We start from the raw sequence: 52,528 nt of genomic DNA, 5'->3' as shown, positions 1-52,528 counted from the left end.
GTTCATACAGACCCACGCGGTCATTCGTACAGCGTGCGGAACGTTTGCGCCTCTTCCACCAGCCAGTCGTGCACGGCCCGTGCACTCGGGTGGGCCAGGGTTCCGGCGCTGTACAGCAACACGTAGCGCTTGTGATTGGGCACCGGCGAGCCGAACGGCACGATCAGCGTGCCCCGTTCCAGTTCGTCGTTGAGCAGGGTACGCCGGGCAATCGCTACGCCGATCCCGGCAATCGCCGCTTCGATGGTCAGGTGGTTGCGGTTGAAGGTGTGCCCGCGTCGCACGTCCAGTCCCTCGGCGCCAATCGCTTCCAGATAGAACTCCCATTCCGCGTATTCGGAACTGCCGCGCCAGGCTGTGATGTCGTGCAGCAGCGGGTAATGCACCAGGTCGCTCGGCCCGTGCAACGGCGGACGGCCGCGGAGCAGGGCGGGGGAGCAGACCGGGAAGATTTCTTCGTCCAGCAGCGGCGTCGAGTGCATGCCAGGGTAGCTGCCGTCGTTGAGGTCGATGGCGAGGTCGAAGTCGCCTTCGTGCAATGAGTGATTGCTGTCCTCGGCCACCAGGCGCAACTGGATATCCGGGAAGCGTTGTTGCAGGCGCGGCAAGCGCGGCGTCAGCCACTTGGCGAGGAACGAGGGGATCGAGCGCACGCGCAAGGTCCCGCGGATCTCCCCGGCATCCAGCCGGCGCAGTTCGGCATCGATGTTGCCGTAGGCTTCGTGCACGGTCAGTGCCAGACGCTGGCCCTCGGCACTCAACTCCACGCCACGGGCACGCCGCAGGAACAGGCGAAAGCCCAGGCGCTCTTCCAATTGACGAATCTGCTGGCTCACCGCGCCGGGGGTGATGTGCAGTTCTTCGGCGCAGCGGGTGAACGACAAGTGCCGCGCCGCGCAGGAAAACACGTGCAACCAGACGTACATCTGGCCGTTCATTTGTCGCCTCATCGTTTAGTCCTGCTAAAGCCTTGCTTAGAAAGTTTCGTTGGTCATCGCCCGAGCGGCGCGGCAGTATCGCCCAACTTCGCGACACCTCTCAATTTTTTCACCGTGCACCGAAAGGGTCGTCGTCGTTCGGGCACGCAGGCATTAGCATGGCTATCAGTGTTTTCGATCTGTTCAAAATCGGCATCGGTCCGTCCAGTTCCCATACCGTCGGCCCGATGCGCGCCGCCGCGACCTTTGTCGAGGCGCTGCGCGGGCAGGGTGTGCTGGACCAGGTCACCCGGGTCGAGGTGCGCCTGTACGGTTCGCTGTCGGCCACCGGCGTTGGCCATGCCACCGATCGTGCCTGCCTGCTGGGGCTGATGGGCGAGTGGCCGGACCGCATCGATCCGCAGAGTATCGGCCCGCGTATCGAACAATTGCAGGCCACCCGCGTACTGATGCTTGGCGGTGACCAACCGATCACGTTCGAGTGCCAGCGCGACCTGCTGCTGCTGAACGAAAGCCTGCCTTACCACCCCAACGCCATGACGCTTGAAGCCAGCGGCGACAACGGCCTGCTGCTGCAGCAGACCTACTACTCGGTGGGCGGCGGTTTTATCGTCGAGGCCGCGCAATTGACCGAAGCGGGCAGCGGTGCCGACGCGGTGCAACTGCCGTATGAGTTCTCCAGCGCCGAGGAAATGCTCGCGCTGTGCAAGCGCCACGGGCTGCGGGTCAGTCAGTTGATGATGGCCAACGAACTGGCCTGGCGCGAAGAAACCGAAGTGCGCAGCGGCTTGTTGCAGTTGTGGGCGGTGATGCAGGAATGCGTGGTCAATGGCCTGCGCAACGAAGGTATCCTGCCGGGCGGACTGAAGGTCAAGCGCCGCGCCGCCAAGCTGCACCGCAGTCTGCAGGAGCTGGGCAAACCCAACGTGATCGGCTCTACCCTGAGCGCCATGGAGTGGGTCAACCTGTTTGCCTTGGCGGTCAACGAAGAAAACGCTGCCGGCGGGCGCATGGTCACCGCGCCGACCAACGGCGCGGCGGGGATCATCCCGGCGGTGCTGCATTACTACATGAAGTTCAACCCCGAAGCCTGCGACAACGATGTCGTCGACTTCCTGCTGGCCGCCGCTTCGGTGGGCATTCTGTGCAAGAAAAACGCGTCTATTTCCGGCGCCGAGGTCGGCTGCCAGGGCGAGGTCGGTTCGGCCTGCGCCATGGCCGCGGCAGGACTGGCCGATGTGCTCGGGGCAAGCCCCGCGCAACTGGAAAATGCGGCGGAAATCGCCCTGGAACACAACCTCGGGCTGACCTGCGACCCGGTCGGCGGCCTGGTCCAGGTGCCGTGCATCGAGCGCAACGCCATCGCTGCGGTGAAGGCGATCAATGCCGTGCAAATGGCCCTGCGCGGCGACGGCGAGCATTTCATTTCCCTGGACCGGGTGATTCGCACCATGCGCGACACCGGCGCCGACATGCACGAAAACTACAAGGAGACCTCCCGCGGCGGCCTGGCCGTCAGCTTTGTTGAATGCTGAACCCCTTGGCGCGGATCGCTAACGCGCCACCCTGGTTATTCATAGGCGATAAAAACAACTACAAGGCGTAATCAATGACTGATGTAAACACCACGAACCTCGGTGTCGCGGCGAGCACGGCTGCGCGCGAAACGGGCTGGAACCGTCACGACACCACCTGGACCCTCGGCCTGTACGGCACCGCCATTGGCGCCGGCACCCTGTTCCTGCCGATCAACGCCGGCGTCGGCGGCTTCTGGCCGCTGCTGGTGCTGGCATTGCTGGCGTTCCCGATGACCTTCTTTGCCCACCGTGGCCTGACCCGTTTCGTCCTGTCCGGGCGCAAGGGCGGCAACGAAGACATCACCGAAGTGGTGGAAGAACACTTCGGCGCCGGCGCGGGGGCGATGATCACCTTGCTGTATTTCCTCGCGATCTTCCCGATCCTGCTGGTGTACAGCGTTGCGCTGACCAACACCCTGGGCAACTTCCTCGAACACCAGTTGCACATCGCGCCGCCGCCGCGGGCGTTGCTGTCGCTGCTGCTGATCTGCGGCCTGATGATCGTGGTGCGTTGCGGCCAGGGCATCATCGTCAAGGTGATGAGCCTGCTGGTCTATCCGTTCGTGGCGGCGCTGCTGTTGCTGGCTCTGAGCCTGATCCCCAACTGGAACGGCGCATTCTTCGCCCAGGCGGCCGAGGGCATGGCGCCGGGTCTGTTCTTCAAGACCTTGTGGCTGGCGATCCCGGTGATGGTGTTCTCGTTCAACCACTCGCCGATCATCTCGGCCTTCGCGGTCAGCCAGAAGCGCCGTTACGGCGAGCAGGCGGATGAGAAGAGCGGGCGAATCCTCGCGCTGTCACACCTGATGATGGTGCTGACGGTGATGTTCTTCTGCTTCAGTTGCGTGCTGGCCCTGTCGCCGACCGACCTGGGCGCGGCGAAGACCCAGAACATCTCGATCCTGTCGTACCTGGCCAATCACTTCCAGACCCCGGTTATCGCCTTCGTTGCGCCGCTGATTGCGCTGGTGGCCATCACCAAATCCTTCCTCGGTCACTACATCGGTGCCAGCGAAGGTTTCCAGGGCCTGATCGTCAAAGGCCTGCGTGGTCGCGGCCGCAGCTTGTCGGCCAAGCGCCTGGAGCAACTGACGGCGCTGTTCATGGTGGTGACCTGCTGGATCGTCGCTACCCTCAACCCGAGCATTCTCGGCATGATCGAATCCATGGGCGGCCCGGTGATTGCCTGCCTGCTGTTCCTGATGCCGATGTACGCGATCAACAAAGTGCCGTCGCTGCGCAAGTACTCGGGCAAGGTATCGAACGTGTTCGTGGTGCTGGTGGGGTTGGTGACCTTGTCGGCGATTGCCTGGTCGGTGGTGGCCTGATTTCGTAAAAGCATCGCTGGCAAGCCAGCTCCCACAGGTACGTCGCACACGGACACTGTGGGAGCCGGCTTGCCGGCGATGAGGCCCGACACTATTTCGCCAAATACGCCCACAACGCATCCGCAACGCCCGAGCCCGCCTTGCCATCCCCGAACAACCGTTGCCCGGTCTGCAGACCCAACTGCCGATAGCTCTCGAATTGTGCTTCATCGAAGAACTGGTTGGCCGTGCTTTCGTTGGGAAAGGTTGGGTGTTCGCTGGCGTAGTTGATCACGTCCACCGGCAACCCGGCGACGACGTTGGGTTTGAGCAGAAGAATGCGTGCGGTGCGCTCGCCTTTCTGGTTGCTGACGTTGAATAGCATGGCGCAGCGCAGGCTGTCGCCTGGTCCCGGCGCGGCGAAGTTTTCCGGCAGGCCGAAGTAGGGGCCCAACACCGGGTCGCCCAGCACATCCATGTCCTGCCTGATTTCCAGCGCCTGGTCGATGCGCGCCAGGCGGATCAGGTTGGCCAGATCGTCGAACTTGTAGGTCGGGTCGGCGCCGCAGTCACACATCACGATCAGCTCGACATTGCGGCCTTCACGGATCAGTTCGTAGGTCGCGGTGTTCTCGAAATGACCGCCATCCGAGAGGTACTGGAAGTCACGGCGCAGGCCGTGGAAGTGGGCGGTCAGTTCATAGAACAGGTACGTCTGGGTCGGGAAGGCCGTGGCCCAGCCTTTGTCCCGCCAGACGCGCGGGGCCCCGGTCTTTTCATCGTCTTCAAGGAAGTTCGCCGGCCACCAGCTCCCCAGGCGTACGTTGGTGAGGCCGAAGGCCAGTGAGGTGCCCAGGCTGGTGGCACGCCCCAACCCCGTGGAAAACGCCGCGCCGGAGGTGGCGACCCAGTGCGCCAGGCCCAACGGTTGATAAATTTCGCTGGCGATCAAGCGTTGCTGGGTACCACGTTGGCGCGGGTCGCCGTCGAGGATGTAGCTGACGCTGGCCAAACCCGGTTGCCCACTGGGCGCCAGACACAGCGGCTTGCCTTTGCGGTCGCGCTGCACCAGTTGCTCGGCCGGGTCGACCGTCAGGTTCATGGTGACGTTGATCAGGTGTACCGGGGCACAGGTAGTGGTGCCGTAATAGGTTTCGATCGCCACGTCATCGCCGGGCAGGGCTTCGGCGACGCTCATGCGTTGCTTGCGGACCTTGCGACTATCTGCGTCGAAACGCCGGCCATTGGAGGCGCCGAGGTAAGCCCGAGCCAACCGGCTGGAATAGAAAGACTGCAGCGAAGACTGGTTGAGGAAGCCGATAAAGCGGCCCGTGCCGAAGGCCAGGATCGCCGTCACCGGTACCAGCACCGCGAGGCGGGTGAGGGCGTCGTTTTCCAGCCCCTGATAACGCACGAACTGCACCAGCAAGCCCCACAACACCGCGACCAGCATGAAGATCGTGATCCCGGCCGCGCCGGCGATCACGCTCATCGGCAGACGGCTCAACCAGCTCGGCATGTCTTTGTCGTCACTGAACGCGGACAGGCCGCGAACAACGGCGATCAGCACCGGCAACAGCGCGGTGGAGGAAATCAGCGGCCCGCGCTGCTCGCTGTTGTAGATCCACTCGGTCAGCCAGGGCAACAGGGCGTAGAAGCTGGCGACCAGCACCGCAATCAGTGCCTGGCTCAGGTAGCGGGTGACCAGCACCCGGTAGGTACGCACGCAGTCGTTGCGGGCCATGGCTTCGTCGCGGTCGCGTTTGTGCTTCAGCGACCGTCCGATCCACACGGCATAGCCAATCCCCAGCCAACTGACAGCGCCGAGTCCGACCAGAATGGCCCGCAAATCACCGTCCATGCCCCAGGGGGCGAAGGCCAGGCCGAAGAACATCAGCCCCGCAGCGAACGAGAGGACGGTGGACCAGTTGAACAGGTGCACGGGTTCGTCCTGATTCTTCTGGAAATACACCAGCCAGAACGCCGCCATCAGCGGGATCACCGCCACCACCGTCAGCAGCCCCGGCACCCACCACAGTGAGCCGCAGAGCAGTTGCACCACGCCCATCGGCAACAAGGCGGCAACCGGCGAACAGACCACACTGCTGGAGATGACAGCCTGTAACAACACGGCGGCCGCGAGGGTGAACAACAGCGGCAGGCCAATCACTACATGCAACGCCAGCAGGTTGCGCAGCGACAACGCCAGCACATAGAAGAGGTCGCCGGAGCCGCCGGGGGTCAGGTAACGGCCGTTTTCCCGCAGCCAGGCCAGCGGCGCTTCCCCGGGTGGCGAAGTGCGGTAGTCGGTGCTGGTATGGATGCGACCCGGTGGTTCGTAGTCGAGCACTTTGTAGGCGGTGTCGGCGGCCTGGACTTCCGGGGGGCTGGCGACCGGCGCCTCGTCGGTTTTGCGCAGGCGGTCGGGAAGGAACAGGCTGCCGAAGAACGAGCCGAGGTAGCCGCCACCGCTGACGGTGGACAGGTAATCGAACTGGGCGATCAGGCGGTTGCGCGGTTTTGCCTGGTCGTTGTCCGCCCCCGGCGCTTTCGCCCGGGCCAGCGACTGCAGCACTCCCAGGCAGAACGTCGCGCTGCGAATGCCGCCACCCGAAAGCGCCACTGCCCAATGGGCCCTTTTCTCGTTGCCGAGGCCAAGCAAGCTGCGGCGGGTGTCGATCCGCGCATGTTCGGCACGGTATTGCGTGCGTTGCTCGGGTGAAACCTGTTCCTGTGACACGGGCTGTTCCTTGTCCATGTTCCGCCTGCCAGATAGGTGGATGAGCGTCCTGGCGAAGGAGTGTAGAGCAGCAAAATAGCCATTAGCCAGCACTGTGAGCGGGTTCACAAAAACACTGCACGCAAACCTATAAGAAGCCGCGATAAGTACCGGTTTTTCATAGCGAAATGAAATTAATCGAGTGGTTGGAAATAGCCTAGTCTGGGCGCTTGCAAGGAGTTGTATCGTAACTGGCGTGGCGGATTAACCGGTCTGTCGCGCGGCTGTCAGTTCAACCGGCCATCTGGACCGGCCGCAATAACGTGTCCCCAAGGACAGAGGGACCGGTCTGTACATTTGCAAGGAGCAGCGCATGAAACCCGTGAAGCTGATGCTGAGCGTCTTCCTTCCTTTGGTGCTGTTACAGGGGTGTAACAGCGAAACGAAGAATCCCTGCGGGGATCAATCCGGCAAGATCCTCGATGAAGCCAAGTGCGTCGGCCGTGAAGCCGACAGCCTGAAAGGCGCCGAAGAGGACTACTTCGCCGACATGGACTATGGGGTGTCGAAACAGCCCCATCTGCTGGTGGAACGGCTGTCGCCGTTCATTCCCGGCATCACCGAGCAGCAGGCGGTCGACGCCTTCGCCCGGGGGCGCAACAACTGGATCGTCTGGACCGCCGGCAACGACAAACTCTGGGACCAACTGTCCCGCGACAGCGTCGGCAACCTCGACTTCCTCAAGACCATCTCCAACTACCCAAGCCTGAAAGCCAACCGCGACAACCGCTGGCAGTACCTCGGCGTGGTCAACGAGCCGTGCTACACCAAGGCGCAAGGTCCGCGCGAAGACCGCCACGGCCTGTGGCTGGACAGCCGCGATCCGTCCTGTGGCGCAGACCCGTTCGAGAACGAGAGCAAATACCCGGGCGTGAAGATCGGCGCCCGCGGCAAGAACCTGCCGGTGGGCTCGTACTACGGCTACGGCACCGGCATCGTCGGCCTGCGGCTGTTCCCCAACCCGGACTTCGACGAGAAGGCGGAAAAACACTGGGACGCCAAGCGCTACTACGAAGACCCCAGCTACTACAACGACAGCAAGCTGGTGAAACCGTACCGCGTGGGCATGTCCTGCGGCTTCTGCCACGTGGGGCCGAACCCGACCAATCCGCCGGCCGACCCCGAGCGTCCAGCCTGGGCCAACCTGAGCTCCAACCCCGGGGCGCAGTACTTCTGGGTTGACCGCATCTTCATGTGGGACCAGGACCCGACCAGCTTCCCCAATCAGTTGTTCCACACTGCACGGCCGGGCGCGCTGGATACCTCGCTGGTGTCGAGTGACTACATCAACAACCCGCGCACCATGAACGCGGTCTACAACCTCAAGGCTCGGATCGAGCTGGCTGCGCACCTGGGCAAGGAGAAACTCGCCGGCGGCGACCTGAACAACCGCCAGTTCAACGATGTGCCGGGGATTCCCGCCGACAGTCCGCTGACCCAGTTCTACAAGAAACCGGACACGGTGTTCACCCCACGGGTGCTCAAGGACGGTTCCGACTCGGTCGGCGCCCTCGGTGCGCTGAACCGGGTGTTCGTCAACATCGGGCTGTTCAGTGAGGAGTGGACCACCCACTTCCGGCCGCTGATCGGGGGCAAGCCGATCACCCCGTTCCGCATCGATGTGGCGCGCAAGAACTCCTCGTACTGGAACGCCAACGAGTTGCAGACGCCCGACCTGGCGTTGTTCTTCCTGGCTTCGGCGACCCCGGACTACCTGAAGAACGCCCCCGGTGGTGCGGCGCACTTGAACGCTTCGCCGACGGAGCTGGAACGTGGCAAGGAAGTCTTCGCCGACACCTGCGCGCGCTGCCACTCCAGCAAGCTGCCGGACAAGGCCTGGGCCAAGTTCCCGGACAACGGCTGCGTCAACGGCAACTACCTGCAGTGCTGGAACGACTACTGGAGCTACAGCAAGACGCCGGAGTTCAAGAACGCGATGCGGGACATCGTCAAGAAAGACGACTTCCTCACCGACAACTTCCTCTCTACCGAACTGCGCGTGCCGGTGACGCTGCTGGAAACCAACGCCTGCAGCCCGCTGGCGACCAATGCCCTGGCGGACAACATCTGGGACAACTTCTCCTCGGAGTCGTACAAGAAGCTGCCGGGCGTCGGTTCGGTGCTGGTGCAGAACCCGTTCACCGGCGAGTCGCGCGAATACGACATGCCAGCGGGCGGACGCGGTTATACGCGGCCGGCGTCGCTGATCAGCGTCTGGTCCACCGCACCGCTGTTCCTCAACAACACCCTCGGTACGTTCAAGTGGTCGGGCAGCGTGAATGACCGCATGGCGTCCTTCGACAACTCCATCGAGATGCTGCTGTGGCCGGAAAAACGCCAGGGCAACTTCCAGGTGGTGACCCGTTCCGGCAAGACCCACCCCGGCACCGTCGATGTGACTACCGAAACCAGTTACCTGCGGGTCAACAGCGGTTACCTGCCGGGCTTCCTGCAGAAACTCGAAGGCGTGCTGAGCCGGTGGTTCCCGTGGGCGTTCGGCGATGACGGCATCCAGCTCGGGCCGATCCCGCAGGGCACACCGGTCAACCTGCTGTCCAACATCGACCTGGACAAAGGCGACCAGGTGCTCGACCTGCTGCTGAAGATCAAGCACGACCTCAAGCAACTGCCGCCCGGCGCCAGCGACGATGAAGCGCGCAAGGTGTTCAAGCGTCTGGTCAAGCCGTTGCTGGAAGTCAGCAAGTGCCCGGACTTCGTGGTGGACAAGGGGCATTACTTCGGCACCGGCTACCTCAAGGATGAGCCAGGGCTGAGTGATGAAGACAAACGGGCACTGATTGCCCTCCTGAAAACCTTCTGAGGTTGGCTGCGATGACTGACGAAATGGATTACGAATACATCGTGGTGGGATCCGGGGCAGGGGGCGGCACGGTCGCTGCCCGCCTGGCCGAACAAGGGCGCCGCGTGCTGGTGCTGGAATCCGGCAGCGACCCGGTGGCCAACGGCGGCGAGGAAGGCTTGCCGGAGCAGTACCAGGTGCCGGCGTTCCACCCGCGCTCCACCGAGAACAACGCGATGCGCTGGGACTTCTTCGTGCGCCACTACAGCAGTGACGCGCGGCAGTTGAAGGACCCCAAGTTCACCCGCGATTACGAGGGCGAGCCCGTCGACGGCGTGCTCTATCCGCGGGCCAGTTGCCTGGGCGGCTGCACCGCGCACAACGCAATGATCACGGTCTACCCGCACAACCAGGACTGGGACCATATCGCCCAGATCACCGGTGACCCGTCGTGGCAGGCCAGTGCCATGCGCGAGCATTTCGAGCGCCTGGAAAACTGCCATCACCGACCGGTCCAGCGCTTTCTCTCGTGGTTTGGCATCAACCCGTCGCGGCACGGTTACAAGGGCTGGCTACACACCGAAAAGGCCGTGCCGGAAGCGGTGATCGACGACCTGTCGCTGGTGCGTTCCATCGTCAAGTCCGCCGAACAGGCGTTCAAGACCCTGGGCGAAACGCTCAAGCGCATCGGCTGGCAATTGCAGGGGGTGGGCGATCCCAACGACTGGCGGCTGGTGCGCGACGAGGCCATCGGCCTGCGCTACCCGCCGTTGGCGACCCACAAACACCACCGTATGGGCACCCGCGAGCGGTTGCTGGATATCCAGCAACGCTTCCCCAACAACCTGCATATCGAGCTGGATGCGCTGGTGACCCGGGTGCTGCTGGATGATCAGCAGCGCGCTTATGGCGTGGAGTACATCAAGGGCGCGCGGCTGTACCGGGCTTGTACCTTGCCGCGCAATCCGGCGTCCGCCGGCGAACTGCGCCAGGTACGCGCCAGTCGCGAGGTGATCCTCGCCGGTGGCGCGTTCAACACCCCGCAGATGCTGATGCTTTCGGGCATTGGCCCGCGCGAGGTGCTGGAATCGGTCGGGGTGCCGGTGCAGGTGGAGTTGCCCGGTGTCGGGCGCAACCTGCAGGACCGCTACGAGGTCGGCGTGGTCAACCGGATGAACTTCGACGAGTGGGAAGTGCTCAAGGGCGCGCGTTACGCCAAGGGCGACCCGCAATACGAGGAGTGGGCCAAGGGCAAGCTCGGGGTGTATTCCACCAACGGCGCGGTGCTGGCGGTGATCAAGAAATCGCTCAAGCAGCGGCCATTGCCGGACCTGTTCTGCTTCTCCCTGCTGGCGCTGTTTCGCGGTTACTTCCCCGGCTATTCGAACCTGATCGTCGACAAGCTCAACTACCTGACCTGGGCGGTGCTCAAGGCACACACCAACAACACCGCCGGCTTCGTCACCCTGCGCTCGAAGGACCCGGCGGATACCCCGCTGATCAACTTCCGTTACTTCGAAGAAGGCAACGACACCAAGGGCGAGGACCTGCAATCGGTGGTGGAGGGCATCAAGTTCGTCCGGGGCCTGGCCAAGCCGCTCAAGGAGGCGAAACTGATCGCCGCCGAAGAGCTGCCGGGCGACGCCGTACAGACCGACGAGCAGCTGAAGGAGTTCGTGCAGAACCAGGCCTGGGGTCACCACGCCTCCTGCACCTGCCCGATCGGTGCGGCCAACGACCCGATGGCGGTGCTCGACAGCGCCTTCCGGGTGCGCGGCGTGAGCAACCTGCGGGTGGTGGATGCCTCGATCTTTCCGAAGATCCCGGGCTTCTTCATCGTCACCTCGATCTACGTTGCCGCGGAGAAAGCGGCCCAGGTGATTCTTGCCGATGCCGCACGCAGCCAGCCGCAGAGCGCACGCAGCGGGGCCCGTTCAGCGGCCGCCAGCAGTAGCGCGACGAGCACGGTGGAGGCGATGGTCGGCCAGAAAAACTGAACCGGTCGTGCTTTTCCGGCTTTGCCCCGGCAGGCCGGAAAAGCTGGGCTATACCTAACCCTGCTTGACCTGCCCGCCGGCCGTGCTTGGCGGGTCCCTTTCCAGTATTTCGCGGTGGCGCGGTCGAAGCAGCGTGAGGCCACCCAGGGAGCACGTTATGAAAGCCGCATCCATGATGGGTTCGCTTTGCCTGACTTCGCTGCTGTTGACCGGCTGCTCCAGCGGCCTGACCCAACCGACCGAGTATTCGGGTTTCCTCAAGGACTACAGCACGCTCAAGGAAGCCCGCTCGCCTTCCGGCGCGCCGGTGATGCGCTGGATCGACCCGCAATTGAAGGTCGGCGCCTACCATAGCGTGTATATCGAGCCGAGCCAGCTGTATCCCAAGCCGCAAGCCACGGCGCAGATTCCCCAAAGCACCTTGAACGGCATCACCACCTACTACGACCAGGCGCTCAAGCGCGAACTGGGCAAATCCCTGCCGCTGGCCAGCGCGCCGGGGCCGGGAGTGATCGTGGTGCGTCCGGCGATTACCGCCGTCAGCAGCAAGACCGAAGGGCTCAAACCCTATGAAGTGATCCCGATCGCTCTAGTGGCGGCGGCGGTGAGTACCGCCTCGGGGATTCGCGATCAGGAAACCGATATTGGCACCGAGGCGCAGTTCATCGATGGCGGCACCCAGAAGGTTGTGGCCCAGGTGGTGCGCAAAGGCACCGGCAAGCCGCTGGAAAACGATAGCCAGGTGCTCAAGCCGGATGATGTGAAGGCGGTGATCGATGGCTGGGCGGCGGATTTGCATCAGTCGTATCTGAACCTCAAAGCCAAATAAAACCGCCTGTAGGAGCGAGCTTGCTGGCGATCGCGAGCAAGCTCGCTCCTACAACGGGTGTTGTAGACTGCCTCGATTCCGCATTCCGAGGTCCTACCCCATGCCCGAGCATTTCCAGCCTGTCGACCTGAAAAAAGCCTACCGCCTGCTTAATCACGGTCCTACCGTGCTGGTATCGGCGTCCCATGACGGGGTCGATAACGTCATGGCTGCCGCTTGGGCCTGCGCGCTGGATTTCGACCCGCCCAAGGTCACCGTGGTCCTCGACAAGATCGCCAAGACCCGGCAACTGGTGGAAGGCAGCGGCTGGATGGTGCTGCACGTGCCCAATGTCGGCCAGATGAAACTGACCCATCAGGTCGGTACCCAAAGCCTCGCCGACACCCCGGACAAACTGGCGCAAGCCGGCGTCGAACTGTTCCGCGTCGACGGCTACCCGGCGCCTTTGGTGGCCGGTTGTTCGGCGTGGCTGATGTGCCGCGTCATCGATGAGCCGCACAACCAGTCCACCTATGACCTGTTCATCGCCGAAGTCGTCGCCGCCTGGGCCGACGAGCGAGTATTCCAGGATGGTCACTGGACCTTCGAAACCGCCGATCCTGCGCTGCGCAGCCTGCACTACGTCGCAGGCGGGCACTTCTACGCCATCGGCGAGGCGCTGGACGTCGAGCAACCCTGAAACGATTGCCCGCTGGTGAATTCCGGCGGGTAACCTTAAATGCTTTGTTGAAATTTCTACAACCTGTTGATATTTTTCCTGTCCATTCCCTTTGGACAGTTCGCCGTGACCGACGCCACCCACGAAGAACGCCGCTTGGTGCTGGACGTGCTGCGGGCCACGATCCGCATGCTCGGCAGCGTACTGGGCCGCAACACAGAAGTGCTGCTGCACGACCTGACGTGCCCGGAGCGTTCGGTACTCGCCATCGTTAACGGCCATATCAGCGGCCGTCAGGTCGGCAGTCCGATTCTTGCCGGCCCCAAGGATGACCGCGGTTTCGACGCGGTCTTGCAGGCCGCGTTGGAGAAGGGCAGCCAGGCGCCGGTGGTGGTGGAGAACTATCCCACCCGAGGCCGCGATGGCCGCGCGTTGCGCAGCGCCACCGTGGTGTTTCGCGATACCGCCGGCGAGCCCTACGCCAGCCTCTGCGTGAACACCGACCTCAGCGGCATCGCTGCTGCCCAGGCTTGTCTCGAACAACTGCTCGCCACCGCCGCGGAGCCGGCGCCGCCGATCACCGACACGCCGGACCTGGAACAACTGATGACCCAGATCATCGACGGCGCGCTGCAAGACGCCGGCCGCCGGGGCGTGCGCTTCGGCAAGGCGCAGAAGCTCGATGCGGTACGGCAGATGCACGACGGCGGGCTGTTTATCGTCAAAGGCGCGGTGGAGAAAGCCGCCGCCGCGCTCGGCGTCAGTCGTTACACGATCTACAACTACCTCGAAGAAATCCGTAACGGTTAAGGAGTCTCCATGCAAGTACCGCTCTATCAGGTCGATGCCTTCAGCGACCGCGCGTTCGGCGGCAACCCGGCGGCGGTCTGCCCGCTGCCGGCCTGGCTGGACGACGATACGCTGCAGCGTATCGCCGAGGAGAACAACCTGTCCGAAACCGCCTACTTCGTCGCCGAAGGTGAAGGTTACCGGCTGCGCTGGTTCACCCCGGGCGTGGAGGTCGACCTGTGTGGCCACGCCACGCTGGCGGCGGCCTGGGTGTTGTTCAACGAGCTGGGCGAACGCCGCGAGACCCTGCGTTTCTTTACCCGCAGTGGCGAGCTGCGGGTCAGCCGCAACGGCGCATTGCTGGCCATGGATTTCCCGCTCAAACAACCACAACCGCAGACCCCGCCGGCCGGACTGGCCGAAGCGCTGGGTTGCCGGATCGAGGCGCTGTACCGCTGCGACGATTACATCGTGGTGGTGGAGAACCAAGCGGTGGTGGAAGGGCTGCAACCTGACTTCGCCGCGCTGGCGCGCTATGACGTGCGTGGCGTCGCGGTGACCGCGCCGGGCAGCGACGTCGATTTCGTTTCGCGCTGGTTCGGGCCGCAGGTTGGGGTCAACGAAGACCCGGTGACCGGCTCGGCGCACACCGCGCTTGCGCCTTATTGGGCCGAACGCCTTGGCAAGCGTAGCCTGCGCGCCCGTCAGGGCGGCGCCCGGCGCGGCGAGTTGCAGTGCGACGTGCAAGACAACGGCCGGATCATCATCAGCGGCCAGGCCGCGCTCTACCTGCGCGGCACCCTTTATCTGGAGAATCGGCCATGAGCCTGCACCTGAACACACCGCTGCTGGAATCCCGCCCGCTTAGCCTGGCCAGCGGCCATGAGGTCTGGCTCAAGCTCGACGCCCTGCAACCGGCCGGCTCGTTCAAACTGCGCGGCGTTGGCCAGGCCTGCGAGCACCATGCGAAGCAAGGCAAGCGCCGCTTCATTTCGTCTTCGGGCGGCAATGCCGGCATCGCCGTCGCGTACGCGGGCCGTTGCCTGGGCCTGCCGGTCACCGTGGTGGTGCCGGAAAGCACCACCGAGCGCGCCCGACAACTGATCCGCCAGGAAGAAGCCGAAGTGATCGTCCACGGCAAGGTCTGGCACGAGGCCAATGAGCTGGCGCTGTCGCTGGTGGGCGAGGACGACGCTTTTATTCACCCGTTCGACGACCCGCTGCTCTGGTCAGGCCATGCCAGCCTGGTGGACGAAGTGGTCGCCAGTGGCTTCAAGCCGGATGCGGTGGTGTTGTCGGTGGGCGGCGGCGGACTGCTGTCCGGCGTCTGCGAGGGTCTGGAGCGCAATGGCTGGGAGGACGTGCCGGTGTTCGCCGTGGAAACCTTGGGCGCGGCGTCGCTGGCGGCGGCAATGACGCGGAAGACATGGGCGGCGCTGGACAGCATCGACAGCATCGCCACGACACTGGGCGCGAAGCAGGTTTGTCGCCAGGCGTTTGAACTGAGTCAGCGGCGGCCGATCATCAGTCATGTCGTCAGCGACGGCCAAGCTTTGGACGCCTGCGAGCGCTTTCTGCTAGACCACCGCGTGCTGGTGGAGCCGGCTTGTGGTGCCGCGCTGGCGCTGGCTTACGCACCGAGCGAAGCGTTGCGGGCGTATCACCGGGTGCTGGTGGTGGTTTGCGGTGGTGTGACCGCGACAATTGACCAGATTCGCGAGTGGCGGGCTCAGGTTGGTTGACCAGCGGAATCCGTTGCCTTGAAGGGCCGCATCGCTGCATGGGTATCTACACATCGTGCAGGCAATCGCAAAACGTCAGCCACCTGCAATCCTGTGGGAGCGGATGAATCCGCTCCCACAGTTCGCGGTGGCCTAACGCTTTTTGCTTGCCCGCGAGATGTGTAGATACCCATGCGCATCGCTGGCTTGCCAGCGATGCGGCCCGTCGGAACCCCGATCAGATTTCCCGCAGGAACGCCGACACCAACGCCAACCCTTCCTTCAGCACTTCCGCGTTATTGGCATAGCCAATACGCACATAACCCTCGATATCCAGCGCGCTGCCCGGGGTGAACATCACGCCCTTGGCGTCCAGCAAGCGCACGCAGAAATCCCGCGACGACAGGTCAGTATCGATTTTCAGCAGCGCGGTAGTACCCGCTTTCGGCCGTACATAAGAGACACGTGGTTCATTCGCCACCCAGGCGTCGAGAATTTCCAGGTTGTCGCGGGTGATCGCACGGCTGCGGGCAAGGATGTGCTCACGGTTTTCCAGGGCGATGGCGGCGAAGTGGTCGTCCAGCATGCCAACGCTGATGGTGTTGTAGTCACGGTGGATCGACACGGCGTGGATCAGTGCTTGCGGGGCAACGATCCAGCCCAGTCGCAGGCCGGCCAGGGAGTAGGTCTTGGACATGCTGGCGGTGCTGATGCCTTTTTCGTAGAGGTCGGCCACCGAGGCGGTAAAACCGTCGCCATGCTGGTCAGTGCCACGATAGACCTCGTCGCACAGCACCCAGGCATCCACCGAGCGCGCGATTTCGACGATTTGCTCCAGCAGCGCACGGTCCATCAGCGAGCCGGTCGGGTTGTTCGGGTTGTTCAGGGCGATGACGCGGGTCTTGGCGTTGACCATGCCGCGCAGTTCTTCGAGGTCCGGCAGGAAGGCGTTTTCTTCGCGCAGGCGCAGGATCGAGACATCGGCGCCGTAGCTTTCCGGGATCGAGTAATGCTGCTGGTAGGTCGGCGCTACCGACACCACGTGGTCACCGGGCTCCACCAGGGTCTCGTAGACCAGCGCGTTGGCGCCGATGGCGCCGTGGGTGACGATCACGTTTTCACGTTCCTGGTTGTCGTACAGCGAGGCGATCAGGTCACGCAGGCGGTCAGAGCCTTCAATGGCGCCGTAGGTCATCTTCATCGGCAGCAGTTCATCGAGGATGCTGTCCTGCTTGCCGGCAAACGCCAGCAACTGGCCCAGGGTGATGGACTCCACGCAGGTTTCCGCGAGGTTGTAGCGGCACTTGTTCTCGTAGGCGTTCATCCAGATTTCGACGCCGAATTCCTTGATCTTCATGGTTGCTCTCTTGTGGTTGTTGCAGGTTGATAAAAGCAGGGTTCAGGCGCGCTCGCCCAGTTCGGCGGGCAGTGCCTCGGTGTTTTCGTGGCGGGCTAGGCGGCTTTTGTATAGCGCGGTGGCGTAGTAGCCGGCATAGCACAGCGCGATGAACGGGATGCTCACGTAGAGCGCGATGCGCTGTTGCGGATCGAAGGCGATGCCGATGCAGGCCAGGGTGCAAGACAACAGCGCGCCGAGTGGTGCCCAGGGATACCAGCGCACCCGGTAACCGAGGTCTTCGAGGCGGCCACCGTCGCGCAGCCAGGCGCGGCGAAAGAGCATCTGACAGGCGGCGATGCTCAGCCACACGGCGACAATCGCGAAGCCGGCGATGGACACCAGCACCAGGTACACGGTGTCGGCAGCCCAGATGCTGCTCATCAAGGCAGCGACACCGCCGAGCATGCTGAACAGGATGGCGTTGACCGGCGTGCCGCGTCGGGTCAGGCGGGCGAACAGACGCGGCAACTGGCCCTGGTCGCCGAGGCTCCAGAGCATCCGTGCGGCGGCATAGAGGCCGGAATTGGCGGCGGAAATCAGCGCGGTGATGATCACGAAGTTCATCACATCGGCGGCGTAGGGGATGCCGATGTTACTGAACACCGTGACGAACGGGCTTTCCGAAAGCCCGGCCTGTTCACGCGGCAGCAGCAGGCAGATGACCAGGATGGTGCCGATAAAGAACAGCACCAGGCGCACGACCGTAGCACGCAGGGCGCGGGGGATGTCCCGTTGCGGATTGCGCGACTCACCGGCGGCAATGCCGATCACTTCGGTGCCGGCGAAGGCAAAGGCCACCGCCAGCAGGGCCAGGGCGATGGAGCCGAAGCCGGTCGGGAACCAGCCTTCGCGGTGGAAGTTGGCCAGGCCGGTTGTGGCCGGGTCGGTATGGCCGAGCACACCGAACACCGCGAGGGCGCCGACGATGATGAACACCAGCACGGTGATGACCTTGATCAGCGACAGCCAGAACTCGGTTTCGGCGAAAGCACGCACCGAGAACAGGTTGTTCACGGTGACCACCACCCCGAACAGCGCGGCCCAGATCCAGACCGGTACGCCCGGAATCCAGCGTTCCATCAGCACCCCGGCGCCGAGCAGTTCCGAGCCAATGGCCACGGCCCAGCTCAGCCAGTACAGCCAGGCCACTGTGTAGCCGGTGGCCGGGCCGATGAAACGACTGGCGTAGTGGCTGAACGAGCCGGTCTCGGGCATCTGCACGGCGAGTTCGCCGAGGCAGGTCATCACGCAATAGATCATCAGGGCGCCCAAGGCATAGGCGATCACCGCACCCAGCGGCCCGGCCTGGCTGACGGTGAAACCGGAGGCGAGGAACAGCCCGGTACCGATGGTCCCACCGATGGCCAGCATCACCAGGTGGCGGGTTTGCATGTCCTTGCGGAAGCCATTCCGCGCGGCTGGGGTTTCATGGGGAATTGTCATTGTTGTTGTCTCACGAGGGCGACGCTGCGCGGCGTCACATGGGTGGTGCCCGGGTGGGAAATATTTATAGCCTAAAAGTCTACGGTAGACAATCAATCTATTTAAATGGATGATTCTTCCCGCCGGCTGACGTCCAGCCGTGCGTTTCCATGAACAAGGAGCGGCACTGTCATGACTATCAAACGCCTGCTGACCGACGCGCGCATGAGCGCCATCGTCAAGCACGAAGGCACGGTTTACCTGGCCGGCGAGGTGGCCAACGATCTGGAAGGGGGGATTGCGAGCCAGACCCGCGAGACGTTGCGCAATATCGAGAGCCTGTTGGCGCAAGCGGGCACGGACAAAACCCGGATTCTCTCGGCGACGATTTATCTACGGGATATCGACGCGGACTTTGCCGCGATGAACAGCGTCTGGGATGAGTGGCTGCCGCTGGGCAGCGCGCCGGCACGGGCGACGGTGCAAGCGACGCTGTGCGATCCGCGCATGCGGGTGGAAATCAGCGTGATTGCCGCGGCGAACGGCTGACCGGCGAGGGAGGGCGGCGTGCTGTCCACGGGGCAGCACGCAGAAACAGATTCAGGCGTGTGGCTACGCCAGGCCACGCTCGCCAACGGGAGCATCGCGCAGCGCCTTGACCCACTTGTAGACCGTTGCCCGGCCCATTGTCAGCACGTTGGCCACATAGTCGGCGGCACTGCGTCCTTCGAACGCGCCTTCGGCGAACAACGCCGCGATCAGCGCGCGTTTGTCTTTCATGCTCAGGGTATTCAGCGACAGTTGCCGTTCGGCCATCCACGCGTGCAGGAAGGTGTTGATGCGCTCCTGCCAGTCATCGCGGAACAGCGCTTCGGGCTGCGGAATCAGGCGACTGACCTGGAAGAACGCGTTCAGCGCTTCGCGGGCCTGGTCGAGCATCGAGAAATTGATATTGATGCACAGCAGCGCCTCGGGCTGATCCTGGTCATCGCGCAGCACGCTGGTGATGGAGCGGATCTTCTGGCCGTTCCAGTTGAGCTTTTCATAGGGGCCGAGGCTGGAAACCTGATCGAAGTCGCCGGGCAACTCGTCCAGCGCCGAGTCGTCACCCAGGGTGCGCTTGGAGAAGTTGTTGGCGATGTGCACCACGGTCTGGCTGTGCAGATCGTGGACGATGACTTCGGCATGGGGGAAGAGCAGGGTGGCGATGCAGTCGGCGATGGTCTTGTAGTTGTCCAGTTTCTTCATGGTTGACGGCAGCGTCCTTGGGGTTGGATCGGGCAGTGGCGGGCATGATAGCAGTTGGTGTGCCGTCGGGCTCGCCACCCCCCGGGGTTGGCCGGTCAGGCCGGGCGCTTATTCACCGTAGACATCGAAATCGAAATAGCGCGCGTTGATGGCCTGGTAGGTGCCATTGGCCCGCAGTTGCTCCAGGGCCTGGTTGAACTGCCCGGACAATGCCTCATCGCCCTTGCGCACGGCGATGCCGATGCCGTCGCCGAAGTATTTCGGGTCGGTAAGTTTCGGCCCGACGAAGGCGAACGTCTCGCCGATGGGCTTTTTCAGGAAGGTCTGGTCGAGGATCACATCGTCGGCCAGGGCGCCATCCAGGCGTCCGGCCTGCAGGTCGAGGTACACCTCATTCTGCGAACCGTAACGCACCACTTCGACGCCCTTGTCTTGCAGCTCAGCGCTGGCGAAACGGTCGTGGATGCTGGCGCGCTGTACGCCGATGCGCTTGCCTTGCAGTCCGGAAAGGTCATCGCCGACCACCGCGCCGCGCTTCATCACCAGCCGCGCGGCACTACGGTAGTAAGGGCGCGTGAAGTCCACGGCCTTGCGGCGGTCGTCGGTGATCGACAGCGAGGCGAGGATGGCGTCGACCTTGCGCACCTTGAGCGATGGAATCAGCCCGTCGTATTCCTGCTCGACCCATGTGCACTTCACCTGCATCTGCGCGCACAGCGCGTTGCCGATGTCGTAGTCGAAGCCGGCGAGTTCGCCGTCGCTCTGTTTATAGGCGAAGGGCGGGTATGCAGCCTCGATGCCGATCTTCAGGACCTTGTCCGCGGCCTGGGCGCCGGACAGGGAAAAGCCCAGCAGCAGGGTGCCGATCATCAATACGGGTTTCATGAACGCTATACCTCGGTGTTGTTGTAGTGAGGGGGAAAGCGGTGGTGCGTTGGCGGGGACCGTTCAGATCCCCATCAGCTTGCCGGTCTGGCGACCGGGCAACGGAGTGGTGCCGGCGAGCATGCCGATCTTCTGGCCGCTGCGTGCCAGCTTGATGTGATGACGTGCGACCAGAATGCCGTCGACGTCACTGGTCACGGCCTGGCGCGCCGCGCCGGGGGCGAGGTCCAGAGCGACGATCTCGGCGATGAGTTCGCCACGGGTTACGGGTTCGCCAATGCGTTTCTTCCAGGCGACGATGCCGGTACCCGGCGCTTTGAGGTGACTGACGCCTTCCAGCGGATAAACCTGGACCCGTTCGTGGCACAGCGGCTTGGCGGGCTCGCCGCTGATCAGGCCTTCGTGCAGCAGAAAATCGAGAATGCCCTGGGCGTCCTCGGCGGCGATATCGTCTTCCACATCGGCTTGGCCGCGCAGCTCCAGGGTGGCGGAAAAGCCCAGGTGAGCGGTGTCCACCAGCGCCCGGCGGTGCAGCGTCTTCCAGGCCTTGGCGTAAGCCTCGTCCAGCGGGAAACCACCGGCTTCGTCTTCGAGGAACACCGCCTCGACGCCCGTTGCCGCGGCAAGGTCAAGGGCGCGCTGGCGCTGATCGCGGTTGGCGTAGATGTGCAGGATGCTGGAGGTGTCGCAGTGCAGGTCGAGCAGGATGTCGTGGTTCAGCGCTTCCTGCAGCAGCCAGAACTTGTTGGCCTGTACAGCTTCAAGGGGTGGCGGCATGTCCATCGCGGCGGCGAAGAGCGTCTTGAACATGGCGACGTCATTTTTCTCGAGCGCACATTGGTCGATTGCCTGTTCGAGCGAGCCGGTGATGTCGGGGAAATTGCGATTGAAGTTCTCGCCGTTGGCGAGGTTGTAGCGCCCCGGCATCTGCCCGAACACCTGCTGGCCGAGGCCCACCGGGTTGGCGAAAGGCACGATGACGATCGTGCCGTCGAGACGGCCTTCGGCTTCCAGCGCTACCAGTCGCGACAACAAATGCTGAATCACCAGCAGGCCGGGGTGTTCGTCCGCATGCAGGCCGGCCTGGATATAGGCGCTGCGCCTGCCGCTGCCGAAGCGGTGTTTCAACAGACGGTGTTCGGTGCCAGGCGTGAGGGAGGGCAGGCGGATGGCTTCGCTGGTTGGCATGAAGATCAGCTCATGTGTGGAATATAAATCCACAGTAGACTTTTATAGTCTCTCGCACAAGCACTGCTTCAGTCTCCAGGCGCCTGAAAAAAAGATGAACCTCTTTCAGCGCCGCTTGCTCAGATCAGTGAGTGATACGCAGATCTGGAACTGACAAGAGGATTCAATGATGAACACACTGTTGCGTAGTGCAGGTTTCGCTCTGGCATTCACCCTGGCGGGCGCCGTGCATGCGGCCCAGGACGCCGATGATTTCGTCGAGGACGCCTCGGCCAAGGGCATCGCGGAAGTGGAGGCGGCGAGGCTGGCGGAAGAGAAGGGCACAGCCAGCGACGTGAAGACGTTCGCGGCGATGATGGTCAAGGACCACACCCAGGCCAACGACAAACTCAAGGCACTGGCAGCGAGCAAGAAACTCGAAGTCTCCAGCGATGCCGACCTCATCGACAAAGCCAAGGCGATGATCCTGGAACTGCGCGGAGCCAAGTCGTTTGACCAGGCCTACGCCAACAACCAGGTCAACGCCCACGAAGCGGCGGTCAAACTGTTTACCAACTACGCCAAGGACGGCAAGGATGCGGAGCTGCGCACCTATGCCGAGCAGACCTTGCCGACCCTGAAAACCCATCTGCAGAAAGCCCGGGAACTGGCGGCGGCCCATGGCGGCAGTTCGGTCGATCCGCATGCCACCACCCGTGACGCCACCGACCCGGTGGTCCCCGGCCCTAACGGCGTTCCGGTGACCCCGAAAGATCACGCTGAAACCAAGCCCTGAGTAACGGCCGAGCGGGGCGCCATTGCGATGGCCCCCGCAGGTTCTACGGGGCGCTGCAGAAAGGATCGGCGGGTTGCGGCAGCCCATCCGCACTGATCGGGTATAGCACCCGCCAGCCATCAGGCCCGAACGCCATCAGATAGCTCTGACAATTGCCAAACGGCACCGCCACATCCTGCTGGCGAAACGCGCGCATCCGCGCGGGTGTTGCTGCCTCATCGCCATAGAGAACCAGCCATGCCACGGCACGAATGAACTGGCCGTGACTGACCACCAGAATATCCTCGGCCTCATGCCGGGCCAGCCGGTCCAGCAGGACTTGGGCGCGGTCCAGCAACTGGCGGAAAGACTCCGCATCCTCACCATCCCGAAATGCCGCATCGCCTTGAGCCCAGTAGCCATCGGCCTGAGGTTTGCGCTGCGCCTGAGTGCTGCCATTGAAGCGGCGCGGGCTGAGGTAGGTGAACTCCTCGACGGGCCAGGTTGCAGTTGGCACATCCGGGAATCGCTGGATGATGGGCTGGGCGGTCAGGCGTGCACGGTCGAAGGGCGAGTAGACGATCAGTTCTGGCGCGGAGTCGAGCGAAGCAGCGAGCGCGGCAGCCTGTTGGTGGCCTTTTTCGGTCAGCGGGATAGTGTCTGGATCCGTGGTGACGAGGCCGGCGTTGGCGGCGCTTTCGGCGTGGCGAATCAGGCGGACGTGTTTGCTGTTAAGGATGGCGCTCATGTTTCCGGGGCTCTAATTGTCTTCTGGGCCAGTGCTTCGCGAGCAAGCTCGCTCCTACAGGGCCGGGGTGAAGTTCAAGTCACTGTAGGAGCGAGCTTGCTCGCGAAGCCCTGCCCAAGTTCATCGTAGGAGGAACTTCATAGTTCAAGTATCAGGTTTCCTTCCATTGTTCATGGTTCTCACCGGTAGCGGTGCCCGGCGGGCGCATGATTATATTTCCCCAGGCGCCAATAAACGCGAAACCAACAAAACCTCCAAGGCTGCCTCACTGTTTCCCCCTATTTCTTGAATGCTGCCCCAACCAATAAACGTTTGATAAAAAACAGGTGCTGCTATGAATGGCAAAGTTCTGCTGGCTCTCGTTTGCGGTGGATTTCTCTCGGGCAATGGATTTGCTGCAGATTCGGTAACCGTTATTTCCTACGGTGGGGCGAGCAAGGAGGCTCAGGTCGGGGCCTTTTACAAGCCCTTCGAGCGTCACTCCAGAAAGAAGGTGGTGGCCGGCGAGTGGAACGGTGAAATGGCCAAGCTCAAAGCCATGGTCAGCACCAACAGTACGTCCTGGGATGTGCTGGATGTCGAGGATACGGACCTGGCTCGTGGTTGTGAGGAAGGCTTGTTCGAGAAGTTGGACCATGACCGCCTCGGCATCAAGGACCCGCTGGTCGAGGGCACTCGCAGCGAATGCGGGCTAGGGATCTTCGTCTGGTCGAATGTGCTGGCGTACAACGCCGACAAACTCAAGGAAGCGCCACAGGGCTGGAGCGATTTCTGGGACCTCAAGAAGTTTCCGGGCAAATGCAGCCTGCGCAAGTCAGCGCGGGGCTCGCTTGAGTTCGCGCTGATGGCCGATGGCGTTCCGCCTGCCGAGGTGTACACGCTGCTCGCCACACCGGCGGGCGTCGACCGGGCCTTTGCCAAGCTGGACCAGATCAAGTCCAGCATCCAGTGGTGGGAAGCGGGCGCCCAGCCGCCGCAATACCTGATGGCCGGTGATGTGGTGATGAGTTCGGCGTACAACGGTCGCATTCATGCCGCCAAGACCAGCGGCGCGAATTTGCAGGTGGTCTGGTCCGGCAACCTCTATCAGTTCGATGATTGGGCCATTCCCAAAGGCACGCCGAACCTGGATGCGGCCTACGACTTCATCGCCTTCTCCATGCGCCCCGAGCAGCAAAAACTCTACACCGAGAAAATGGCCTACGGCCCGTCCAACACGGCGGCTGCGGCATTGCTCAGCAAGGATCTGGAGGCAGACCTGCCGACCAATCCGGCCAATATGAAGAACGCCCTGCAAATGGATGTGAATTTCTGGCTGGATCATGGCGAAGCGCTGGAGGAGCGCTTCATGGCCTGGTCCAGTCGCTGAAACCACGCAGGTTTTCCCTCGGCCGAAAGGCCCGTCGATGGCGCCTTTCGGGGCGCCATCGGCGTTTTTGGCCAGGCGATACACTCCTTCTTGAAGTAGGTAGTTAGACAGGGTTATTCGTTGCTGGCAGTCGTAGAGCGATGCCGGGCTGGCGCCCTAAAGTACCGGCCTATCGACGCGACCGTGCTGATGACCGAGAAGGCTTCGCCCCATGACAAAGAACAATTCCATCCCCCTTGACCTCAATGTCCTGCTCAACCTGCGCCAGAAGCTGGAGGCGGAAACGACGGCGGAAATTCGCTTCGATGCCGCGACACGCGCTGTGTACGCGTCCGAAGCCTCCAACTACCGGCAATTACCCATCGGCGTGGTGATTCCGCGAACCCTTCAGGACATCGTCACCACGGTCGCCCTTTGCAAGAGCGCGGGGCTGCCGTTGCTGCCTCGTGGCGCGGGCACCTCCATGTGCGGGCAAGCGGTGAACGCGGCCGTGGTGATCGATGCTTCGAAGTACCTGCACGGGATAGCCTTCATCGACGCCGAACGGCGACTTGCGCGGGTGCAGCCGGGCGTTATCTGCGACCAGCTCAAGGATGAGGCGGCGAAAGTCGGGCTGACCTTCGGTCCCGATCCCGCAACCCATAGCCGTTGCACCCTGGGCGGCATGATCGGCAACAACTCCTGCGGCGCGCACTCGGTGATGGCGGGCAAGACGGTCGAGAATATCGAGCGTCTGGAGGTGCTGACCTATGACGGCGAGCGCTTCTGGGTCGGTCCCACGGATGACGACACTTTCCGTGAACACCTCCAGGCGGGCGGGCAACGCGCGGCAATCGTCCAGGGTCTCAAGGACCTGGTGGACCGCTACGAAGACGAGATTCGCCAAGGCTTCCCGAAACTCAAGCGCCGTGTCTCGGGTTACAACCTGGATCAGCTCCTGCCGGAAAATGGCTTCAATATCGCCCGGGCCCTGGTGGGCGTGGAGGGCACCTGCGTCACCGTCCTGCAGGCGGAAACCTTGCTGGTGAAGAACCCGACGCACCGTGTCCTGGTGGTGCTCGGTTACGCGGAAATCTACGAAGCTGCGGATTCGGTCCCGCAATTGCTCCCCCTGAACCCAATCGCGATGGAAGGGCTCGATGACGGCATCATCGGCGGCCTGAAAGAACGCGGCATGAAGCTCGCCGATATCGCCGAACTGCCCGCCGGCAACGCCTGGCTGATGATCGAGTTTGGCGCCTTGTCCAGCGAAGAGGCCACCGCGCTGGCCCGTCGGGCGGTGGGCATCGCGCCGCTATTGCCCGGCCAGCCCAGCGCTCGACTGGTGACGGACAAGGGGCTGATGAACCGGATCTGGACCATTCGCGAAACCGGGGCCTCCGCGACTTCCCTGGGACTGGACCCCAACGCACCGGACCCGGTGGTCGGCTGGGAAGACGCGGCCGTCGAGCCGGAGCATCTGGGTAAATACCTGCGGGAATTCAGGGCGCTGGTCGGGCGGTACGGTTACAAGACCAACCTGTACGGCCACTTCGGCGACGGCTGTATTCATTCGCGGATTACCTTCGACCTCAAATCCGCCAGCGGCGTGCAGGACTGGCGTGCCTTCCTTGATGAAGCGGCACGGCTGGTGGTGCGTTACGGCGGCTCGTTGTCCGGCGAACATGGTGATGGTCAGGCCAAGGGTGAGTACCTGCACATCATGTACCCGCCGGCGATCATGCAGGCCTTCGCCGAATTCAAGGCCCTGTGGGATCCGCTCAACCGGATGAACCCGGGCAAGCTCATTCATGCAATGCCGGTTGATGCCAACCTGCGCATGGGCCCTGACTACAGCCGCCGCGAGGTCGAAAGCCAGTTCACCTACGATGCGCGACTGGGGAACAAGGGGCTGGCCCGCGAGTCGGAGCGTTGCATTGGCATGGGCAAATGCCGCTCGCTGGACGGTGGCACCATGTGCCCGAGTTTCCGCGCGACCCGCGAAGAGAAGTATTCCACCCGAGGCCGCGCCCGGTTGTTCTTCGAATTGCTCAAGGGCGAGGTGATCGAGGACGGCTGGCAGAGCGAGGAGGTCAAGGACTCCCTCGATCTGTGCCTGAGCTGCAAGGGCTGCAAGACGGATTGCCCGACCAATGTGAACATCGCCCGCTACAAGACCGAGTTCCTCAACCGTTACTACGCGGATAAACGCCGCCCGGTCATGGATGCAATGATCGGCCGCATCGGCGAGTGGCTGCCCCATGCCACCAGGTTGTCTCCGGTGCTGAACTACGCCATGGGCAATCCGCTGGTGCGCACGGCGGGCGCCTGGTTCGGGCTGGCAAGGGATGCGAAATTCCCGAAGATCGCGCCGCAAAGCTTCCGCTCCGGCGTAACAGCACAACGCATTCTGAAGAGCGACGGCAGCCGCCGTGGCACCGACGTGCTGCTGTGGGTGGACAGCTTCAATAACGGTTTCACCCCCAGCGTGCTGGAAGCCGGCGTGCAGGTATTGGAGCGACTTGGCTTCAGCGTGAAGCTGATGAAGCGCCACGTTTGCTGCGGCCGCCCTTATTACGACGTGGGCATGATCGATCAGGCCAAGGCCAATCTCGCGCAGATCCTCGACCAGTTGGCGCCGGTACTGGAAGAGAACATGCCGGTGCTTGTGCTCGAACCGAGTTGCCTGTCGGTGTTCCGGGACGAAATGCCGGGGCTGTTCCCGGACGATGTGCGGGCGCAGAAGCTGGAAAAGTCGATCATGACCCTCAGCGAGTTCATCCGCAGCCGCGCCCTGGAACTGCCGGCGATCGACGCGGACGTGCGGATCCACGGGCACTGCCATCAGAAATCCTGCGGCGGAATGGGTGCCGAACAAGGGGTGCTGGAGAAGCTCGGCGGCAAGGGGCAGGTGATTCAGGCCGGCTGCTGCGGTGTCGCGGGCGCCTACGCCTATCATTCCAAAACGGCCCCGATTGCCAAAGTGATTGGCGAACAGGAGTTCAAGCCGCATCTCGAGCGGATTCCCGAGGAAACCCCGGTGGTGGCCGACGGATTCAGTTGCCGGGGACAGATTCGTAATGTCAGTGGCCGCGAAGCGATGCATCTGGCCGAATATCTGGCAAAGGTTCTTGCCTAGCGTTTCATGACAGGGCATATGGCTGCTATGGTCGCTCCACGACAGGCCGCCTTCTGCTGCGCTTTCGATACACCTTCAGGAAAGCTGGACAATGAAGCTCGACGTCGCGATTGAACATACGGTGCTGCGCGAAGCCACGGTGGTTGCCGGGGCAGGGGCGATGGACCGGGAAATCACCTGGGTGCATATCGTCGATCACCCGGAAATCACCAACTGGCTCAAACCCGGTGAGCTGCTGCTGACCACCGGTTACAACTGGCCGGAGGCGGATGAAGACTCCCGCGACATGGTGCGCCGCCTCAGCGAGATCGGTCTGGCCGGCGTGGTGCTGGCGGTTCCGCACTTTCGCGAGCACTTCACCCAGGCGGCCATCGACGAGGCCAACCGTTGCAACCTGCCGTTGCTGGAACTGCCCTGGGAGATCCAGTTCAGCGAGATCATGCACGACGTGCTGGCCCGCATCATCAATATCCAGGCGGAAACCATCCGCCGCTCGGACCTGATCCATCGCACGCTGACCGAAGCTGCGCTGGAGATGAACAACCTCGAAGGTCTCGCCAGGGCGCTGCATGCTGCCCTGGACAAGACGGCCACGGTGGTTTCCGTCGATGGCACGCTGCTCGGCAGTTCCGACCCGCAGGCCCGCGAGGACTACGAGCGCGAAGTGATTCGCGACCTTACCGCGCACAGCAGTCTTGCCGAGTTGTTCAAGGACAACGCCCCGGTGGTCTTGCCGGGCGGTTCACGGCTGGGTGCTTCACGACTGGGCGGCGCGATCAAGCTGCGCGGCGAGATTGCCGCCGTGGTGTGGCTGGAGGGTGAAACCGATCAATTCGGCGAACTCGACACCCGGGCCCTGGAGCATTCGGTGGTCATCGCCGCCTTGCACCTGGCTTACCAGCGGCAGTTGTCCGATCAGGAAACCCGCCTCGGTCATGCCTTCGTCGCCGGTCTGCTGGAAGGCAAGTTTTCCGCGACGCCCAGCGCCATCGAGCGCGCCCGGGCTTCCGGCTGGAGCGAGAGTCGCAGTTACCGGGTCTGTCTGGTGCTGGTCAACGAGCCCATTCCGCTGTCCATCGAGGGTTTCAATCGCCGCGCGAAACTGGCTGACCGAATCGCCTCGGCGATGCAGACATTCAGTGTCGCGCCGCTGATTTCGGTGTCCCTGAACCAGATCAGCTTCCTGCTGCCTGCCGAAGTCGCTCCCGAGTCGGTCTGGAAAACCATCCGCACCGAGGGCAGTGCGCTGGCAGTGAGTCGGGTTCATCGCGGCGTGGATGGAATGGCGCTGGGCTCCGAGGATGTTGCGGCGCTGCTTCCGTTGTTGCGGCCGGGGAAACTCCATGACTTCGATGAAGTGCTTTTCCCCCGGGCCCTGATGGGCGACGCCGATGCCCGGCGGTTGTTGCTGGAGCGGATGATTGTGCCGCTGGAACACCCCAAGCGTGGCAACTCGCTCACCGATACGGCGTTGTGCCTGGCGCGCGAGGGCTTTCAGTTGCTCAACACGGCGAAGGCGCTGGATATTCATATCAGCACCTTGCGCTATCGGGTCGAGCGCATTGAAAGCCTTCTCGGGATTTCCCTGGATAACCCGGAAGATCGTTTCAAGCTGCAAGTCGCGGCGCAGATGCACAGGTTGGTCTGCGAGGAGTTCTGAACCGTTCCGCCCTTGAGAAACGTCGCGCCCAGAAGGCCCGCCTGGTAGTAACCGGCGGGCTTTTTCACGTTCCCTGTTCGGGGTTGTCGTTCCTGTTTTGGGTGTGAAACACCCGGCTTATCCTCCTGCGCCGAGTACGTATCTGCATCAGGGCGGTCTGAATAGCATGTGCTCACTGACACACAAAGGTGAACGCCATGTCCTCTCAACAAAAACCGCCAGTCTCCGCCCGTGCACAGCATGTCTCCAACGGCATTGCTGTTGCTCACCCGATTACCGTAAGCCGCGCTGCCGGCGCCTACCTCTGGGACGACCAGGGCAAGAAGTACCTGGACTTCGTCGGTGGCATCGGCGTGCTCAACGTCGGCCACAACCACCCGCGCGTTGTCGAAGCCGTGCGCAAGCAACTGGAAACGTTCTCCCATATCTGTTTCCAGGTGGCCGCCTATGACCAATACATCGAGTTGGCTGCCCAACTGAACAAGCTGGTGGGTGGAGAAGAACACTACAAGTCGGTGTTCCTGACCACCGGCGCCGAAGCGGTGGAGAACGCCATCAAGATCGCCCGGGCCCACACCAACCGTCCTGGCGTGATCGCCTTCCGCGGCGGCTTCCACGGTCGCACGCTGATGGGTATGACCCTGACGGGCATGAGCCAGCCATACCGGCAGAATTTCGGCCCGCTGGCGCCGGACATCTATCACACTCCGTACCCGAACGAGTACCGCGGCGTAACCACCGAAAAAGCCCTGGCGGCCTTGCAGGAAGTGTTCGATACCCAGATTGCCGCTGACCGCGTCGCCGCGATCATCATCGAGCCGGTACAAGGCGATGGCGGCTTCCTCGCCGCGCCTGTCGAATTCATGCAAGCCCTGCGCAAGAAGACCGAGGAGCTGGGCATCGTGCTGATCTGCGATGAAATCCAGACCGGCTTCGGTCGCACCGGCAAGCTGTTCGGCTTCCAGCACTCGGGCATTCAGCCCGACCTGATCACCGTCGCCAAGAGCCTGGCCGGCGGTCTGCCTATCTCCGGCGTGGTCGGCCGCGCCGAAATCATGGACGCGCCGCTCCCTGGCGGTTTGGGTGGCACCTATGGCGGCAACCCGCTCGGCTGCGCTGCGGCACTGGAAGTCATCAGCATCTTCGAATCGGAAAACCTGGTGGAGCGCAGCCGCGTGATCGGCGAGCGGCTGATGACCGGCTTCAAGGCACTGGAAGGTCGCTTCAGCAGCATCGGTCATGTCCGCGCAATCGGCGCCATGGCGGCGGTCGAGTTCGTCACCGATCGCGACAGCAAAGAACCGAATGCGGCCCTGGCGCAGCGGGTTATCGACGCGGCGCGGGAGGAGGGCTTGCTGGTGATCAAGTGCGGCGTGTACCGCAACGTCGTGCGCTTCCTCTGTCCGCTGGTGATCTCCGAACAGGATGTCGCCGAGGCGCTGGTCATGTTCGAGCGCGCCCTGGTCGCCGTTAACGCCTGATTTCGCGCTCGATCTGTCCTTTTCCAAGTTTTTTGATGGAGTACCTTCAGTGACTACCACTGCAGATGATGTAAAGGCGTGGACGCTGGCTTCGCTCCCCGCCGGTAGCGCCGACAACCAGTCTTACCTGGTGATCAATCCGGCGACCCAACAGGCCTGTGCCAGCGTGCCGGATTGCAGCGCCGCCGATGCGAAAAAGCTGGCCGATGCCTCGGTCGCAGCGTTTGACACCTGGAAGCACACCAGCGCGTTTCACCGCAGCCAGTTGCTACGCAAGTGGTTCGACCGGATCGTTTCCGGCGCCAATGAAATTGCCCAGGCGATTTCCAGCGAAATGGGCAAGCCCATCAAGGAAGCCGTGGGGGAGGTGATGTACGCCGCCGGTTTTGCCGAGTGGTATGCCGAGGAAGCCAAGCGGCTGTACGGCGAGACCTTTGCCAGCCAGCACGAGAACAAGCGCCTGTATGCAACCCGCCAGCCGGTCGGCCCGGTTTACGCGGTAACGCCGTGGAACTTCCCGGCAGCGATGATTACCCGCAAGGTCGCGCCGGCACTGGCCGCCGGTTGCACGGTGATCGTCAAACCTGCAGAGCAATCGCCGCTCACCGCGCTGCTGCTGGAGCAGTACTGGCGCGAAGTGGGTGGCCCGGAAGGCACCTTCCAGGTCATCACCTCCAATAACCCGGCCGAGATTTCCGGGGTGTTCTTCCAGGACCGACGCATCCGCAAGCTGACGTTCACTGGCAGTACCGAGGTCGGCGTGTTGCTGTATCGCCAGTCGGCGGAAACCATGAAGCGGGTATCGCTGGAACTGGGCGGACACGCGCCATTCATTGTGTTTGCTGACGCTGATATCGAGCGGGCCGCGGAAGAGATCATGGCCTGCAAGTTCCGCAACGCAGGGCAAACCTGCGTGTGTACCAACCGCATCTATGTGCACAGGTCGATCAGTGCCCGTTTGATCGATGCGCTGGCGACCCGTATCTCGGCACTGCGGGTCGGTGATCCCGCCGATGAGGGCACCCAGATCGGTCCGCTGGTCGATGAGCAGGGGCTGAACAAGGTCCGCGAGCACGTCGAGGATGCGGTGGGTCGTGGCGCCCGTGTGGTGGTCGGCGGTCAAGCGCTGGGCGGCCTGTATTTCCAGCCCACCTTGCTGTGCGACGTGGCGCCAGGCATGCGCATTCTTGAAGAAGAGACCTTCGGGCCGGTGGCTCCGATTCTCGAGTTCGACACCACCGATGAGGTGGTGGCCGCAGCGAACGATACGCCGTATGGCCTGGCGGCCTACCTGTGGACGCGGGACCTGGATACCGCCCACCGTGTTTCCGAGCGCCTGGACTACGGCATCGTCGGCATCAACGACGGCGCTCCTTCGACCGCGCAAGCGCCGTTTGGCGGCGTGAAGATGAGTGGGCTTGGGCGTGAAGGCGGGGTCTGGGGGATTCAAGAGTACCTGGACACCAAGTTCGTCTCCGTGGCCCTGGCACCTCGCTGATTCCGTGATGCCCGTGCGAGGCTGGCGCTTGCGAAGATGCCGGCCTCGCACGCCCTTTACTAAAAAAACAAAAAGGTAAACGTAGATGGACGCGAGTGTAGCTGTCGCCAAGTCGCAGCATGAAAGCCATCTGAAGGCGGGACTGAAGTCCCGGCATCTGACCATGATGTCCATTGCCGGTGTGATCGGCGGCTCATTGTTCGTTGGCTCCGGAAGCGTGATTCACAGTGCAGGTCCGGCTGCCGTTCTGGCTTTCCTCACGGGTGGCATTCTCATGATGTTGATCATGCGGATGCTCGGCGAAATGGCCACGGCCTCGCCGGACACAGGTTCCTTTTCCACGTACGCCGATCGGGCGATCGGTCGTTGGGCGGGTTTCACCATCGGTTGGTTGTATTGGGGCTACTGGGTCGCGCTCATGGCCTGGGAAGCCTATGTCGCCGGCAAGATTCTCAACGGCTGGTTTCCGTCAGTCAGTGTCAACGTCTTCGTCCTGGCAACCACGTTGCTGCTGATCAGCATCAACTTCTTCAACGTGAAGAACTACGGTGAATTCGAGTTCTGGTTCGCGCTGATCAAGGTGGTCGCCATCGTGTGCTTCCTGCTGGTGGGTTGCCTGGCCGTGCTGAACATCTGGACGGTCGGCGAAGTCAGCGGCATCAGCAATCTTACCGCCCATGGATTCATCCCAAACGGTTTCGAACCGGTGGTGGGAGCGATGCTCGGGGTGATGTTCGCGTTCCTTGGCGCGGAAATCGCCACGATTGCCGCGTCGGAATCGAACAACCCTTCCCAGCAGATCATCAAGACCACCAAGTCGGTGGTGTGGCGTGTCGGCATGTTCTATGTCGGTTCGATTTTCCTGATCGTCTGCCTGGTGCCGTGGAATGACCCGATGCTCGGTCAATCCGGCTACGGCTCCTACCGTCGTACCCTGGAACTGCTGGGCGTACCGGGCGCCGAGTGGTTGATGAACTTCGTCGTGCTCACCTCGGTCAGCAGTTGCCTGATCTCGGCGCATTACACCGCTTCGCGGATGCTGTTCTCGCTGGCCAGCCGTGGCGATGCGCCGGCGTTCTTCAAGCTGACCAAAGCCGGCACCGGCGTGCCGATGTACGCGATCATCGGCTCCTGTCTGGTGGCGGTGGTGATGGCGCTAATCAACTTCAGTGACGAACTGCGCCCACGGGATGTGCTGGACACCCTGATGAACATGACCGGCACCATCGCGCTGCTGGTTTACCTGGTCATCGCCTGTTCGCAACTGAAGATGCGCCGCAAGCTGGAAGCGAGCGGCAAGGACATTCCGCTGAAGATGTGGCTGTTTCCGTGGCTGACCTGGGCGGTGATCGTGTTCATCGTGAGCTGCCTGAGCGCCATGTGCTTCATGCCTGACTACCAGGTGCTGGTGATTTCCACTGGCGGCGCAGGGTTGTGCCTGGCGCTACTGGGCATGCTGCATCAGGCGCGCTGTTCCAGACGCGCCCGTCACCGCTGATCAGACCGCGGCCGGCCCAGTGAGGGACGGCCGCGGTGCATTTCACCGCTCAAAAACGTCAAAAAACATGAGCGGATCAAGAGCCTGGCGTTATCCCAAAGTAGCGGTTTGCACCTGGCGTTTGCGCCATTGGGAGAATGGGGGCAGGGCGCCGGGCCTGTAACACTGGCGCTGGCCAAACAGCCCCAAAGGAGCGAACGACCATGGCAACGAGTTCCCTGCACGCACTACGTCAGATCACCCTTAATGCCACGCCCGACGAGGTCTGGCAGCGCATTGGCAATTTCAACGGCTTGCACCTCTGGCACCCGGCGGTCAGCGCCAGCCAGTTGCTCGCAGGCAACAACAACCAGGTGGGCGCCGAACGGCTGCTGACCCTGGGCAACGGCGCAACCATTCACGAGCGGCTGCTGGAGCACGTCGATAGCCAGCGCCTGTATCGCTACGGCATCATCGAATCACCCTTGCCGGCGCGGGATTACCAATCGTTGTTGCGCGTCGAGCCCGCAGCGGCCGGCCAGGCGCTGGTGACCTGGCAAGCGGAGTTCGTAGCGGACGGCGCGTCCGATGAAGAGGCGTTGGCCGTGATTGAAGGCATCTACGCTGACGGCCTCGATCAGTTGCGGCAGTTGTTTGCATCCTGATTGAGCGTTGTTGACGCGCTGATCAGGGGAGGGCAGGCAACCACCAGACGGTTGCGCCCACCTTCCTTGGCCGCATACAGCGCCCGGTCGGCGGCATCGACCAAGGCCTGCTGCGGTTCCAGGGTGGGCCCCGACGCGCAGGCCAGACCTATGCTCACGGTAACGTGGCCGAATGGGCTTTCTGCATGAAGGATATCCAGTCGGTTAAGCGCCTCCAGCACCAGCTTCGCGACCACTGTCGCGCCTTCGGCATCGGTGTTGGGCAGGATGATTGCCATTTCCTCGCCACCGTAGCGCGCCACCAGATCTGGCGGCCGGCGGATGCAACCGGCCAGGGCGCCGGCCACCTCGCGCAGGCAGGCATCGCCCGCCGGATGGCCGTAGCGGTCGTTGTAGCGCTTGAAGAAATCGATATCGAGCATGAGCAGCGCCAGGGGCGTCGCATCCCGTTGCGCGCGGCGGATTTCCATGGCCAGGGTCTGGTCGAAGCAGCGTCGATTGGCCAGGCCGGTCAAGGCGTCGTCCATGGCCAGGCGTTCGAGTTGCTTGTTGCTGTCGAGCAACTGCTGTTGTGCCACCCGCAAATCGCCTTCCACCGTGATCCGCCGGCGGATATCACGGATCAGCAACCAGCCGATGACACCGATGACCACCAGCAGGCCGGATACCACCAGCAACGACAGCATCGCCTCGAGGCGCCAGGCGGCCAGAGCTTCATTTTTGCCGAGGGCGACCGTGGTCACCAGCGGCAAGCGGTCGCTCTTGCGAAACGCATAAAGCCGCTCGACACCGTCCAGGCTGGACGTGAACGACGCGGTGCCCACCGTCTTGTCGACCAGGTACTTGGCGTAGATCGGCGAGTTGGAAAAGTTGCGGCCCATGTCCTGTTCGCGGAACGGGTAACGCACCAGCAGCGTGCCGTCGGTATTGGTCAGGCCGATCGCGCCGTCCTGGCCAAGGTCAAGCGTGCCGAACAGGCGCAGGAAGTTCTCGATGCCCAGGGTGACCGCCACGACGCCAGCGAAACTGCCGTCCGCATAATTGAAGCGGCGGCTGATGGTGATCACCCATTCCTGGTTGGCGCGGCTGCGGATCGGCGGGCCAATGAAGGGTTCGCGTGACGGGTCGTCGCGGTGATGGATGAAATAGGCGCGGTCGCTGCTGTTGGCGCCGGCGGGAGTCGGTCGGTTGGACGCCATCAGCCAGCGACCCTGTCGGTCATACACGGTGATGCCGCTCAACTGCGGCATCAATGGTTGCTGGCGGGCGACCAACTGACTCAACCGGGCGATCTGCGCGGGACCGCTGCCTTCGGTTTCCAGGCGCTCGACCAGGCCGAGCAAGAGCAGCGAGCTTTGCCGCACAATCCCTTCGGAATAGGTAGCCAGCGCCTGGGTCAGGTTCAAACCGTGGACATCGATTTCTGCCAGCGCTCGCTCGCGAGAGGCCATGACCTTCCACAGCGTCAACGAAGCCAGCGAACAACCGATAAGCAAAAGCAGAAGGACAACGAGCTGGATGTCACGCTTCACGTCAGTACCTGATGGAGAGTCCGGATTCCGGTGCTGGCAGTCGTGGCGACCGCAGCGAAAGGCACATTCCTGGCCTGGGGCAAGAATACAGGCTGTTCCGATGGAGCAGTAGGGGTGGAGAGGCGGGTGGGGCGCTCTGGATAGGGGCCTTCAGGTGCCAAGGTATTTGTGATAGGTCAAGAAGACGCCTTCCCGCTGATAACCGAGAGACTCGTAGAGCGCCTGCGCGGCCTTGTTCGAGGTGGCGGTGTCCAGACTGATGCGATCGGCGCCTTCGGCAGTCAGCAGGGTGGTGAGGTGGTTCATCAATTGGCGGGCATGACCGGACTTTCTTGCCTGCGGTGCGACGAACAGGTCGTAGAGCCAGTAGAAGCGTTTCATCGCCAGGGAGCAAAGCGCCGGATAGAGCTGGGCGAAGGCGACGGCCTGGGCGTCGTCATCGAAGACCAGGAAGATTCGCGAGCGGTTGTTCTCCAGATTGGTCCGGAGGAAATCTCGTGACTTATCCAGATCGTCCTGCAACTCGTAGAAGATCCGGTATTGATTGAACAAGACAGCAGCATCGTTCAATTGCTCAAGCGTACATTCGATGATGTGCATGTGCGGTCCCTTATCAGATGTTCAGAGCCTTCCACTGCTGGATCAACCCGGCCTGATGGTCGTGTTGCCGTTGCAGGGTGACGTCCAGTTCGACATTGATCTGTTCAAGCATTCTGGCGCGATTGACCCCGAACACATCGGCTTTGTCCACCAGGTAAACCGCCAAGGTCGAGGTGACCGCTGTAACCGTACCCACGATGACTGCCGTGGCGAGGTCAGCGAAAGGCGCAATGAAGGGGACGACCATCAGGTATTTGCTGACAGCTTCCTCCAGCACCACACCACCGACGATGATGGCGCCACCGACGAGGACCTTCGACGCTTCGTGCAGGCCTTCGTCGAGCGACATGCCTTCGGGACGAACAAGCAGGGTCTTGCACGCCTTGACCAGCGAACCCGCGCCCTCGCGGATCATTCGAATCGTGCGCTTGGCGGTGGTCAGAAACGCATTGACCAGAACCGTCACAAGGTTCGCCAGAAAGCCGCTGACGAATCCCCCAGCCGCAGCGGCCAATACGCCTTTCCATTGCCTGGCAACGCGAACGCCGACTCGCTTGAGGCGGTGCTTGAGTTCAGTGCCAATGGTGGATTCCTGAGCAGAGCCGTTGCGGTACCAATCTTTCAGCTCATCGAAGATACCCGCGAACAGCTCGACCAGGATAGCGCCCATGGCCGCCTGGAACGCCATACGCCCTCCGGCCAATGCGCTGGTGCGCAGGCAGTCCTGACGGAACTTCGGGCTGCGATAGTAAGCATCGTTGACGGTCTTTTCGTACTCGGCCCGAGCTTGGCGGTCAGCCTCGAGCAGCAGCTCGGGATTGGCGGCGATTTTCTCCTGTTCCTCCAGCTTGGCCAGTTTTTGCCTGGCCTTCTGGCTCATCGGTTCACCCGATGCCTCCTGTTCGCGGAGCGTTTTCAGCGACTTCGCCCGGTCCGACTTGGTTTCTTCGAGCCATGCGACGTATTCGGTAGCGGTTTTCTTGCCCATCGCCGAGTTGGTCGTGATCGAAGTCGGTTTGAGGTTGGAGTCCTTGTTCGCTGCGGTTGCGCCATCCACACCGGCCAGTTTGCGGCCACGGTCATTGTGTATCTCCTCCGCAGCGATAACGTGATCCATGCTGTGGCTGTCGCTGCGGCGCGAACTCATGGTTTCGTCGGTGTAAGCGTCCTTCAGGTTGCCTTTGACGCGCTCATCGGTGCTGTCCTGGCTGGCCTTCATGTACGCCTTGTTCTTTTGGTGATAACTGGCCTTTGCCGCCTCCGTATATGGGTCGTCCTTGGTACAAACCTGCTCCGCAGCATCGGTCGCATACACACCTTTACGGGCGTTATGGATGGTGTCGACGGTTCCTCCGGCCTTGTCATAGGCACTGAGCATTTTCCCGACGCCAAACGGTCCGGCGATGGACTGCAGCGAAGTTTGACGCATCTCCGCGAAAAGACGCTCGACCCGTTGGGAGTCGAAGGCGTCGATCAATCCGGCGAGCCGTGCATCGACGAGTACGTCCGGTACCTCGGCCTTGACCGGCAACACCGGAGGCAGGATCGCCATGCTTTCCAGGTAACCCAGATCAGCGGAGGCCGCATCCAGGCGCAAAGCATCTGCGGAGGAGGGCATGGCCACCAGGAGCGGGCGCTCGCTATTGCTGTTTCGCAGCGCCTGACGCCTGGCGAATCGTTGAATACTGTCGCTCATTACCCTGTCCTCAGGCGGCGGATCGCAAGTAATACCACTCGGAGGCGAACGAAGCCGATCCGTGGAACGGCTCCCCCGACTTCAATGTCGCTACCAGATGAACAAGCTCGTCGAAATGTGCCCAGCCCTGGCTGGTCGCGTACTTGGCAGCCAGCGCATAGGCGGTCTTGACGTCAGTCGGAGTGGCGAAGGCGTGCTCGACTTTTGTCCGGATATAGTCAGGCAGCTCCGATCTGGAAACCCCCATGACGTACTCTTCGATATCGAGGCGGTCTTGCGAAGTGATCGGACCCAGGCTTGCAGCACAGGCAGCGCCCACCGTCACCAATGCCAGTACCAGTCGATGCAGTTTCTGGTTTTCAGCCAACTGGGCGAGCATCTCGGCGGTGGCGGCGCTGGACTGCTTGAATGCCTCCTCCTGACGCGCCTTTTCTCGCGCTTCACCTTCGCGCTTGCCGGCGTCTTTCGCCTTTTGAACGTTGCCGCGGTTGACGTAGCGCATAACCGAAGCGGTAGCGGCCGATGCCGCAACCGCTGTACCGATCAGCCAGATAACTCTTCCAGCGACTTGCGCGACCATGCCTGGATCCAATAGCGAATAGAGACCGCTATCTCAGCAAAAATGATGCTTAAAAGCCACTACTGTTGTTTGTCGGAGAGGATGCTGCGGAAAAGGGGATTGGCGATTACCGCGCTCCGGGGGGGGCAGTTGCGGGGTTCCGGAGGTGGTTACTGGTTCAGTGTGGGTGTAGCGGGCCGGGATGGAGTTAGGCTGCCTTGAGACGAAGGTCAGGCAAGGCGAAAACAGCCGACGAACGCCCGGGGTCGCGCTCGACGTTCACGGGTTGTAAATGAGCACTCCGAGGCTGTTTTCAACGCAGTATCACCGAGTATCAAGGCTTTTCATACAGAGCCTAGTGGAAACTTGAGCGTGAAGGGGGCTCGATTCGGGCGAGGCTTAATATAACTAAACTAAATGACTATTTAGCATAGTTATTCCTTTAATCCATATGATAAAGGCAGGGTAGCAGCGTTCAATCCTCTATGCTACGTGCCTGTGAGCTGTTGCTACTAGCAACAGTCTTTGACTGCGACTATTTATATGGCGCCATACGATGGATAACGAACCACTGCCAAACAGGAGGGTTATAGAGGAGGGTCGAACCTGCTTAAAGGCAGCTGAAATCCTCAGAAAGCTTGCCTTCAACGGTAACATCGCACTTGCTTGGCCCGCGGCTACGAAGGCTGGATCGTATTCATCTGTCGGGCTGTTAGGATCAAACTTCACATGGAATGCTTTCAAAAAAAGCTCCAGCGCCAAGCCAGCCTTCGATCCAGAGGGCTACTTGCTGCTGTCCAAGGCTGCAAGAAGGCACGGCCATGACTTGCTCGCACTGTACCAAGCAATTCCAGGTGACCTCAGCGATCGCCTGCGAGAGATCTCGGAGCGTTTGAAACCTGGCTTTCCGCTCGAAGCTTCCATCAAGGATTGTTCGCAGTTGTTCGTGGGCACGCGCTACACGTACGAAGCCAAGTCGTTGTCGTCGTTCTACAGCGAGGTGTTTGAACTGGGGCCGCACCTGGACCAGGTGCTGGAGGAAATGATTCGGAAACCTGTCACTGGCACGCCACCAGTTTTGTGATTTTCGCGCGCGAGAAAAATCGCAGTGCGATCTGGCGGCAGGTGCCTATCAGGTTGACGCGCGTCGAGTGTTGCTAGTAGCAACGCTGCCGGTAGCCATGGATTCTCGCATGCGAGAAATCTGGCTTGGCCGGGCTGATCACCTGGCGAAAAGCATTGAGGGGAAGCCCCCCAATCCTCCATACGAAGGTTCGCATAATGTATATTATGTTAAATGACAGGTAATGTTATAGATGTTCATGAGCCTCGTAACTCACTGATTAGACAAGCCGGATTCCAACGCACACTCTCTCAACGGGCCATATCCTTTGTGTTCATGGCGCATCCTTGAATGAGGTGGTTGCAGATGAAGCTGATTCAGTGCCGTTTCTCTTCCGGTCAGCGTGTGCCGCTTCTCGTACACACCGGAGATGCGGCACCATTGCCCATCCTTGTCCCGTTCATCTACGTTCAACTCAAATTGCGATACCGCGCGTACAACACGGCTGCGGCGCATTTGCGTGCGATCCAAGCGTTCTACACCTATGCGAAAAAGCCGAGACCTGGATATCGATGAGGCCATCTTGGCCTGCCACTTTGAAGCGATTCTGGCTTTGTTGGATGGTTACGCCCTCTGGCTCCAAAGCGGCCGTCAAGCCGACAACCTGGTCGCCCGAATCGGCACCGTTTCCGCTGCTCGATCCGCGTACCCGTGACCAAGTGGGTGGTCAAGTAATACTCGATAGACTCTTCCAGATCTTTCACGCTGGTGTGCGCCTGGCGCTTGATCCACTTCTCACTCAACGTCGAGAAAAAGCGCTCAACCTTATTCAACCAAGATGATGCGAGGGAGTTCATGACTTCATAAAGGCCTGCGCTCTCCGTTTGCAACTGCCCTCCCCGGCATTAATGGCAGCTTCGAGTATCGCGTTTCGTGGACGGCAACTGGGTCAATAGCTCATGCGGCGATCAGTAAGATTTCCCGCGCCTCGTTCGCATGCTGAAACAGCCCTGAATGCTTCACTTCAAGTCACAAATATGCATAAAACGATACACGCTACTCTAGCGTCTTCATTATTTTGAACAGACCATTGTTGGAAGTTATCCCTAGCTTACGAAACGCCGTAACTTTCTGCGTGCTGATGGTCTTGATGCTGCGGTTGAACTTCTCGGCAATCTCCGTGATGGTCATGCCGTCGAGATAACAGCGGATCACTTCTTGTTCGCGCGCAGACAGTGCCGCCAGTTGCAGATCGTTATCGCTGATCCGCAGGGGAGCTTCATCACTCTGCTGGGCCGCGTCGGCTACTTTGTAAGAGACTTCTGCGCTCAGGTAGACGGCCCCGGAAGCAACCACCTGGATCGCCTTGGCGAGGCCCGACAGGTCCTCATCCTTGCCGATGAATCCGCGCGCGCCAACTCGTAGAGACAGAGACACGGTGGCCGAGTCATGGTGGGTCGAGAGTACCAGTATCCGGCAGGCGGGGAAGCGTGCCCGCAAGGCACGGATCAGCGACACACCATCGAGTTCGTCACGGCCGAGAACGAAGTCCATCAAAAGTACATCCGCGGGTGCCGCCGGCATGCCTTGCATCAGTTCTCGGCTGTTTTTATACATCCCGACGAGCGTTAGACCGGGGACGCTGCCCAGGTGGCTGAAAAGACCTTGACGAACGACGGCATGGTCGTCGAGTAATGCAACGCGTATAGGCTTCATATCTGTCGGGCGGCACTCGGTATGGACTAGTTGGCTCAGCTCTTGAAGAATCACAATAGTCGGTACTGACGTCTGGTCGAGAATTCTCAACGTTATCGCGCCGCGAGGCTGAGGAAGTCATCCTGTTCCAGTGGGTATGCCATAGCCAATCCAGAAGGGGCAACGGGTGCTCGGCACCGGCACGCCTTGCTTAATACGACCAGACTGACTCTGGACGTAAGCGCTGGAGTAAGGGGCGGGATTTCCAACTTGAGGGGCGCCTGATGATTGCCGGGACCATGCATTTGACCAATGCCACACCATCGCGCGCTATAGGACTGCTCCTAAAAATGATATTGGCTGCCTGTTTCGCAACTCGAGACATAGAACGGTTTTTAGGAGTACTCCGACATCTGTGGTCAGATGGATCAGGCACCATTCACACAACAAACAAGGCCATAGCGATTGGCCGAGTTCTGAAGTCCTGGTGATGTCCAGACGATACTTGATCGAGTGACTTGAGTGAGGACTTTCCGTGTGCTACTACCGGAGATGAAACCGCCAAAAAGCTGATCGATGGCGCCAGATTTTCGATTGAGAAGCGTGGAGCCATCCCCTGCTTTCCAGGAGGCGTGACGATGAGAGAAATCGCAAAAAAATTCCGCCATGGCGCGAAAATCATCCACCCACAGCATCTGTTGATAGCAACATGAACTGGGGAGTAGCACTTGGCCCCATGGTTTTTTTGGCCTGGTTACCCTCCGCACTCTCCCAGACACTGGATCTGACCCAGGAGGAACGCGCCTGGATTGCCGCGCACCCCGTCGTCCAGGTGGCTGTCGAGCCTAACTGGAAGCCGATGCAGTATGTAGAGAATGGTCGTGTCATGGGCCTGGTGTCCGAGTACATCGACTTCATCGAGCACAGTACGGGCCTCCGCTTTGAGTCCGTGCCCGATACGGGAGTCGGGCAGCAGAGGATAGAAAAGTTTCAGCGGGGTGAAGTGGATGTACTTCCCGGAATCATAAAAATGTTTGCGCCGCAATCGATTGTCGATGCGGCCCTTTTCACCAATGCCTTTTATACGGGCGCAACAATAGTCGTCACGCGCAAGGATAGCCGAGCGGTGTTCGACCTGCATCGACTGGACGGGCATATTGCCGCTCTCAAGAAGGACAGTTCATATGAGAGCGCCATCAGAGCGCTCTATCCCAATGTCAAAATCCTTGGGACACAAACGCCCGAAGAGTCGCTAATTGCCGTTATTGAAGGGCGGGCCGATGCGGCAATAGACGTTGCACCTGCACTGCTGCCCTTTTTGCGCCGCAAGTATGATGAAGAGCTATATGTCTCCGGCGGGGTGGCCCGCTTGCCTATGGAGCTTTCCATGGCGGTACGACGCGATCTGCCAATCTTGCAACGTATTCTTGACAAGGCGTTGGCGTCCCTGACCGCTGACCAGATCGATGAAATGATCCAGAGCCAGCTTGAGTCAGCCACCTATGGCAGGCCGCCGCTAACCGTACTGTTCCGTTATTACGGTCTGCAAATGGCGCTGATCTTGAGTGGCCTATTGTTGATCGCCGGATTTGCGATTCATGCCCGGCAGCAGCGGCGCCTGGCAATGCGCAGCGAGAAAGAGAAAACCATGTTTCTGGCCGTGCTTAGCCACGAAATACGCTCGCCGATGAATGCCATTCTCGCCTCCATGGAGTTGCTGATGCAGCGTACTGAGCTGCCAGAGGAGTCTCATCGTTTGCTTGCGGTGGCGTCCAGCGGTGCAGAGAACTTGCTGTATCTGTTAGATGACGTTCTCGACATCTCCAAGCTCGAAGCCGGGCGGCTCCAACTGGATCTGGGCCCCGTTGATATCATGGAACTGACTCGTTCCGTGGTAGATCTGCTGGCACTCAAGAAAAAAAATGGGGTTGAACTGGAACTGATACAAGAACATCCCATCGAGTGTCACCTCATGCTAGACAGGTTTCGAGTGGAGCAGGTGCTGCATAACCTCATCTCGAATGCCCTCAAGTTTACATCCGAAGGTGGCGTGACGATCACTGTTCGGTTAGATAGCAGCCCCCTCCCGCCAAGTAAACATCAGTTGCATATTCGCATAATAGATGCGGGTATCGGGATAGACCTCGACACTCTCCAGCGCCTTTTCCATCCCTACGCCCAGGCGTCAGCGAGTACTGCACGCAAGTTTGGCGGCACCGGGCTTGGCTTGACGATCTGCCGGCAACTGGTGGAATTGATGGGTGGTTCGATAGAACTGAAAAGCGAACTTGGCAAGGGGACTGTCGCCTCAGTACGGCTACCCTGTGCTACCTACGTTGTGCCCGCACATCTGCAAGAGCAGCCCCAGTCCAGACAACTATGCAATGTGGCCGCGACAGAGCATGCACTCAGTGTCTTGTTGGTTGAGGATACGCCCGCCAATCAGGCTGTCCTCCAGGCCCAGCTCAACGTTCTGGGCTGTCGTTCGACACTCGCACCGGATGGTGACAAGGCTTTGCTCGCGCTTGGTCAGAACACCTATGACATCGTACTGCTGGACTGCGACCTCCCGGGTATTTCCGGCTATGAGGTGGTCCGCCAGTGGCGAGCGATAGAGTCGTCAGGCAATCTTGCGCCCACACCGATCGTGGCCATCTCCGCCTCAACCGATGAAGAGCACACCGCTGCCTGCTTCGAATCCGGCATGGATGGTGTGTTGAAGAAGCCCATCAAGCTCGGCAAGTTGAGAGATGCGCTTCAACTATGGACGGACATGCCCGTAGCCCACACCGACGACGAGACTGGATTGGTCACCGATGGACAAACAGCTATCGCAAACCTGTGGGACGATATCTATCCACTACGAGCCGCTATTGAAATGGCAGACATGGAAGAAGCGACGCACAGGGCACACCGATTGTTTGGCGCCTTCGCAGTATTGGAGCAATCGGATATGGCATCGTTGGCGAAATCAATGGAAGCTCGATTCAAGGTCGGGCCATACAGCGCTGCACAGGCTGATCTGATCCGGCTGGAACAGTTGCTAGAGCAATATGGGGCATCCACGGGATCAGATGAAACTTCACCATGAGATTGATGCGCTGCTTGAGCAGGGGTGTCACATATCCCTCCCTTGTCGCCCACCTCGAAATTAAGAGCATTCCGATTTAACGAATTAATACTGGAACCTACAGTGTGAGCATTCGCTGCACAGCAAGCCTGAAAGGCTCGGTCGCTACGCACGGATATTTGGAAATTCAAACCAAAACTCAAACTCAGTAGGTTCGCAAAATGAGCTTCTTGAAAAAAACGGTACTTGCACCTTTCGCCTTTGCTGCTGTGGCTTTTTCCGTTCAGGCTGTAGCCGCCGATCCTGTCAGCCATACAATTCAGTTGGAAACTACTGTTCCCGAGGCGGATTTCTATGTAATGCCGACCGACTCCACCTGGATCGGAAACACCCAGGTACTGCCCTACAATATGGCTACCGGCAATATCAATTCGCTGATCAAGGCGTTCGACTACAAACACTCGGCCGGTGCAATCAGCGGAACCCTGCTCTCGACGCCAGTGATTACCAGTGACAGCGATAGTATCAGTCTTGGTGTCAAGTTCAACTCCGTAGCGCTTAATACTACAAGCCAGGAAGTCGTAACAGCCGCCGCCGCCGCATCAAGTGGTTCTACAAGCTTGGTAATTGAACCGATCAAACCAGCTGCCGGCTATAAGCCAGGGAAGTACACCGGAAACGTTCAAGTTTCTTTTGACGCCGTGGTCACCCCATAACCATGTGGCTTATTACTTGCTGAAACTCAGGTTTTAGCAGGTCAATTAGCATTCCCTTTCAGGCTCTCTATTTCAGCCTTTTCCGGCAATAACTCACTGATTGCCGGAAATCCTTTATTCCAGAATTCGGTCTTTTGCTATGTTTCGGCTTGCCTGCTTGCCTACTACGATTGCATTAGTTGCCTGCATGGCGTCATCCGCCTACTCCACTGCCGCCCCTTCAACGCACCTCAGCCTGCTGGCTCAGGCAGAAGGGTTGCCCAAAGAGTTTTATGAACACTTCTTCGACGTCCCCTTGGCCGTACGCGTAACGCTTGATCGTCGTGTATTGGGCGAAGCCATGATCGTATTGTCTCGCGACGAACACGTCACCTTGCTGGAGTTCAACGATACCCACGACAGTGATATCACTGCTGCCGAGCGTGATAGCTGGCAGGCCTTGCTGCAAAAAGGCGTAGCCATCGGACCGTGCGAAACGCAATGCGACGAAAGGTTGGTGGCTGTCTATTACAGCCTGGAAAACTCCGAACTGTCGGTGCTGAGCAGAAACGCCGAACGCGATAGCTCCTTGATCGAACACTATGCACAACCAGAGGATGGCAGTAGCGGCCTGTTGTTGCGTAATCAACTGAACCTCTCCGGCGGACAGGAGCAAGACCCATCCGGGCGCTACGACCTGCAAGCAGTCGCCAGTCTGGGCCACTGGACCCAGACGTTCAGTGGCCAACTGACCAAAAATGGAGGTCCTGAAAACTCTATTCGGCATGCTGTCTACGAACTGCATAGCCAGAAAGAATGGAAGGATAACTTCCTGCGCGTCGGTTACTTCACACCGGACTCCGTAGGATTGAGCCGCCAACCACGTTCCTTTGGCAACACGCCTGATACGGCACTGGGTGTCATGCTCGGCAGCTCCGACAGCCTGGCCAAGGGGGGAGCAAAATCCTCGGTTTACCCGATTTATGTCACCGCCAACCGCGAGGCGGTTGTGGAGATCTACCGCAATGGAAGCTTGATCAATACGCAGCAAGTGCCGCCGGGGCTGCAAGCTCTGAATACGCGCCCCCTGCCCTCGGGGGTTTACGACATTGAAGTGCGCCTGATCGAAGACGGCACTGAAACCTCGCGCACCAACGAACTGGTGTACAAACCCAACAACTGGAGCAACCCGAATCAACGCTGGCGCTACAACGCGTTTTTGGGCGGTGAAAGCCAGTTGCTGAGCAGTTGGGACAATCACGACGATGGTGATCTTACGGTAGGGGCCGCAGTTAACTATCTGCTGCATCCGCGTGCCATCGTCGGCCTCTCAGCACGTCAGGTAAAAGCTCAAACCCAGTTGGGTACGTCCGTTGATTTGAGCCTGGGCAATCAGTCGAGCCTGTATGCCAGTGTCTATCACGCCCAGAGTCGTGGTGTCGGCATGGATGTCCAAGCCCTGCATAACTACGGATCGGGTAGCGTGATCCTGAGCCACAATCGCAGCTGGCTGGATAACCGTGATACCTGGGAAACGCTGCTGGACGGTAGCCGTGCAAGACAGCGCCGACCCTACAACGGCAATGTCAGCGACTCCTCACTGAGCGTTAGCCATCGCTTGGACTCGTATAACAGCCTCACTGCTCGCCTCTCTCATAGCAAAGGACAAATCGAAGGCATCGGGCTGAACCTCGGCTGGATGCGCAACGCCAAGCTGTTTGGACATGACACCAACTGGCGCTTGTCCGTATTTGACCGCCCAGCCTCCGCCAGCAGCGGCAACGAACGCAACCGAGGCGTCGATCTGAGTCTAAGTATGGCCCTGGGACGCGACAGCAAACGCGTCACAGCCAGTGTCGGCTCTCGTACCTCGCGCGACGGTCGAGCGGATCGCAATGCCAGCCTGGGCTACCAGCAAGACATCGAGTCCGGGCCACTGCGCAGCGTTAATGCCGCCGTACAGAGCGACACCTACGGAATTGGACTGACCGGGTCGGCACTGTTTGAAACCGATGCGGCGACAGGTGATGTTCAGTTGCAGCGTTCGTCGTACAACCAGAATCTGTACGCCAGCATGAACCTGAACAGCAACCTGATAGTCGGCGGCAGTCAGGTCGCTGTGACGGGGCAGCATCTCGGCACTGAAGCCGGCATGATCGTCGACATTGAATCCGACTTCGATGCCATCCACCTGCGCGCCGATGACCTGAGTGGCACCAGCGCCGTACTCAAGCCTGGCCGCAATGTGATACCGGTCGCAGCGTACAAAGCCGGCAACGTGCAGTTCGATTTTCAAGGCACCGATGCGCCATCAGCAGCTATCCAGCCCACACGTGCTAGTTACCATTTGAACAAGGGCGGTGTGACGTACCAGAAAGTGCGCATTGTGAAAACCCAGACCATCTTCGGACGATTGGTCGATGCTCAAGGGCAACCTATGAAAGGCCACCATGTGGTGAACCACGCCAGTCGTGGTGTCACCGAAGTGGACGGTTTCTTCTCCATAGAGCTGAGCGCCAGCACACCAACGCTTGAAGTGATTCGCGATGAGCAAGTCGTCTGCCGGTTTGCACTTGACCTGAACACCCTACCGATCGAAGGCGATGTGCTGATGGCCGGTGATCTGAACTGCATCGAAAGCGGTGCGGCAAAACTGTTGGCCAAAGACTGAGGAATAGGTACCACGCCCCCCTCAAGGTAACAGGCAACTTTATAACTCACATAACCGTCATGCGATGTTTCTCAAGCGAGCGATGTCCTTGACCAGGACTCTCCCATGAACAGATTGATATTCGCAGTGATCTTTGGCCTGTGCGCAAGCGTCGCTCACGCCGGCCCCAGCATTAACATTGGTATCATCTACGACTATATGGACGGTGACAAAAGCACTTATTTGAAGCGCATCTACAACAGTGGTGCCACCACGGCTTTTGTTCGAGTCAGTATTCTTGAAATGACGTTCGATGCGACAGGAAAGGCCACGGAAACACCACTTGACTCGCAGGGCACAGATGCTTCACAGCGCAAGGGGCTGGTGGCCAGCCCTGCCCGGTTGATCATCCCTGCCAAAGGCATGCAGGCGACACGCATGCTTTACCTGGGGGACCGCGAACGTGAACGTTACTACCGCGTACGGTTCATCCCCGTAGTTCCGGAGAAAGCTGACCAGTTCAATGTCTCTGAAGTAGAGCGAGAAGCTTACAAAGAAACGATGTCGGCCGGCGTCAACATCATGGCCGGTTATGGAGCGGCCTTCTTTGTTCGGCCGAAAAATACCCGCTTCGACACGAAAATCCAGAACGATCCGATTGAATACCGAGTAGAGAACACAGGCAATAGCACCGTGATACTGGACGAATTCAAGGATTGCTCGATTCAAAAGGCAAATGACTGCGCAGACACTAGAAAGCTTCACGTGCGGCCCGGAACATTTTTTAAATTCGTCAAAGAGCCTGGGCGTATTTATCAGTTCAAACTGCTCGAAGGCAGTGCCATCAAGGAACTAAGTGTAAAGTCATGACCACCAATAAAGAACGCATGGCGCGCGCCAAAAATTTAAAGAGCATGTGCTTAAAATGCTTGTTAGCATCCACTACCCTGCTCGCTTCAAGTTTTTCATTTGCGGTCGATCTCAACATTACAGCCGAGTTCAAGCCGGACGCCCGCAACCCAAATTTTAATGCATTCAAGAACACCACTCCGAATTCCGGTTATTGCGCGAACAGTTATTTGCGTTGTGAGTCCGACACTTTTAGCTTAATCATCCCAGGCCTTAGAACCGACGCTCGACCTATCAAGGCTGGTCAAACCAACCTGCGTCAGGGGGCAATGTTGAAGGTTCCTGCCGAGTGGCGGACATTTGAAGTCATTAGCTCCAAAGGAAAGTTAGAAACGGCGGCAATCAGAATAACCGGGGTGGGAGCCACCTATCAGATAGATCCCACAGCTCCATCCATAACCGGGAGAAATGAAAATGTGACGGTCGCTCACACCGCACTTTGGTCAGGACACGATTGGGTTTATGCCCCATCACCCTGTCGCTACTCAGGAATGGGGCTGACTACTGCGGATTGGTATACTTTTTTCTGGCAAACCCCCACTAACGGCATCTGTGGCAAAACGGCACTATTTGATATACCTGATTTTTACTTCCGTGATATCAATATAATGTACGAATTGAAAACCCCTAAACCATTGGAGATGCCCGAGGGGACTTACGTAGGAAAATTGAACTACACCATTGGGCCAGGTGGGGATTTTGATTTTGGTGACGTACTGCTGCCGTCAGATAATTCGCTCACCCTTAACTTTACTCTCTCAGTTAAATATATTCTGGATGTTCGTTTCCCTCCAGGTTCAGAACGCCTGACACTGGTTCCCTCTGGCGGTTGGCAACAATGGCTGAACCGTGGTCGTCGCCCTGAAAAGCTGTTTGCCAATCAAAACTTCCAGATATGGTCATCCGGCCCATTCAAAATGCAGCTTCAATGCCAGTACTCGGTCGGGAATCAGTGCGCTATTCAGAACAGTAAGGGCCATCTCGTCCCGGTAGAAACCGGCATTACACTGCCGCCAGGGCTAGCAGATAGCAACCGAATGCCGGTCAACCGTCTTCCGCTCAGTACCGACCCCAGTTTCTTCATACCCAACTATTACGTTAACAAGGGTAATGCTGCTCTGCATTTCGAGGTTAGCCAGGATAATGTAAAGCGGATGATCGACCACGCAGGCAAAAAGTACTCAGGTAATGTCACCGTGATATGGGATGCTGAAATATAAGAGCATCTGACAACACACTTAAGTAATAGACCACCCTCCTCCTTTATAGGAGTACTCCGGAATTGTTGAGCTTGCGGCTTCGAATTGATGATGGGTATCGGAGCCATGCACCCTCCTTGTGCCGGGTCTCTGACAACTCGCTATCGACTCAGGGTTGCGGGTTGATCTTCCACCAGTGTGGGCGCGACGAGGTGAACGAATGGGAGGTCGGTTGCAATCCCTTATCGCCCTTGGCATCGAAACAGCCCGGAAGGAGGCCGACGGTGGGCGCATCGTCGATGGCGCCGAGGCTGCTGCCGCAGGTGGGGCAAAACGCACGGCTGGACTCGGGCGAGGAGCGATACAGTGCCGGTTCACCCCCTTCGCCCACCCACTCCACGTCCGCCTTGTCGAACTCTACCCAGCACAGCGTCAAACTGCCCGAGTGCCGTTGGCACATGCTGCAGGAGCAGGTATGCGGAAACCGCGGTTCACCCTTTGCCCTGAAGCGAATACGACCACACAAGCAGCCACCTGTGTGAACAGGTTTTTTCATAGAGCCAATCCTTGTCATGGGCTATGTCGACCTCATGGTATTGAGTTGCTCCACCAGGCGACGTGGCTTGCATCCCGGCGCTGCCTACCGCAATGCGTGCCTGATCACAGGCATTGCCATGCCGCTCAGCAGATCAAACTGCCTACTGCTCACTAATGCGCAGTTGTGTTGGCGTCGCATCCAGCACTACCTTGCGCGGGTAATTCGCCCAGGTAGTGCCGAGCGCTGGGGTGTTCGGGTTGCCGGTCTTCGCAAAGACGGCAAGGCTTGCGATCATCGCATTCGATAATGCTTCACGTCCTGTTTTGTTCGCATTGCTGTACGCAAAAGAGAAAGTGTTCGCACCAAAGTTGCCAAAGATAAACGGCAGGTCCAGCGCATGTGTTGCGCCGTACACCTTGTTGAACGGTGTTGGCGCCTGGCTCCAGTCGAAGCGGTAATACCAGACCTTGTCCGGTTGCTGCGCGGCCAGTGAAATGAGCGGTACTGTCCCCGCACGATCGAAGAGGCTAGTGACAAGCGCAGCCATTGCATTCCATCCGTGTGGCAGTGCCGTCACCGGCAGGTACGGAGCGCTGATCAAGTCGGCTTCGGTTAGCGTGCCAGCCGCATTTGGATCGAAATTGAACTGCATGCCGAATCGATCAAAGTCATTTGGTTTGTAACCCGAAATACCACTGCCGGAACTTTCACCGAACAGCATGCCGAACAGTGTGCCTTCGTCCTTTGTAATACCGGCGAGCACAGGCACCTTCTGGTACTGCCCTGCCGCGAGCGCGGCAATCGAGTTCACTGGCAGGACATTGCCGTCCTCGATTGCCGAGCGCACGGTGCCCAGTTGCGGATTCGCAATCAGTACCTTGAGAAGCTGCTCGGCCGGAATACCTCGCAGGTACTCGGCAACCTGCGCGCTCGATTGCGAGTCGAGCCAGGCTTGTGCGGACGTGGCATCCATCGCTTTGCCGCCGGAAATGGCGATCGCCGTCAGTAACGTCCGCGAGTAGGTCTGCGCGTCTGTCCGAGAAGCGTTCAAGAGGCCGCCGCTCAACGGTACGGCCTTCTGAAACAGTCCGTTCGACAGGGGTGAAACAAGCAGTGCCCACACATTCACTGCACCAGCGGATTGCCCCATCAGCGTGACGTTGTTTGGGTCGCCACCGAACGCTGCGATGTTGTTTTTAACGAACTTTAGCGCCTGCTGCTGATCGAGCAACGCAAAGTTGCCGGAGTCCGCCGCTGCGTTACCTATCTTGAGTTGCGGCAAATCGAGCCAACCGAGAATTCCCAGGCGGTAATTGATCGTGACAACTATTGCATTGGCTTTCTTCGCAAGCACTTGCCCGTCGTAGACGGGATCCGCGGAATATCCGGAGACATTGCTACCGCCGTGAATAAAAAAAATCACGGGAAGCGGTCCGCTCGCCTCCGCCGGGCTCCATATGTTCAGTGTCAGGCAGTCTTCGTTGCCCACCGGTTTGCCGAAACCATCCCGCACTACGAGACCATAAGGTGCGTCATTCGGCGCGGGGCTGAAGTACAAACCGCTTTGCGCACACGAGTGCCCGAACTTTTGCACGGCGCGTACGCCGGTCCACGGCGTAGGGTCGACGGGCGGCATCCAGCGTAGTGCACCCACCGGTGACTGTGCATATGGAATACCCAGCCAGGCGTAGACACCTGTGCTGGCACTATGATCGAGACCGTTGACGATGCCGGCGCTGGTGGTTCGCTGAGTGGGCGATGGGGCTGCGGTTTGCGAAGCAGACGAGGTTTCCTCGCTGCACCCAACCAGCGATAAGACCAGAGGCAGCGTGAAAACCCCTACCGCCGCCCAAAAAATCGAGGACATGACTTGTTTCCCCTGTTGAGATGAGTTCAGTTCATTGTTTGCGGAGCTAGTGCATATACCGAGAACAACTCTCAAGGCTCGCCTGGAATATCAATGCGTATGCGCGCGCACGCTTTACCTATGGATTTCGGCACGGGTTGTTCCTTTG

Annotated in this window: 40 protein-coding genes and 2 pseudogenes (1 of these 42 running past the window's edge); 25 read left to right on the top strand and 17 right to left on the bottom strand. The window is 60.4% G+C overall.

Annotation, left to right across the window (positions count from 1 at the left end; all coding sequences use genetic code 11):
• Positions 1-20 precede the first annotated feature (20 nt).
• Complete coding sequence (locus DM374_RS15540; protein WP_110970658.1) at positions 21-950, bottom strand: LysR substrate-binding domain-containing protein; 930 nt, start codon at positions 948-950, stop codon at positions 21-23.
• A 146-nt stretch (positions 951-1,096) separates the two neighbouring features.
• On the opposite strand from DM374_RS15540, the gene DM374_RS15535 reads away from it, so the two are divergent.
• Together DM374_RS15535 and DM374_RS15530 are read left to right on the top strand one after the other, a co-directional pair.
• Positions 1,097-2,473, top strand: a complete 1,377-nt coding sequence (locus DM374_RS15535) for an L-serine ammonia-lyase (protein ID WP_110970657.1) — start codon at positions 1,097-1,099, stop codon at positions 2,471-2,473.
• A 74-nt stretch (positions 2,474-2,547) separates the two neighbouring features.
• A complete protein-coding gene (locus DM374_RS15530; protein WP_110970656.1) occupies positions 2,548-3,843 on the top strand; it encodes a serine/threonine transporter in 1,296 nt (431 codons plus the stop codon).
• A 91-nt stretch (positions 3,844-3,934) separates the two neighbouring features.
• On the opposite strand, the gene DM374_RS15525 is transcribed toward DM374_RS15530, so the two are convergent.
• A complete protein-coding gene (locus DM374_RS15525) occupies positions 3,935-6,562 on the bottom strand; it encodes a patatin-like phospholipase domain-containing protein (RefSeq protein WP_225422513.1) in 2,628 nt (875 codons plus the stop codon).
• 352 nt (positions 6,563-6,914) lie between these two features.
• Here DM374_RS15525 and DM374_RS15520 point away from each other — a divergent pair, with 352 nt between their 5' ends.
• The 7 genes from DM374_RS15520 to DM374_RS15490 all read left to right on the top strand — a co-directional run bounded on the left by DM374_RS15520 (position 6,915) and on the right by DM374_RS15490 (position 15,416).
• On the top strand, positions 6,915-9,422 hold the full coding sequence (locus DM374_RS15520) for a hypothetical protein (RefSeq protein WP_110970654.1): 2,508 nt from the start codon (positions 6,915-6,917) through the stop codon (positions 9,420-9,422).
• A gap of 11 nt (positions 9,423-9,433) precedes the next feature.
• Complete coding sequence (locus DM374_RS15515; protein WP_110970653.1) at positions 9,434-11,398, top strand: GMC family oxidoreductase; 1,965 nt, start codon at positions 9,434-9,436, stop codon at positions 11,396-11,398.
• A gap of 157 nt (positions 11,399-11,555) precedes the next feature.
• Positions 11,556-12,227 (top strand): DUF3313 domain-containing protein, encoded by a 672-nt coding sequence (locus DM374_RS15510; protein ID WP_110970652.1) that lies wholly within the window; start codon positions 11,556-11,558, stop codon positions 12,225-12,227.
• A gap of 100 nt (positions 12,228-12,327) precedes the next feature.
• Positions 12,328-12,906 carry a flavin reductase family protein gene (locus DM374_RS15505; RefSeq protein ID WP_110970651.1) on the top strand — a complete coding sequence of 193 codons (579 nt, stop codon included), beginning with the start codon at positions 12,328-12,330 and terminating at the stop codon, positions 12,904-12,906.
• A gap of 105 nt (positions 12,907-13,011) precedes the next feature.
• Positions 13,012-13,695, top strand: coding sequence for a helix-turn-helix transcriptional regulator (locus DM374_RS15500; RefSeq protein ID WP_225422512.1), 684 nt, complete (start codon positions 13,012-13,014; stop codon positions 13,693-13,695).
• 9 nt (positions 13,696-13,704) lie between these two features.
• Complete coding sequence (locus tag DM374_RS15495) at positions 13,705-14,499, top strand: PhzF family phenazine biosynthesis protein (RefSeq protein ID WP_110970650.1); 795 nt, start codon at positions 13,705-13,707, stop codon at positions 14,497-14,499.
• Positions 14,496-15,416 (top strand): pyridoxal-phosphate dependent enzyme, encoded by a 921-nt coding sequence (locus tag DM374_RS15490; protein ID WP_110970649.1) that lies wholly within the window; start codon positions 14,496-14,498, stop codon positions 15,414-15,416. The genes DM374_RS15495 and DM374_RS15490 overlap by 4 nt, the downstream gene beginning before the upstream one ends.
• Before the next feature lie 217 nt (positions 15,417-15,633).
• Here the strand turns inward: DM374_RS15490 and DM374_RS15485 are convergent, their stop codons facing one another.
• A complete protein-coding gene (locus DM374_RS15485; RefSeq protein WP_110970648.1) occupies positions 15,634-16,752 on the bottom strand; it encodes an aminotransferase in 1,119 nt (372 codons plus the stop codon).
• A 42-nt stretch (positions 16,753-16,794) separates the two neighbouring features.
• Positions 16,795-18,237 (bottom strand): amino acid permease, encoded by a 1,443-nt coding sequence (locus DM374_RS15480; protein ID WP_110970647.1) that lies wholly within the window; start codon positions 18,235-18,237, stop codon positions 16,795-16,797.
• A gap of 171 nt (positions 18,238-18,408) precedes the next feature.
• On the opposite strand from DM374_RS15480, the gene DM374_RS15475 reads away from it, so the two are divergent.
• Positions 18,409-18,765 carry a RidA family protein gene (locus tag DM374_RS15475; protein WP_110970646.1) on the top strand — a complete coding sequence of 119 codons (357 nt, stop codon included), beginning with the start codon at positions 18,409-18,411 and terminating at the stop codon, positions 18,763-18,765.
• Between the two features lie 63 nt (positions 18,766-18,828).
• On the opposite strand, the gene DM374_RS15470 is transcribed toward DM374_RS15475, so the two are convergent.
• The 3 genes from DM374_RS15470 to DM374_RS15460 form a co-directional block, all read right to left on the bottom strand.
• Positions 18,829-19,464 (bottom strand): helix-turn-helix transcriptional regulator, encoded by a 636-nt coding sequence (locus tag DM374_RS15470; protein WP_110970645.1) that lies wholly within the window; start codon positions 19,462-19,464, stop codon positions 18,829-18,831.
• A gap of 108 nt (positions 19,465-19,572) precedes the next feature.
• Positions 19,573-20,349 (bottom strand): ABC transporter substrate-binding protein, encoded by a 777-nt coding sequence (locus DM374_RS15465; protein WP_110970644.1) that lies wholly within the window; start codon positions 20,347-20,349, stop codon positions 19,573-19,575.
• A 63-nt stretch (positions 20,350-20,412) separates the two neighbouring features.
• Positions 20,413-21,537, bottom strand: a complete 1,125-nt coding sequence (locus DM374_RS15460; RefSeq protein WP_110970643.1) for a succinylglutamate desuccinylase/aspartoacylase family protein — start codon at positions 21,535-21,537, stop codon at positions 20,413-20,415.
• 169 nt (positions 21,538-21,706) lie between these two features.
• On the opposite strand from DM374_RS15460, the gene DM374_RS15455 reads away from it, so the two are divergent.
• Complete coding sequence (locus DM374_RS15455; protein ID WP_110970664.1) at positions 21,707-22,312, top strand: DUF4142 domain-containing protein; 606 nt, start codon at positions 21,707-21,709, stop codon at positions 22,310-22,312.
• A gap of 43 nt (positions 22,313-22,355) precedes the next feature.
• Here DM374_RS15455 and DM374_RS15450 read toward each other — a convergent pair whose 3' ends face one another.
• The gene (locus DM374_RS15450) at positions 22,356-23,039 is read right to left on the bottom strand and encodes a histidine phosphatase family protein (RefSeq protein ID WP_110970642.1); all 684 of its coding nucleotides are present in this window, start codon (positions 23,037-23,039) and stop codon (positions 22,356-22,358) included.
• A gap of 334 nt (positions 23,040-23,373) precedes the next feature.
• Between DM374_RS15450 and DM374_RS15445 the strand changes: the two genes are divergently transcribed.
• From DM374_RS15445 to DM374_RS15415, 7 genes are all read left to right on the top strand, one after another.
• Positions 23,374-24,408, top strand: coding sequence for an ABC transporter substrate-binding protein (locus tag DM374_RS15445; protein ID WP_110970641.1), 1,035 nt, complete (start codon positions 23,374-23,376; stop codon positions 24,406-24,408).
• 211 nt (positions 24,409-24,619) lie between these two features.
• Complete coding sequence (locus DM374_RS15440) at positions 24,620-27,526, top strand: FAD-binding and (Fe-S)-binding domain-containing protein (RefSeq protein ID WP_110970640.1); 2,907 nt, start codon at positions 24,620-24,622, stop codon at positions 27,524-27,526.
• Positions 27,527-27,617: 91 nt separating this feature from the next.
• The gene (locus DM374_RS15435; protein WP_110970639.1) at positions 27,618-29,186 is read left to right on the top strand and encodes a PucR family transcriptional regulator; all 1,569 of its coding nucleotides are present in this window, start codon (positions 27,618-27,620) and stop codon (positions 29,184-29,186) included.
• Positions 29,187-29,383: 197 nt separating this feature from the next.
• Positions 29,384-30,667: a 4-aminobutyrate--2-oxoglutarate transaminase gene (gabT, locus tag DM374_RS15430; RefSeq protein WP_110970638.1), complete on the top strand. Its 1,284-nt coding sequence runs from the start codon at positions 29,384-29,386 to the stop codon at positions 30,665-30,667.
• Positions 30,668-30,716: 49 nt separating this feature from the next.
• The gene (locus tag DM374_RS15425; RefSeq protein ID WP_225422511.1) at positions 30,717-32,165 is read left to right on the top strand and encodes an NAD-dependent succinate-semialdehyde dehydrogenase; all 1,449 of its coding nucleotides are present in this window, start codon (positions 30,717-30,719) and stop codon (positions 32,163-32,165) included.
• A gap of 85 nt (positions 32,166-32,250) precedes the next feature.
• Complete coding sequence (locus DM374_RS15420; RefSeq protein ID WP_110970636.1) at positions 32,251-33,663, top strand: amino acid permease; 1,413 nt, start codon at positions 32,251-32,253, stop codon at positions 33,661-33,663.
• Positions 33,664-33,866: 203 nt separating this feature from the next.
• Positions 33,867-34,307: an SRPBCC family protein gene (locus DM374_RS15415; RefSeq protein ID WP_157969703.1), complete on the top strand. Its 441-nt coding sequence runs from the start codon at positions 33,867-33,869 to the stop codon at positions 34,305-34,307.
• On the opposite strand, the gene DM374_RS15410 is transcribed toward DM374_RS15415, so the two are convergent.
• The 4 genes from DM374_RS15410 to DM374_RS15395 form a co-directional block, all read right to left on the bottom strand.
• A complete protein-coding gene (locus DM374_RS15410; protein ID WP_110970634.1) occupies positions 34,280-35,839 on the bottom strand; it encodes a sensor domain-containing diguanylate cyclase in 1,560 nt (519 codons plus the stop codon). The two genes, DM374_RS15415 and DM374_RS15410, sit on opposite strands and share 28 nt — an antisense overlap.
• Before the next feature lie 150 nt (positions 35,840-35,989).
• Positions 35,990-36,439, bottom strand: a complete 450-nt coding sequence (locus DM374_RS15405; protein WP_110970633.1) for a GNAT family N-acetyltransferase — start codon at positions 36,437-36,439, stop codon at positions 35,990-35,992.
• A gap of 13 nt (positions 36,440-36,452) precedes the next feature.
• Entirely contained in the window at positions 36,453-38,135 is a 1,683-nt protein-coding gene (locus DM374_RS15400) for a hypothetical protein (RefSeq protein ID WP_110970632.1), read from the bottom strand.
• A gap of 10 nt (positions 38,136-38,145) precedes the next feature.
• Positions 38,146-38,715: a hypothetical protein gene (locus tag DM374_RS15395; RefSeq protein WP_110970631.1), complete on the bottom strand. Its 570-nt coding sequence runs from the start codon at positions 38,713-38,715 to the stop codon at positions 38,146-38,148.
• Between the two features lie 535 nt (positions 38,716-39,250).
• Between DM374_RS15395 and DM374_RS33165 the strand changes: the two genes are divergently transcribed.
• Positions 39,251-39,778 (top strand): hypothetical protein, encoded by a 528-nt coding sequence (locus DM374_RS33165; protein ID WP_157969702.1) that lies wholly within the window; start codon positions 39,251-39,253, stop codon positions 39,776-39,778.
• Positions 39,779-40,123: 345 nt separating this feature from the next.
• Positions 40,124-40,439: pseudogene (locus DM374_RS15385) on the top strand (site-specific integrase); the annotation flags it as partial.
• Between the two features lie 37 nt (positions 40,440-40,476).
• Here the strand turns inward: DM374_RS15385 and DM374_RS15380 are convergent.
• Positions 40,477-40,602 (bottom strand): annotated as a pseudogene (locus DM374_RS15380) (IS630 family transposase); the annotation flags it as partial.
• Between the two features lie 211 nt (positions 40,603-40,813).
• Complete coding sequence (locus tag DM374_RS15375) at positions 40,814-41,473, bottom strand: response regulator transcription factor (protein ID WP_110970663.1); 660 nt, start codon at positions 41,471-41,473, stop codon at positions 40,814-40,816.
• Positions 41,474-42,161: 688 nt separating this feature from the next.
• On the opposite strand from DM374_RS15375, the gene DM374_RS15370 reads away from it, so the two are divergent.
• From DM374_RS15370 to DM374_RS33160, 5 genes are all read left to right on the top strand, one after another.
• Positions 42,162-44,543, top strand: coding sequence for an ATP-binding protein (locus DM374_RS15370; RefSeq protein ID WP_110970629.1), 2,382 nt, complete (start codon positions 42,162-42,164; stop codon positions 44,541-44,543).
• Between the two features lie 200 nt (positions 44,544-44,743).
• The gene (locus DM374_RS15365; RefSeq protein ID WP_110970628.1) at positions 44,744-45,238 is read left to right on the top strand and encodes a CS1 type fimbrial major subunit; all 495 of its coding nucleotides are present in this window, start codon (positions 44,744-44,746) and stop codon (positions 45,236-45,238) included.
• A 139-nt stretch (positions 45,239-45,377) separates the two neighbouring features.
• Entirely contained in the window at positions 45,378-47,888 is a 2,511-nt protein-coding gene (locus DM374_RS15360; RefSeq protein ID WP_110970627.1) for a TcfC E-set like domain-containing protein, read from the top strand.
• Between the two features lie 105 nt (positions 47,889-47,993).
• On the top strand, positions 47,994-48,737 hold the full coding sequence (locus DM374_RS15355; protein ID WP_110970626.1) for a fimbrial biogenesis chaperone: 744 nt from the start codon (positions 47,994-47,996) through the stop codon (positions 48,735-48,737).
• Positions 48,734-49,996, top strand: a complete 1,263-nt coding sequence (locus DM374_RS33160; RefSeq protein WP_157969701.1) for a hypothetical protein — start codon at positions 48,734-48,736, stop codon at positions 49,994-49,996. Before DM374_RS15355 ends, DM374_RS33160 begins: the two co-directional genes overlap by 4 nt.
• Positions 49,997-50,144: 148 nt before the next feature.
• Here the strand turns inward: DM374_RS33160 and DM374_RS15345 are convergent, their stop codons facing one another.
• The 3 genes from DM374_RS15345 to DM374_RS33155 all read right to left on the bottom strand — a co-directional run.
• Entirely contained in the window at positions 50,145-50,531 is a 387-nt protein-coding gene (locus DM374_RS15345) for a GFA family protein (protein ID WP_110970624.1), read from the bottom strand.
• Positions 50,532-50,673: 142 nt separating this feature from the next.
• The gene (locus tag DM374_RS15340) at positions 50,674-52,380 is read right to left on the bottom strand and encodes a carboxylesterase/lipase family protein (RefSeq protein ID WP_110970623.1); all 1,707 of its coding nucleotides are present in this window, start codon (positions 52,378-52,380) and stop codon (positions 50,674-50,676) included.
• Positions 52,381-52,451: 71 nt separating this feature from the next.
• A protein-coding gene (locus tag DM374_RS33155; RefSeq protein WP_157969700.1) for a hypothetical protein crosses the window boundary here: on the bottom strand, positions 52,452-52,528 show its 3' portion. The gene runs 205 nt beyond the window's last position; the window shows 77 of its 282 coding nt (coding positions 206-282); its start codon lies beyond the right edge, outside the window; it ends in the stop codon at positions 52,452-52,454.

This window comes from Pseudomonas huaxiensis, from assembly GCF_003231275.1.
Taxonomy (GTDB): Bacteria; Pseudomonadota; Gammaproteobacteria; order Pseudomonadales; family Pseudomonadaceae; genus Aquipseudomonas; species Aquipseudomonas huaxiensis.
This window is presented reverse-complemented; position numbering and strand designations above follow the sequence as displayed.

What these genes read in the sequence shown, in the direction of transcription:
- DM374_RS15465 (WP_110970644.1), bottom strand. Translation starts at nt 20,349, where the DNA reads ATGAAACCCGTATTGATGATCGGCACCCTGCTGCTGGGCTTTTCCCTG.
- DM374_RS33165 (WP_157969702.1), top strand. Translation starts at nt 39,251, where the DNA reads ATGGATAACGAACCACTGCCAAACAGGAGGGTTATAGAGGAGGGTCGA.
- DM374_RS15505 (WP_110970651.1), top strand. Translation starts at nt 12,328, where the DNA reads ATGCCCGAGCATTTCCAGCCTGTCGACCTGAAAAAAGCCTACCGCCTG.
- DM374_RS15535 (WP_110970657.1), top strand. Translation starts at nt 1,097, where the DNA reads ATGGCTATCAGTGTTTTCGATCTGTTCAAAATCGGCATCGGTCCGTCC.
- DM374_RS15355 (WP_110970626.1), top strand. Translation starts at nt 47,994, where the DNA reads ATGAACAGATTGATATTCGCAGTGATCTTTGGCCTGTGCGCAAGCGTC.
- gabT (WP_110970638.1), top strand. Translation starts at nt 29,384, where the DNA reads ATGTCCTCTCAACAAAAACCGCCAGTCTCCGCCCGTGCACAGCATGTC.
- DM374_RS15405 (WP_110970633.1), bottom strand. Translation starts at nt 36,439, where the DNA reads ATGCACATCATCGAATGTACGCTTGAGCAATTGAACGATGCTGCTGTC.
- DM374_RS15510 (WP_110970652.1), top strand. Translation starts at nt 11,556, where the DNA reads ATGAAAGCCGCATCCATGATGGGTTCGCTTTGCCTGACTTCGCTGCTG.
- DM374_RS15375 (WP_110970663.1), bottom strand. Translation starts at nt 41,473, where the DNA reads ATGAAGCCTATACGCGTTGCATTACTCGACGACCATGCCGTCGTTCGT.
- DM374_RS15340 (WP_110970623.1), bottom strand. Translation starts at nt 52,380, where the DNA reads ATGTCCTCGATTTTTTGGGCGGCGGTAGGGGTTTTCACGCTGCCTCTG.
- DM374_RS15360 (WP_110970627.1), top strand. Translation starts at nt 45,378, where the DNA reads ATGTTTCGGCTTGCCTGCTTGCCTACTACGATTGCATTAGTTGCCTGC.
- DM374_RS15495 (WP_110970650.1), top strand. Translation starts at nt 13,705, where the DNA reads ATGCAAGTACCGCTCTATCAGGTCGATGCCTTCAGCGACCGCGCGTTC.
- DM374_RS15460 (WP_110970643.1), bottom strand. Translation starts at nt 21,537, where the DNA reads ATGCCAACCAGCGAAGCCATCCGCCTGCCCTCCCTCACGCCTGGCACC.
- DM374_RS33160 (WP_157969701.1), top strand. Translation starts at nt 48,734, where the DNA reads ATGACCACCAATAAAGAACGCATGGCGCGCGCCAAAAATTTAAAGAGC.
- DM374_RS15515 (WP_110970653.1), top strand. Translation starts at nt 9,434, where the DNA reads ATGACTGACGAAATGGATTACGAATACATCGTGGTGGGATCCGGGGCA.
- DM374_RS15440 (WP_110970640.1), top strand. Translation starts at nt 24,620, where the DNA reads ATGACAAAGAACAATTCCATCCCCCTTGACCTCAATGTCCTGCTCAAC.
- DM374_RS15435 (WP_110970639.1), top strand. Translation starts at nt 27,618, where the DNA reads ATGAAGCTCGACGTCGCGATTGAACATACGGTGCTGCGCGAAGCCACG.
- DM374_RS15370 (WP_110970629.1), top strand. Translation starts at nt 42,162, where the DNA reads ATGAACTGGGGAGTAGCACTTGGCCCCATGGTTTTTTTGGCCTGGTTA.
- DM374_RS15540 (WP_110970658.1), bottom strand. Translation starts at nt 950, where the DNA reads ATGAGGCGACAAATGAACGGCCAGATGTACGTCTGGTTGCACGTGTTT.
- DM374_RS15520 (WP_110970654.1), top strand. Translation starts at nt 6,915, where the DNA reads ATGAAACCCGTGAAGCTGATGCTGAGCGTCTTCCTTCCTTTGGTGCTG.
- DM374_RS15395 (WP_110970631.1), bottom strand. Translation starts at nt 38,715, where the DNA reads ATGGTCGCGCAAGTCGCTGGAAGAGTTATCTGGCTGATCGGTACAGCG.
- DM374_RS15530 (WP_110970656.1), top strand. Translation starts at nt 2,548, where the DNA reads ATGACTGATGTAAACACCACGAACCTCGGTGTCGCGGCGAGCACGGCT.
- DM374_RS15345 (WP_110970624.1), bottom strand. Translation starts at nt 50,531, where the DNA reads ATGAAAAAACCTGTTCACACAGGTGGCTGCTTGTGTGGTCGTATTCGC.
- DM374_RS15485 (WP_110970648.1), bottom strand. Translation starts at nt 16,752, where the DNA reads ATGAAGATCAAGGAATTCGGCGTCGAAATCTGGATGAACGCCTACGAG.
- DM374_RS15490 (WP_110970649.1), top strand. Translation starts at nt 14,496, where the DNA reads ATGAGCCTGCACCTGAACACACCGCTGCTGGAATCCCGCCCGCTTAGC.
- DM374_RS15420 (WP_110970636.1), top strand. Translation starts at nt 32,251, where the DNA reads ATGGACGCGAGTGTAGCTGTCGCCAAGTCGCAGCATGAAAGCCATCTG.
- DM374_RS15365 (WP_110970628.1), top strand. Translation starts at nt 44,744, where the DNA reads ATGAGCTTCTTGAAAAAAACGGTACTTGCACCTTTCGCCTTTGCTGCT.
- DM374_RS15480 (WP_110970647.1), bottom strand. Translation starts at nt 18,237, where the DNA reads ATGACAATTCCCCATGAAACCCCAGCCGCGCGGAATGGCTTCCGCAAG.
- DM374_RS15450 (WP_110970642.1), bottom strand. Translation starts at nt 23,039, where the DNA reads ATGAGCGCCATCCTTAACAGCAAACACGTCCGCCTGATTCGCCACGCC.
- DM374_RS15445 (WP_110970641.1), top strand. Translation starts at nt 23,374, where the DNA reads ATGAATGGCAAAGTTCTGCTGGCTCTCGTTTGCGGTGGATTTCTCTCG.
- DM374_RS15455 (WP_110970664.1), top strand. Translation starts at nt 21,707, where the DNA reads ATGAACACACTGTTGCGTAGTGCAGGTTTCGCTCTGGCATTCACCCTG.
- DM374_RS15415 (WP_157969703.1), top strand. Translation starts at nt 33,867, where the DNA reads ATGGCAACGAGTTCCCTGCACGCACTACGTCAGATCACCCTTAATGCC.
- DM374_RS15470 (WP_110970645.1), bottom strand. Translation starts at nt 19,464, where the DNA reads ATGAAGAAACTGGACAACTACAAGACCATCGCCGACTGCATCGCCACC.
- DM374_RS15475 (WP_110970646.1), top strand. Translation starts at nt 18,409, where the DNA reads ATGACTATCAAACGCCTGCTGACCGACGCGCGCATGAGCGCCATCGTC.
- DM374_RS15400 (WP_110970632.1), bottom strand. Translation starts at nt 38,135, where the DNA reads ATGAGCGACAGTATTCAACGATTCGCCAGGCGTCAGGCGCTGCGAAAC.